At 48.0% G+C, this 57671-nt stretch carries 48 protein-coding genes, 4 tRNA genes and 1 riboswitch (2 of these 53 running past the window's edge); of the genes, 43 read left to right on the top strand and 9 right to left on the bottom strand.

The window, feature by feature from the left end:
• The 8 genes from EV210_RS09460 to EV210_RS09425 all read left to right on the top strand — a co-directional run.
• Positions 1 to 903 carry the end of an AAA family ATPase gene (locus EV210_RS09460; RefSeq protein ID WP_132079032.1) on the top strand. It extends 2265 nt beyond the left edge of the window, so only the last 903 of its 3168 coding nucleotides appear in the window; the start codon falls outside the window, past its left edge; its stop codon occupies positions 901 to 903.
• Positions 904 to 983: 80 nt separating this feature from the next.
• Positions 984 to 1085: riboswitch (purine riboswitch) on the top strand.
• A 209-nt stretch (positions 1086 to 1294) separates the two neighbouring features.
• The gene (locus tag EV210_RS09455; RefSeq protein ID WP_243650494.1) at positions 1295 to 2416 is read left to right on the top strand and encodes a BMP family ABC transporter substrate-binding protein; all 1122 of its coding nucleotides are present in this window, start codon (positions 1295 to 1297) and stop codon (positions 2414 to 2416) included.
• 141 nt (positions 2417 to 2557) lie between these two features.
• Positions 2558 to 4075, top strand: coding sequence for an ABC transporter ATP-binding protein (locus EV210_RS09450; protein ID WP_132079029.1), 1518 nt, complete (start codon positions 2558 to 2560; stop codon positions 4073 to 4075).
• A complete protein-coding gene (locus EV210_RS09445; RefSeq protein WP_132079027.1) occupies positions 4065 to 5150 on the top strand; it encodes an ABC transporter permease in 1086 nt (361 codons plus the stop codon). The genes EV210_RS09450 and EV210_RS09445 overlap by 11 nt, the downstream gene beginning before the upstream one ends.
• A complete protein-coding gene (locus tag EV210_RS09440; protein WP_132079024.1) occupies positions 5150 to 6082 on the top strand; it encodes an ABC transporter permease in 933 nt (310 codons plus the stop codon). Before EV210_RS09445 ends, EV210_RS09440 begins: the two co-directional genes overlap by 1 nt.
• A gap of 102 nt (positions 6083 to 6184) precedes the next feature.
• Positions 6185 to 6565 carry a rhodanese-like domain-containing protein gene (locus tag EV210_RS09435; RefSeq protein WP_132079021.1) on the top strand — a complete coding sequence of 127 codons (381 nt, stop codon included), beginning with the start codon at positions 6185 to 6187 and terminating at the stop codon, positions 6563 to 6565.
• 115 nt (positions 6566 to 6680) lie between these two features.
• The gene (locus EV210_RS09430) at positions 6681 to 7922 is read left to right on the top strand and encodes an HD-GYP domain-containing protein (protein WP_132079018.1); all 1242 of its coding nucleotides are present in this window, start codon (positions 6681 to 6683) and stop codon (positions 7920 to 7922) included.
• A gap of 170 nt (positions 7923 to 8092) precedes the next feature.
• Positions 8093 to 8168: transfer RNA gene (locus EV210_RS09425), tRNA-Thr, on the top strand.
• Positions 8169 to 8248: 80 nt separating this feature from the next.
• Here the strand turns inward: EV210_RS09425 and EV210_RS09420 are convergent.
• Positions 8249 to 8827 (bottom strand): CatB-related O-acetyltransferase, encoded by a 579-nt coding sequence (locus tag EV210_RS09420; RefSeq protein ID WP_132079015.1) that lies wholly within the window; start codon positions 8825 to 8827, stop codon positions 8249 to 8251.
• Positions 8828 to 9131: 304 nt separating this feature from the next.
• Between EV210_RS09420 and EV210_RS09415 the strand changes: the two genes are divergently transcribed.
• From EV210_RS09415 to EV210_RS09375, 9 genes are all read left to right on the top strand, one after another.
• A complete protein-coding gene (locus EV210_RS09415; RefSeq protein ID WP_132079012.1) occupies positions 9132 to 9791 on the top strand; it encodes an MgtC/SapB family protein in 660 nt (219 codons plus the stop codon).
• 105 nt (positions 9792 to 9896) lie between these two features.
• Positions 9897 to 11789 carry a sigma 54-interacting transcriptional regulator gene (locus EV210_RS09410; RefSeq protein ID WP_132079009.1) on the top strand — a complete coding sequence of 631 codons (1893 nt, stop codon included), beginning with the start codon at positions 9897 to 9899 and terminating at the stop codon, positions 11787 to 11789.
• A gap of 165 nt (positions 11790 to 11954) precedes the next feature.
• Positions 11955 to 13244, top strand: a complete 1290-nt coding sequence (locus tag EV210_RS09405; protein WP_165898845.1) for a four-carbon acid sugar kinase family protein — start codon at positions 11955 to 11957, stop codon at positions 13242 to 13244.
• Positions 13245 to 13258: 14 nt separating this feature from the next.
• A complete protein-coding gene (pdxA, locus tag EV210_RS09400; RefSeq protein ID WP_132079003.1) occupies positions 13259 to 14263 on the top strand; it encodes a 4-hydroxythreonine-4-phosphate dehydrogenase PdxA in 1005 nt (334 codons plus the stop codon).
• Positions 14264 to 14315: 52 nt separating this feature from the next.
• Entirely contained in the window at positions 14316 to 15596 is a 1281-nt protein-coding gene (locus EV210_RS09395; RefSeq protein WP_132079000.1) for a nickel-dependent lactate racemase family protein, read from the top strand.
• A 47-nt stretch (positions 15597 to 15643) separates the two neighbouring features.
• Positions 15644 to 16987 carry a GntT/GntP/DsdX family permease gene (locus EV210_RS09390; RefSeq protein WP_132078997.1) on the top strand — a complete coding sequence of 448 codons (1344 nt, stop codon included), beginning with the start codon at positions 15644 to 15646 and terminating at the stop codon, positions 16985 to 16987.
• A gap of 199 nt (positions 16988 to 17186) precedes the next feature.
• Positions 17187 to 18860 (top strand): ABC1 kinase family protein, encoded by a 1674-nt coding sequence (locus EV210_RS09385; protein ID WP_132078994.1) that lies wholly within the window; start codon positions 17187 to 17189, stop codon positions 18858 to 18860.
• A 513-nt stretch (positions 18861 to 19373) separates the two neighbouring features.
• On the top strand, positions 19374 to 21527 hold the full coding sequence (locus EV210_RS09380; protein ID WP_132078991.1) for a PAS domain-containing sensor histidine kinase: 2154 nt from the start codon (positions 19374 to 19376) through the stop codon (positions 21525 to 21527).
• Between the two features lie 251 nt (positions 21528 to 21778).
• Positions 21779 to 22375 carry a YqaA family protein gene (locus tag EV210_RS09375; RefSeq protein WP_132078988.1) on the top strand — a complete coding sequence of 199 codons (597 nt, stop codon included), beginning with the start codon at positions 21779 to 21781 and terminating at the stop codon, positions 22373 to 22375.
• 56 nt (positions 22376 to 22431) lie between these two features.
• Here the strand turns inward: EV210_RS09375 and EV210_RS09370 are convergent, their stop codons facing one another.
• Complete coding sequence (locus EV210_RS09370; protein WP_132078985.1) at positions 22432 to 22647, bottom strand: hypothetical protein; 216 nt, start codon at positions 22645 to 22647, stop codon at positions 22432 to 22434.
• Positions 22648 to 22887: 240 nt separating this feature from the next.
• Here EV210_RS09370 and EV210_RS09365 point away from each other — a divergent pair, with 240 nt between their 5' ends.
• The 3 genes from EV210_RS09365 (at position 22888) to EV210_RS09355 (ending at position 26032) form a co-directional block, all read left to right on the top strand.
• Positions 22888 to 23349, top strand: a complete 462-nt coding sequence (locus tag EV210_RS09365) for a RidA family protein (RefSeq protein WP_207900692.1) — start codon at positions 22888 to 22890, stop codon at positions 23347 to 23349.
• Positions 23350 to 23527: 178 nt separating this feature from the next.
• On the top strand, positions 23528 to 25324 hold the full coding sequence (locus tag EV210_RS09360; protein ID WP_132078979.1) for a heme NO-binding domain-containing protein: 1797 nt from the start codon (positions 23528 to 23530) through the stop codon (positions 25322 to 25324).
• A 282-nt stretch (positions 25325 to 25606) separates the two neighbouring features.
• Positions 25607 to 26032, top strand: coding sequence for a hypothetical protein (locus EV210_RS09355; protein WP_132078976.1), 426 nt, complete (start codon positions 25607 to 25609; stop codon positions 26030 to 26032).
• Between the two features lie 52 nt (positions 26033 to 26084).
• Here EV210_RS09355 and EV210_RS09350 read toward each other — a convergent pair whose 3' ends face one another.
• Complete coding sequence (locus tag EV210_RS09350) at positions 26085 to 27626, bottom strand: gluconokinase (RefSeq protein WP_132078973.1); 1542 nt, start codon at positions 27624 to 27626, stop codon at positions 26085 to 26087.
• Positions 27627 to 27787: 161 nt separating this feature from the next.
• Here EV210_RS09350 and EV210_RS09345 point away from each other — a divergent pair, with 161 nt between their 5' ends.
• Together EV210_RS09345 and EV210_RS09340 are read left to right on the top strand one after the other, a co-directional pair.
• The gene (locus tag EV210_RS09345; RefSeq protein ID WP_132078970.1) at positions 27788 to 28651 is read left to right on the top strand and encodes a MurR/RpiR family transcriptional regulator; all 864 of its coding nucleotides are present in this window, start codon (positions 27788 to 27790) and stop codon (positions 28649 to 28651) included.
• Between the two features lie 71 nt (positions 28652 to 28722).
• Positions 28723 to 29829, top strand: a complete 1107-nt coding sequence (locus tag EV210_RS09340; protein WP_132078967.1) for an ATP-binding protein — start codon at positions 28723 to 28725, stop codon at positions 29827 to 29829.
• An 18-nt stretch (positions 29830 to 29847) separates the two neighbouring features.
• Here the strand turns inward: EV210_RS09340 and nrdD are convergent, their stop codons facing one another.
• Positions 29848 to 30135, bottom strand: a complete 288-nt coding sequence (gene nrdD / locus EV210_RS09335) for an anaerobic ribonucleoside-triphosphate reductase (protein WP_132078964.1) — start codon at positions 30133 to 30135, stop codon at positions 29848 to 29850.
• Positions 30136 to 30414: 279 nt separating this feature from the next.
• On the opposite strand from nrdD, the gene EV210_RS09330 reads away from it, so the two are divergent.
• From EV210_RS09330 to EV210_RS09320, 3 genes are all read left to right on the top strand, one after another.
• On the top strand, positions 30415 to 32316 hold the full coding sequence (locus tag EV210_RS09330) for a sigma 54-interacting transcriptional regulator (RefSeq protein WP_132078961.1): 1902 nt from the start codon (positions 30415 to 30417) through the stop codon (positions 32314 to 32316).
• 33 nt (positions 32317 to 32349) lie between these two features.
• Complete coding sequence (gene trmB, locus EV210_RS09325; RefSeq protein ID WP_132078958.1) at positions 32350 to 33006, top strand: tRNA (guanosine(46)-N7)-methyltransferase TrmB; 657 nt, start codon at positions 32350 to 32352, stop codon at positions 33004 to 33006.
• A 77-nt stretch (positions 33007 to 33083) separates the two neighbouring features.
• Positions 33084 to 34418 (top strand): DUF2935 domain-containing protein, encoded by a 1335-nt coding sequence (locus EV210_RS09320; RefSeq protein WP_132078953.1) that lies wholly within the window; start codon positions 33084 to 33086, stop codon positions 34416 to 34418.
• Between the two features lie 55 nt (positions 34419 to 34473).
• Here EV210_RS09320 and EV210_RS09315 read toward each other — a convergent pair whose 3' ends face one another.
• The gene (locus tag EV210_RS09315) at positions 34474 to 35403 is read right to left on the bottom strand and encodes an NHL repeat-containing protein (protein ID WP_132078950.1); all 930 of its coding nucleotides are present in this window, start codon (positions 35401 to 35403) and stop codon (positions 34474 to 34476) included.
• Between the two features lie 105 nt (positions 35404 to 35508).
• On the opposite strand from EV210_RS09315, the gene EV210_RS09310 reads away from it, so the two are divergent.
• The 5 genes from EV210_RS09310 to EV210_RS09290 all read left to right on the top strand — a co-directional run bounded on the left by EV210_RS09310 (position 35509) and on the right by EV210_RS09290 (position 38346).
• On the top strand, positions 35509 to 36681 hold the full coding sequence (locus EV210_RS09310) for an FtsW/RodA/SpoVE family cell cycle protein (protein WP_132079207.1): 1173 nt from the start codon (positions 35509 to 35511) through the stop codon (positions 36679 to 36681).
• A 63-nt stretch (positions 36682 to 36744) separates the two neighbouring features.
• Positions 36745 to 37020 carry a PspC domain-containing protein gene (locus EV210_RS09305; protein WP_132078947.1) on the top strand — a complete coding sequence of 92 codons (276 nt, stop codon included), beginning with the start codon at positions 36745 to 36747 and terminating at the stop codon, positions 37018 to 37020.
• A gap of 132 nt (positions 37021 to 37152) precedes the next feature.
• Complete coding sequence (locus tag EV210_RS09300; protein ID WP_243650493.1) at positions 37153 to 37446, top strand: spore coat associated protein CotJA; 294 nt, start codon at positions 37153 to 37155, stop codon at positions 37444 to 37446.
• Between the two features lie 21 nt (positions 37447 to 37467).
• Positions 37468 to 37725, top strand: coding sequence for a spore coat protein CotJB (locus EV210_RS09295; RefSeq protein ID WP_132078944.1), 258 nt, complete (start codon positions 37468 to 37470; stop codon positions 37723 to 37725).
• A gap of 24 nt (positions 37726 to 37749) precedes the next feature.
• Positions 37750 to 38346 carry a manganese catalase family protein gene (locus EV210_RS09290; RefSeq protein WP_132078941.1) on the top strand — a complete coding sequence of 199 codons (597 nt, stop codon included), beginning with the start codon at positions 37750 to 37752 and terminating at the stop codon, positions 38344 to 38346.
• Between the two features lie 65 nt (positions 38347 to 38411).
• Here the strand turns inward: EV210_RS09290 and EV210_RS09285 are convergent, their stop codons facing one another.
• Positions 38412 to 39497, bottom strand: a complete 1086-nt coding sequence (locus EV210_RS09285) for a M48 family metallopeptidase (protein WP_132078938.1) — start codon at positions 39495 to 39497, stop codon at positions 38412 to 38414.
• 143 nt (positions 39498 to 39640) lie between these two features.
• Complete coding sequence (locus tag EV210_RS09280) at positions 39641 to 39835, bottom strand: DUF378 domain-containing protein (RefSeq protein ID WP_132078935.1); 195 nt, start codon at positions 39833 to 39835, stop codon at positions 39641 to 39643.
• 157 nt (positions 39836 to 39992) lie between these two features.
• On the opposite strand from EV210_RS09280, the gene EV210_RS09275 reads away from it, so the two are divergent.
• Positions 39993 to 40766 (top strand): polysaccharide deacetylase family protein, encoded by a 774-nt coding sequence (locus tag EV210_RS09275; protein ID WP_132078932.1) that lies wholly within the window; start codon positions 39993 to 39995, stop codon positions 40764 to 40766.
• 47 nt (positions 40767 to 40813) lie between these two features.
• Here EV210_RS09275 and EV210_RS09270 read toward each other — a convergent pair whose 3' ends face one another.
• The gene (locus EV210_RS09270) at positions 40814 to 41764 is read right to left on the bottom strand and encodes a magnesium transporter CorA family protein (protein WP_132078929.1); all 951 of its coding nucleotides are present in this window, start codon (positions 41762 to 41764) and stop codon (positions 40814 to 40816) included.
• 327 nt (positions 41765 to 42091) lie between these two features.
• Between EV210_RS09270 and EV210_RS09265 the strand changes: the two genes are divergently transcribed.
• The 8 genes from EV210_RS09265 to EV210_RS09230 all read left to right on the top strand — a co-directional run bounded on the left by EV210_RS09265 (position 42092) and on the right by EV210_RS09230 (position 52336).
• Positions 42092 to 42180, top strand: a tRNA-Ser gene (locus tag EV210_RS09265).
• Between the two features lie 12 nt (positions 42181 to 42192).
• A tRNA-Ser gene (locus EV210_RS09260) sits at positions 42193 to 42283 on the top strand.
• 304 nt (positions 42284 to 42587) lie between these two features.
• Positions 42588 to 44429 (top strand): APC family permease, encoded by a 1842-nt coding sequence (locus EV210_RS09255; protein ID WP_132078926.1) that lies wholly within the window; start codon positions 42588 to 42590, stop codon positions 44427 to 44429.
• Between the two features lie 67 nt (positions 44430 to 44496).
• Positions 44497 to 45654: a DNA polymerase IV gene (locus EV210_RS09250; protein WP_132078923.1), complete on the top strand. Its 1158-nt coding sequence runs from the start codon at positions 44497 to 44499 to the stop codon at positions 45652 to 45654.
• A gap of 104 nt (positions 45655 to 45758) precedes the next feature.
• Positions 45759 to 47867 (top strand): cache domain-containing protein, encoded by a 2109-nt coding sequence (locus tag EV210_RS09245; protein WP_132078920.1) that lies wholly within the window; start codon positions 45759 to 45761, stop codon positions 47865 to 47867.
• A gap of 247 nt (positions 47868 to 48114) precedes the next feature.
• Positions 48115 to 49665: a PAS domain-containing sensor histidine kinase gene (locus tag EV210_RS09240; protein ID WP_132078917.1), complete on the top strand. Its 1551-nt coding sequence runs from the start codon at positions 48115 to 48117 to the stop codon at positions 49663 to 49665.
• Positions 49666 to 49686: 21 nt separating this feature from the next.
• Complete coding sequence (locus tag EV210_RS09235) at positions 49687 to 51141, top strand: sigma-54-dependent transcriptional regulator (RefSeq protein WP_132078914.1); 1455 nt, start codon at positions 49687 to 49689, stop codon at positions 51139 to 51141.
• Between the two features lie 46 nt (positions 51142 to 51187).
• Positions 51188 to 52336, top strand: a complete 1149-nt coding sequence (locus EV210_RS09230) for an aminotransferase class V-fold PLP-dependent enzyme (RefSeq protein WP_132078911.1) — start codon at positions 51188 to 51190, stop codon at positions 52334 to 52336.
• Between the two features lie 92 nt (positions 52337 to 52428).
• Here the strand turns inward: EV210_RS09230 and EV210_RS22585 are convergent.
• Positions 52429 to 52525: transfer RNA gene (locus EV210_RS22585), tRNA-Sec, on the bottom strand.
• Positions 52526 to 52633: 108 nt separating this feature from the next.
• On the opposite strand from EV210_RS22585, the gene selA reads away from it, so the two are divergent.
• The 4 genes from selA to EV210_RS09210 form a co-directional block, all read left to right on the top strand.
• The gene (selA, locus tag EV210_RS09225) at positions 52634 to 54031 is read left to right on the top strand and encodes an L-seryl-tRNA(Sec) selenium transferase (protein ID WP_243650492.1); all 1398 of its coding nucleotides are present in this window, start codon (positions 52634 to 52636) and stop codon (positions 54029 to 54031) included.
• Entirely contained in the window at positions 54028 to 55926 is a 1899-nt protein-coding gene (gene selB, locus EV210_RS09220; RefSeq protein ID WP_132078908.1) for a selenocysteine-specific translation elongation factor, read from the top strand. Before selA ends, selB begins: the two co-directional genes overlap by 4 nt.
• 358 nt (positions 55927 to 56284) lie before the next feature.
• Entirely contained in the window at positions 56285 to 57163 is an 879-nt protein-coding gene (locus tag EV210_RS09215) for a formate/nitrite transporter family protein (protein ID WP_132078905.1), read from the top strand.
• A 36-nt stretch (positions 57164 to 57199) separates the two neighbouring features.
• Positions 57200 to 57671 carry the 5' portion of a 4Fe-4S dicluster domain-containing protein gene (locus EV210_RS09210; protein WP_132078902.1) on the top strand. The gene runs 116 nt beyond the window's last position, so 472 of the gene's 588 nt are visible here — the first part of the coding sequence; it begins with the start codon at positions 57200 to 57202; its stop codon lies off the right edge, out of view.

The following is a 57671-nucleotide window of genomic DNA, read 5'->3' as shown; positions in this document are numbered from 1 at the left end:
GCGCTAAGTGCTGCTGAGCTAGCCGGACTTTACCGGCAGACTGAAACAGCCGGTGAAGAAGAGTTCCGGGCTTTAGCTGCGCGGTATGAAGAGTGGCGGATGAGTGAGGACACGAGTGCAAAAATGGCGGCGGCTTTGCGGGCAATCGCCGGAACGGCAGCGAAGCAAGCCGCTCTTGAAGCCGCACTTGCCGCTACTAATCTTGTCGAGATTAGTCAGGAGCGGGATCGCCTCAGCCAGGAGAAAATCGCGCTCGAAAGAGGTGCTGCGCAAAAACCGCAGGCGGTGGGAGCGCTTGATAACCAATTAAAACAACTTGGCCAGGACGATAAGCTGAATATCCTCCTTGCTGAACGCAATGCAGTGGCTTCACAGCTGGCGGAGGCAGTGAAACAATGGGCGAGATTGTCTCTTTCCCGGCAGTTTCTGGAGCAAGCCCGCAGCATTTATGAACAGGAACGGCAGCCAGGTGTTATTTTACAGGCTGATAAATTTCTCCGCACGATGACCGGCAGCCGCTACCAGCTGTTCTCTGCGATCGGCGGCAGTGACGTCCAATTGCTGGACAGCGCCCGGAACAGCAAAAGAGAGGATATCTGGAGCAGCGGCTTAGCCGACCAGGTATATTTGGCGGTGCGGCTGGGATTAGCCTTAGAGTTTGGGCGGCTGCTGGAGCCGGTGCCGCTTATCCTTGATGACATTCTTGTGCGTTTTGATGCTTTGCGGCAGCGGGGGGCAGCTAAAGTTCTTTTAGACGTGGCCGGCACCCAGCAAGTCTTTCTGTTCTCCTGTCACGAACATACCCGGCAAATTATCCGGGAGGTGCATGCTGACAGCAAGAACGTAGGAACACCAGTAGCTTATTATGATGTAAGCAACGGATTGATTTGTGCACATAAGTAGTAAAAAACCCTCTAGACTTCTGTTGGTATTTCCGGTATACTCAATTACAAAGTACTAATGTTTTTTGCAAGAGGACTATAACTGAATAATAAGCTTACACTCGTATAATCTTGGAAATAGGGTCCGGGAGTCTCTACAAGGTGACCGAAAAATACCTTACTATGAGTGGAATGTGCCTGACGATTCATAGGTCGTTTTGTTTGCCTACGGATACATGGCATATACCCATTTTATGGGATACGCCGAAGGGATAAAAAGCCCGGGCGGGTGAGTTAGTGAGCAGTGTTGCAAGCTACCTTTCCTTAGCTCGGGCTTTTGTGCGTGTTTATGGCTGCTCTGGGGTATTCCCCTGCAATAGAGCGAGTGGCATTATTCGTAAGGAGGAGATACGGTGAAAAAACAAGGAAAGCGTAAAATTGGGCTCCTGCTGCTGGCAATGGTACTTATTGCTGCGCTGCTGGTAACCGGCTGTGGCAAAAGTGCCGCTCCGGCAGACAAGGCACCGGCAAAAGCGGACAAGGTAAAAGTTGCCTTTGTGTATGTAGGGCCGGTCGGTGATGCTGGCTGGAGCACTGCTCATGATCAGGGCCGTAAGTACCTGGAAAAAGAAATGCCGAATGTCGAAGCTACCTATGTTGAATCTGTTCCCGAAGGGGCAGATGCGGAACGGGTACTTACCGAGCTGGCGATGAAAGGCAATAAAATAATTTTTGCCACCAGCTTTGGTTATATGGATTATATCCAAAAGGTAGCGCAAAAGTTCCCTGACGTTACCTTCCTCCACTGTTCGGGCTATAAAACAGCCGCCAATGTGGGGACTTATTTTGGCAGAATGTATCAAGCCCGATATTTATCCGGCATAGCTGCCGGCAAACAGACGCAAAGCAATACGATTGGTTACGTTGCCGCTTTCCCGATTCCGGAAGTTGTCCGCGGCATTAATGCCTTTACCCTCGGGGCGCAGTCCGTGAATCCTAACGTAAAAGTAAAAGTTGTATGGAGTAATACCTGGTACAATCCAGCCACAGAGAAAGATGCTGCCAAGAGCTTGCTGGATGCTGGTGCCGACGTTATTGCCATGCATCAGGATACTCCCGCCCCCATGCAGGCTGCTGAGGAAAAAGGGAAATTTGCCGTTTCCTATAATTCGGACATGCGCAGCTTCGCACCCAAAGCCGTGTTGACTGGGCCTGTTTGGAACTGGGGGCCCTACTATGTAAAAACAGTGAAAGCCGTTTTGGATAAGACCTGGAAATCAGAGCAATATTGGGGATCGATGGCGGAAAACATTATTGACCTTGGCCCATACGGCCCCATGGTTGCCGAAGATACGAAAGCGTTGATTGCCAAGAAGAAAGAGGAAATCATTAAAGGGTCGTGGGATGTATTTACCGGCCCGATTAAAGACCAGCAGGGCAGTTTAAAAGTGGAGAACGGTCAAAAGATGTCTGATAAGGACATGCTGGAATTTAACTGGTTTGTTCAAGGGGTAGAAGGAACGATTGCCAAGTAAGGTAGTTAGGATATTGAGGCCGTTTTGCACAGAAACGGCCTCAATTTATGACGGCGGGCTGCTTGATAATTGGCAGTTTGCATTTGTACGTAAGCGCCAAGTGCCAATTAGCAAGAAATACACCAGGAGAGGTGAGCAGCAATGAGTGCAATTCCAATGGTTCAAATGATAAATGTCACCAAGCGGTTTCCGGGGGTAGTAGCGAATGATCATGTCAGCCTGACAATTGAGGCTGGGCAGATTCATGGCTTGCTGGGGGAGAATGGGGCAGGAAAAAGTACACTGATGAGCATCCTTACCGGTTTATACCGGCCGGATGAAGGCGAAATTTATATAAAAGGACAGCAGGTCGAAATGCTTTCCCCGAAAGCTGCTGTTGTGCAGGGAATCGGGATGGTCCATCAGCATTTCAAGCTGGTGAAATCCTTTACAGTGGCGGAAAACATAATTCTTGGTATGCAGGATATGGGACTGCTGTATGATCAGCGCAAAATAGAAGCTCAAATAGAACAATTTTGCAATCAGTACGGAATGTGTATTGATCCTGCCGCAAAGGTCTGGCAGCTGACTTTGGGTGAGCAGCAGCGGGTGGAAATTATAAAGGCCTTGTTCAGAGGCGCGGAAATCCTTATCTTGGATGAGCCGACTGCTGTGTTGACGCCCCAGGAGGCTAAGGACTTGTATAAGACCCTGCGTTTAATGGCTGAACAGGGCAAAGCTGTTATTGTTATCTCCCATAAATTGAGTGAAGTGCTGGAGGGTACGGATAAAATCAGTGTCTTACGGGGCGGAAAACCGGCAGGCAGTACCAAGACAGAACTGGCCAGTGAGGAGGAACTGACCCGATGGATGGTCGGACGGAATGTGCCTAAGCAATTGGACCGCACGGGAACGGAGCCCGGGGCAGTAGTACTGGAACTGGATAATATATCGTGTCTGAATAACCGCGGTCAAATAGCGGTGCGCCATGCCTCGCTTTGTATTCGTGCCGGAGAAATTGTGGGCATCGCCGGAGTGGCCGGTAACGGACAGACCGAACTGGCCGAAGTTGTAGCGGGGCTGCGGCCAGTCGAGGGCGGCCAGAAGTACGTAGCCGGGGAGAATCACACTATCAGCAGTGCCAGGGACATGATCAGGGCAGGTGTAAGCTATGTTCCGGAGGATCGGCTGGGAACAGGGCTGGTGCCTGGTTTGAATGCGATAGATAATTATATCTTGAAGGGCTATGACCAAAAAGGATGGTTGATTAACTGGCAGCTGGCGTTGCAGAAAACGCAGGCAGCAATCGATGCTTTTGATATTAAAATGGCCAATATTTTTAATCCTGTGAAAATGATGTCAGGCGGCAATCTGCAAAAGCTTCTGCTAGCCAGAGAAATTCATGCCGATCCGCGCCTGCTGGTGGTGGTGTATCCGATGCGAGGTCTGGATGTAGGAGCAATGGCGGCAGTGCGTGAACTGCTCCTGGCACAGCGGGAGGCCGGTAAGGCTATATTGCTTATTTCCGAAGAGTTAGATGAACTTTTCGCCTTGAGTGATGTGATTGCTGTTTTGCACAGAGGGGAAATTATGGGTATTGTTCATCCCCAGGCCACAACAGTGGCAGAGGTAGGGGCGATGATGGCCGGAAAAAGGATGTTGAATCAACATGCTGTTTAATATACTGTCAGGCTGGCGCTGGGAAAAGCGCGGAGCGGTTTCTCAAGTGATGATGATTGCAGTACCGCTGCTGTCAATTGTGGTAGGCTTGGCTTTTGCCGGGATATTTATCGCTCTTACCGATAAAAATCCTGTAGATGTTTATCTGCTGATGCTGGAGGGCGCTTTTGGCTCAGCTTATGGCCTGGCGGAAACGGTCGTGAAAGCGGTGCCGCTTATTTTATGCAGTCTTGCTGTAGCGCTGGCTTTTCGCATGCAGCTGTGGAATATCGGTGCAGAAGGACAGCTGTATATGGGAGCCTTTGGGGCTACCTGGGTAGCGCTGAGCTTTCCCGAATGGCCCGCGGTAGTGCTGCTTCCGGCTATGATTGCTGCAGGTTTTCTTGCAGGAGGTGTATGGGGGCTGCTGCCTGCCATTCCCCGGGCTTACTATAAGGTTAATGAGACGATTACCACGCTGTTGATGAATTATATCGGCATCCTCTGGGTCGATTATCTGGTTTATGGTCCCTGGAAAGATCCGAAGGGGCTGGGTTTTCCCATTACAGCACCTTTCTCAGAAGCGGCTATTTTGCCAGCCTTTGGCGTAACCCGAATTCACTTAGGGCTTGTACTGGCGCTCTTGTGCGTGGTTGTCTTGTATATTGTGCTGCACTACACCCGCTGGGGTTTTGAGATCCGCGTCAGCGGCGAGAGCGCTGCGGCAGCGAATTATGCCGGGATGAATTATACTAAAAATATCCTGCTTGTCATGTTTATCAGCGGCGGATTGGCCGGGGTGGCCGGTATGACGGAAGTATCCGGCATTACTCAGCGGCTGCAGCACGGGATATCTCCCGGCTACGGGTATTCAGCAATTATTATTGCCTGGCTGGCACGGCTTCACCCGGTGGCGGTCGTCCTGGTATCAGTGATCTTTGGCGGCTTACTTGTCGGCGGCTTCAGCATTCAGACGAGCGGCTTTCCGGCAGCGACTGTTGCCATGCTGCAGGGGGCAATTCTTTTCTTTGTTGTCGGCGGTGAAATCTTTATGCAATATCGTTTGAAATGGGTAGGAAAAGGGAGGAGTGCCTGATGGAACAATCAATTTGGATTGCTATTTTAGCATCAGGTATTATTGCCGGAACCCCGATTCTGCTTGCCGCCCTTGGGGAAATGCTTTCCGAATTATCGGGCGTATTGAATCTCGGGGTGGAAGGGATGATGCTCGCCGGTGCGGTATGCGGCTTTATGGTGGCATTGAATACTGGTGATCCCTGGTGGGGATTACTGGCTGCGGTTATTGCAGGTGGTCTTATGGCGCTGATTCATGCTTTTCTGACGATTACCCTCAGGGCTAATCAAGTTGTCAGCGGCCTGGCGCTGACTATTTTCGGAACAGGGCTTAGTGGCTATATCGGTAAGTCTCTAATCGGCCTACCCTTGCCGGTGAATTTTCGACCGGTAAGCATACCCGTGTTAAGCGATATTCCGGTGCTGGGGCCGATATTGTTTCAACATGATGTGCTGGTTTATCTCAGTTATGCTTTGGTTGCCCTGCTTTGGTTTTTTCTGTTTCGCACGAAAAAGGGGTTGGAGCTGCGCTCGGTAGGGGAGAATCCTGGTGCTGCAGACTTAGCCGGAATCAATGTGTTTCGTATGCGTTATGTTTTTGTGATTGCCGGTGGAATGCTTGCCGGCCTGGCAGGAGCGTATTTGTCGCTGGCTTACGCACCCTCCTGGCTGGAGAATATGACAGCCGGACGGGGCTGGATAGCCGTTGCCCTGGTGATTTTTGCAACATGGCACCCCGGGAAGGCGCTGTTGGGAAGCTTTCTGTTCGGGACAATTGATGTGTTAGGCTTTCATCTGCAGAATTTTGGGATCATGATTCCCTCGTTCTTTCTAAAAATGCTTCCTTATGCCATTACGATTGCCGTATTAATTGTAGTAACCCGTGAGACCAAAACACGCCGTGTGGCTGCACCTGAAGCGCTGGGCATACCGTATAACCGTGAAGAACGCTGACGAGTTCTTGCTGTAAGCTGGAATGTCAGGCTTATTTGCAGTATAATAGAAGCAGACTTGGCATTTATTTGCACCTTGTCGCTAAAGGAAAGGGGTGTTTAAATGGCATCGCTGCTAGTGGTGGCATTATTAATTTTATCCGGAATTATCGCTTATAAGCTGATAAATCGCAAACTTGCCCTCCGGGGACATGAACTGAAAGAGTCGGAAGCACTGGAAAAATGGGAAGGAAACGAATATATTCTGGATGTGCGTACCACTGAAGAATATAAGGAAGGACATGTGCCGGGAGCAACCCTGATTCCGTTAAATCAGTTAGGACGGCGCTTCAGTGAAATCCCGCGGGACCGTGATGTTTACATTATGTGCCGCAGCGGCACCCGCAGTGCAGAAGCAACCGTATGGCTGCTAAAAAAGGGATTTGACAATGTCTATAACATATCGGGCGGAATGCTGAAATGGCAGGGGCCGGTAGAAAAGTAAAAGTTGAAAAAACAGCTCTGTTATACTATTATTTAGGTAATAACCGCAAATTTTGTCGATTTCGAAAATGCAGGTTTCATATCTGCATTTTTTGCTCTCTCAAGGGGGAAAAAACATGCTATTTAATATTCACCCCATAAACTTAATCAAAGCTTTATCTCAGGCACTGGAGCTTTCTAACGGCGGACTGGGCCGCCATCATTGGCGTACAGCAATGATTGCAAACCGTATTGCGGAATACTTGGGTGTCGAAAAACAACAGCGCAATCTTCTGGTCTATGCCGGGTTGCTCCATGATCTGGGTGCCGTTTCCAACTGGGAAGAAAAGCATCGCATCCGGAATATGGAGCTTGCTCAGACGAATATTTATGAGCATGCCGAGGCGGGTTATCTGCTGCTCAAGGACTCAAAACAGCTGGGGCCGCTTGCCGCTATTATCCGTCATCACCATGACCATTGGGACGGATCAAGCCCCTACAACCTGGCAGGGGAAGATATTCCCTTATTTTCCCGCATTATTAATCTGGCCGATAAGGTTGAGGCCCATTTAACAGAAGATAATATACTGGAGCATTATCCGGCAATTTTAGCAATTATCCGGAAACAAAGCGGCAGTGTTTTTGATCCGGAGCTGGTAAAGGCATTGCATGACTTTGGCCGGCGGGAAAGCTTTTGGCTGGATTTGACCAATCCCCATTACTATCAGAATTTCTTTCAAAGCATTGATGACTATGGCAGACTGCCGTTTCAAATTAATGATATTATTGATGTTGCGGAAATTTTTGCAACGATTATTGACCGTACCAGCCGGTTTACCGGTGCTCACTCCCGGAGTGTAGCCACTGTTGCTGCCTATCTGGCGCAGGCCCGCGGCTATAGCCAGGCGGAAGTAAAGCTGATGCGGGTGGCGGGATTGTTCCATGATATTGGCAAGCTGGCCATACCAAACTCAATATTGGAGAAAATGGGCAAGTTGACGGACCGCGAGTTTGCCATCATTAAGCAGCATCCCTATTATACATACCGCATATTGGAGCAAATTGACGGCTTTCAGACAATTGCCGAATGGGCTGCTCTGCATCATGAAACACTAGATGGTTCCGGATATCCCTTCCGGGTCGGGGAAGACTCCCTTCATCTTGGTTCCCGTATGGTAGCAGTCGCTGATGTATTTACCGCCCTCAGTGAAAACCGTCCGTATCGCCAGGGACTTGATCTGAAGGAAATTGAAAACATTATGAGGGGCATGGTCAGCAACCGTAAGCTGGATGCTGCTGTAGTAAGTGATCTTTTTATTAACAGTTCCGAGTTGTACGCAATTATGCAGCAGCGTGCAGCCAGTTATGAAGCTGTTTAAGAAAGCGTGTGCAAAATATGAGAAATGGGGCATGGTGGCAACCAATGGACAGTGGTCATCATACCCTTTCGAAATGCAAAGCGGTCAGTGCAGTTTTGGCAGCGAGCGATTTTTCCGGTCGGTTTCCTTGACAATGTAATGACGGTGAGATAGAATAATATTGTTAATTTGCCGGTATAGCTCAGCTGGTAGAGCACCTCATTCGTAATGAGGGGGTCGTAGGTTCGAATCCTATTATCGGCTCCAGTGAAAATGAAGACCTTCCGAAATATCGGAAGGCTTTTTTTATTTTAAAATTAAGTTGGAGTTATGGATTCAGACCATTATCAGGTAACTGGCCGGCCGCATTTTTCAATAAAAGCATCGATGTCGCTGTTTAACATTAGCGGCAGCAGGCTGTTGAGCTTTTCTACCGGAAAGTTCCACCATTGTATGTTTAATAAAGCTTCAATCTGCTGCTCGCTAAAGCGTTTGCGAATGATGCGACAGGGATTTCCCACAACGATTGAATAAGGCGGTATATCTTTGGAGACTACACAATGAGAGCCAACAACAGCACCGTCGCCAATCGTGACTCCTGATAAAACCGTACATTGGTTGCCTAACCATACGTCGTTACCGATCGTTACATTCCCCTTGGATGCAGGATGACCTTCGATGCCAGCTGCTTGGGGCCAAGCGTCGGACCAGGCTGTAAACGGAAAGACCGTAACCCAATCGGAGCGGTGATTCCCCCCTAAAAAAATGGAGACTCCAACTGCGATTGAGCAATATTTTCCGATCGTTAAATACGTATCTTCTCCCCACCAAAAGACCTGCGGCTGACCGTAGGTGAAATCGCCGACATTTACCCTGGTTGCTACCGCGCTTTGGGATAGATATTCTCTTGTAAGATGCAAAGACATACATATCATCCTTTCGTAAGCTTATTGAATTGGCCAGCAATATATACGCTGCGAAGAAAATTGGCAGCGCTTTCTCTGGATGTCTAAGTGATACTATTAAGCGAATGATTGGTCTAGAACTAGTATTGTCGAGCACAACTTCATAAGAATTTCTCTAGCATTGTAGAAGCAGGTCATATTTTCTGCTTTGGCAGAATATCTATGGTAAAGCAATAGAATGAATGTTGTTGAGAGATGTCCCATTGCCGGTGTACAGCCGGTATATAGGATGTCTTTTACTTTTCCGGCGAAAGGGGGATTACCTGTGGTGTTAGAAATTGACACATTAATGCGGCTGTCGGTTGCTTTTGTGTTAGGGGGGCTTATTGGTTATGAACGTCAGTCGCAAAGCAAAGCCGCAGGCTTGCGTACGCATGTCCTCGTCTGTCTGGGATCGTGTTTAGTGATGATCTTATCACTAAATATTTATCAGTCCGTGCAGGGTCTGACCAATGCTGATCCGGCCCGGCTTGCAGCACAGGTTGTGAGCGGTGTGGGTTTTTTAGGGGCCGGGACCATTATGAAAGAGGGGGCAACGGTTACCGGGCTGACAACTGCGGCCAGCCTGTGGGTTGTATCCGGTGTTGGCCTGGCAGTCGGCTGTGGTTATTATAGCGGGGCATTTTATACCACGTTTCTTATTCTGCTTACCCTGGCGCTGCTGCTGCGTATCGATAAGCTGCATAATGCCGGGCAAATGACGACACTATTGATTACAGTGGAAAATACGCCGGGGCAGATGGGGAAAATCGGTGACCTGCTCGGTGACTGCGGAGTACGGATCTGTGATATAAGGATTGACGCGGAGGGTGAGCAGTCAATGGTTATCAGCGTAGCGCTAAATGGCTCGGAGCAGGGGCTTATCAATAAAATAGCCGGCAGCCTGCTGGCTGTTGAGGGCGTTATTTCAGTTAAAAGCAGATAATGTAAACAGGGATTTTTCATATATGTTTAGAAGTAGTAAACAAAATGAACGGCTTTTAGTATAGTAGCTTTGAGCTGCCGCAGATAGTGAAAGTGAGGAACCAAAGTGGATACGAAGATAGCCATTATTACCCCTTTTGCGGCTATGCAGCAGATTGCACAGGAAGTGGTAAATGAGCGAAGCGATGAATGGCCCGAAGGAATTCAGGTGGTAATGGGTGATTTGAGAGATGGCCTGCAGCAAGCCTATAAAGCAATAGCCCAAGGGGCGGAAGTCATTATCAGCCGGGGCGGGACCGCATCATTAATCAGCAGTCAGATTGAATTACCGGTGGTGGAGATTCAAGTTACCGCCTTTGATATTTTGCGTGCTTTGAAACAAGTAAGTGGGCAGACGAAAAAGGTCGGCGTAGCTGGGTTTCGCAACGTAATTTATGGCTGCGAGGATTTTGGGGAGTTATGGGGGATTGCTTTACAGGAAATAACTCTTGAGAATGAACAGGGAGCATTGGAAAAGATAATGGCCGCCAAGGACGAAGGGATTAATGTCATTATTGGTGATGCTATTTCCATAAAGCTGGCTGGTCAGTATGGCTTGCAGGGGATCTTGATTCAATCGGGCAAGGACGCTATTTATAAGGCCATCAAGCAGGCGCAGCAGATTGGCCGCGTGCGCAGTAAGGAGCAGGCGCGATCGGAATTGCTGCGTACCATTATCAACTCTTCTACGGATGGCATCCTTGCAGTGGATGAACAGTCGCGTATCACTATTTTAAACCCTATTGCCGAAGACGTATTTCATCTTCGGGCAGAGGAAGCGCTGGGGCGAAAGGTTAGTGACGTTATCCCCAGTACGCGTCTGCCCTCGATTGTTGCATGCGGTACGGCTGAGATTGGTGAGATTCAAAAAATAGGCAATCGTGTGATTGCCACAAAACGGGTGCCGATTAAACTCAGTGGGAAAGTAGTGGGGGCAATTGCCAATTTTCAGGATGTAACCCAGCTGCAGCGGTATGAACAGCATGTTCGTCAAAAGCTATACGCCAAGGGTTTAGTTGCTAAGTTTACGTTAGCGCAGGTAATTGGCAGTTCGACAGTAATGGCAGATATAAAAAAGCGTGCTGTTCAATATGCAGGTACTGACTCAACTGTGCTTATCACCGGCGAGTCAGGTACAGGAAAAGAGCTTCTGGCTCAGAGTATTCATAATCTGGGCCAGCGTTCAAGCGGGCCCTTTGTAGCGGTTAATTGTGCTGCCTTGCCGGAGAACCTCTTAGAAAGCGAGCTTTTTGGGTATGAAGAAGGGGCCTTTACCGGTGCTAAAAAGGGAGGAAAAGCTGGTTTATGTGAGTTAGCCCATGGCGGAACGCTATTTCTGGATGAAGTGGGTGAAATGCCGCTAGCTTTACAGGCGCGGTTGCTGCGGGTGCTGCAGGAAAAAGAAGTTATGCGGTTAGGCGGCGACAGCGTTATCCCGGTAGATATCCGCATTATTGCTGCTACCAACCAGGATTTGCTGCAGTTAATTCAAGAACGGCGATTCCGTAATGATTTATATTACCGTCTGGATATTTTGCGGCTCCATGTACCACCTTTGCGGGAGAGAAAAGAGGACATACCCCTGCTGGTTGACTATTTTCTCCATAAACATACGATGGCAAAGCCCAATAGCGTGGCTTTCAGTGACGCTGCTGTTGATAGTTTGAAGCAGTATCAGTGGCCTGGTAATGTCCGGGAGCTGGCTAATATTCTGGAGCGAACACTCCTGCTGTTTGAAGGACCGATTATTACAGAAGAGATTATTGGTACCGTCTTGCGAGAAACAGCCGGAAGAGGTTTTAATCCTGCTGCAGGGGAGACGCTGCTGAAAGTCCGGGAAATGGAAACAATTCGTACAGTGCTTCAGGAAGAAAATTATAATTACAGCCGTGCGGCGGAACGGTTAGGGATTAATAGAACGACTCTTTGGCGCAAGCTACGCCAGCAAGACGCAAACTAAAAGATCACAAAAGCATGATGCAAATCGCAATATTGATTGTTGCGTATTGCATCATGCTTTTTGCTTTACAGGCCTTAAGAGCAAGAATCATGCCGGATGGAAATTTGGCATGATTCTTGCTGTTGGTTAAGACAGCAAAAAAGATGACAATTGCAGGTGATGAATATGCCTCGTCTTGCGATAATAGCAGATGATTTAACAGGCGCAAATGATACAGGTCTACAGTTTGCTAAATATGGACTTAGGACGTATGTCGTCCTGGATGCTGTTCAGAATCCAATTTTGCCGGAAGAAGCGGATGTCGTAGTGTTTGATACGGACAGCCGTGCCAGCACAGCTAAGCAGGCCTATTCCAAAGCAGCAGTTGTGGCAGAAGTGTTAAGGAACAAACAAGTGCCCATGGTATATAAAAAAATTGATTCTACCTTACGTGGCAATTTGGGCAGTGAAATTGATGCAGTGCTCGAGGTACTGGACTATGAATGTGCAGCGGTTGTCCCGGCTTTTCCTGCTATTGGCCGGATTACGGCTGGTGGGTATCATTTGCTGAACCAAATACCGCTGGCCTGTTCGGAAATTGCCCGTGACCCCAAAGCGCCGGTAACAGATTCACGGCTCGTGGAGGTCTTAAAACAGCAAACTAAGTATCACGTTGGTCATATTGGCCTGCAGGAGATTATAGCAGGCAGTGAGGCTGTTTGTCAGGCTATTGGACAGGCGGTCGCACAGGGTCAGCGACTGATTGCTTTTGATGCCACCGAGCAGACTCATTTGGTAACCATTGCCCGGGCTATTCAAGAATGTGGCAGAAAAATAATAATGGCTGGCTCGGCCGGATTAGCTGAGGTTTTGCCGCAGCTTTATAATATGCCTGCCTGTGATGACAAGCACGAGGTAAAAGTACAGGGAAAGCCGGTATTGATTGTCTCTGGCAGTGTGAGCAGTGTTACAACAAGTCAAGTTAATGCTTTTGTAAAGCAGCCTAATACGCAGTTAGTCGAAGTAAATGGTCAGGACCTGCTGCAGAATCCCGCTAAAGAAGTAAAACGCTGTATCGAGGCGGCGGCGATTGCTTTAAGGCAAGGCAGTCATGTAGCGGTTGTATCTTCCAGCAGAGCGGATGCTGTAGCCGCTTCCAGGCAGGCTGGTGAACGGCTGGGGATGAATGCGATTGAGGTTAGTGACCATATTGCCAGGCATTTGGGGATGATTGCCGCCGACTTGGTAGAGTGCGGTGTGGCAGGGTTGTTTTTAACGGGCGGCGACACAGCTGTAAGTGTGTGCCGGGCTTTAGGTACTTCCAGTATGAAAGTGCAAGGGGAAGTGGCGCCGGGAATACCTTTTGGTTGTTTGCATACCGGACCTTATGCAGGTTTGAAGGTAGTGACAAAAGCAGGTGCTTTTGGTCAGGAGGGGGTGATTATGCAATCGCTGGATGTAATGCTAAATCATTAGGGAGTGAATTTATTATGAAACCGGTAATCGGAATTACTCTGGGAGATGCTGCCGGCGTGGGCCCGGAGATTATTGCTAAAGCTTTAGCTGAACAAGAAGTATATGATATTTGCCGTCCGGTGGTGATCGGCGATCTTGGCATTATGAAACGGGCTGTGGCAATTGTGGGCCAGGATTTAACCTGCCGGGCAATTGATGACGTTCTGACTGGTGGGCAGGAATTTGGTCAAATTGATGTGATCGATTTAAGAAACCTGCCTGCCGATTTGCCCTTTGCCCAAGTTGATCCGCGGGCCGGTAAGGCAGCTTATACCTATGTGGAAACGGCCGTAAATTTGGCGCTGGCAGGAAAAATTGCTGCTATTGCCACTGCGCCGCTTAACAAGGATGCTATGAACCAGGGCGGTTGTCATTTCCCAGGGCACACAGAAATTTTGGCGCACTTATCAAACACAAAAAATTACGCGATGATGCTGACCGGTGGTTCTCTCAGGGTTATCCATGTTTCTACTCATTTAGCGCTGCGCCAGGCCTGTGAGAAAGTCAAGAAAGAGCGCGTATTGAAGGTCATTGAATTAGCAGATCAGGCAATGAAGAAAATTGGGATAAAAGAACCGCGTATTGCCGTAGCTGGGCTTAATCCCCATTCGGGAGAAGGCGGTCTGTTTGGCACGGAAGAAATCGAAGAAATTATTCCGGCCATTGAGTGCGCCAAGGCCTTGGGACTTCAGGTTACAGGTCCAGTAGCGCCTGACACGGTATTTTACCGGGCTGCTGTTAAAAAAGACTTTGATATTGTGGTAGTGATGTATCACGATCAGGGACATATACCACTTAAAGTATTGGGCTTCGAGGAAGGTGTCAATATCACGGTAGGTCTGCCGTTTATCCGGACCTCAGTGGATCATGGCACTGCCTTTGATATCGCCGGCAAAGGGATAGCCAACCATATGAGCATGCTGGAGTCAATCCGGCTGGCGGCACTAATGGCTGAGGCGAGTGCTGAAGATAACAAGTAAGTTTAGATAAGCATCGAGATTGTTAATTACAATGCGAAAGGAAGTAGGTCAGATGTCAAATATTAACGTGACCCTTCCCTATGGACGGGAAGAAATTGCAGTAGCTATACCACAACAAAACCTGATTGGGGTGTATTCACCGAAAGATGTGGCACCAGTCGCCAATCTGACGCAGGAAATTATACGCTGCCTGGAAAACCCTATTGACTCCAAGCCGTTGCGACAGTTGGTACAGGGAGCCAAAAACGTTGTTATTATTGCCGATGACAACACACGACTGACGCCTACCGATAAAATCATTCCGGTACTTCTTGATGAAATGAATGCGGCCGGAATCAAGGATGAACAGATTACCATTATTATTGCTCTTGGCACTCATCGCTTTATGACAGAGGAAGAAATCGAAATCAAGTTTGGGAAAGCGGTTGTGGAGCGGGTAACGATTAAAAACCATGACTTCAAAAATCCCGAAGCGCTGATCAGTCTGGGCACTACGGCGAATGGCACGAACATACTGGTAAATAAAGAAGCCTATGAAGCAGATTTTAAAATCGGTGTTGGCAGCATCGTGCCGCATCATATTCCGGGCTTTGCCGGAGGAGCGAAAATTGTTCAGCCTGGTATTTCCGGGGAAAAAACGACTGCTGAAACACATTTGCTGAGTGTACGGGCGCCGCGGTCCTATCTTGGTATTGAGGATAATCCCGTTCGTCAGGAATTAAATATGATCGCCGATAAGATCAACATGCACACGATTTTCAATACTGTTCTTAATCGTCATGGTGAAGTGGTCGGTGCCTTTTTCGGTGATACAAAAACAGCCTTTAATGCTGGTGTAAAACTGTCCCGCGATGTATATGCCACCGAAATACCTGAAGCTGCCGATATCGTTATCTCCAGTTCTCATCCCTGCGATCTTGAATTCTGGCAAGCTCATAAAACTTTGTATCCTTCTGATCTGGCGGTAAAAGCTGGTGGTACAATTATTATCGCTACCCCCTGCTATGAAGGGATTGCCGTTACGCATGGCGAGATGGCAGATATGACTTGCCATTCATCGCAGCAGTTACGGACTATGGTGGATAACGGTGAAGTCCATGATGAAGTGGCTGCCGCTCTTGCTATTGCCTGGGCCCAGGTGAAGGAACGGGAAGCGGTATACTTTGTCTCCGGTGGTATTCAGAATGAAGATGTCAGCAAGCTTGGCTTTACACCTTTTGCCACTGTGCAGCAAGCGTTTGATGCCGCTATGGCCAGACATGGCTCCGCTGCCAGAGTTACTGTACTTACTCATGCACCCGATATGCTGCCCATTGTACCTGGTAATCGCTAAGCTGCTCTGTTAAATTAGGTAAAAAATATAAGGGGGCCATCCGTAAAATGGATCATTCAGTAGCAATGCTTTCCGTACTGGGTATCGCTATTTTATTTATTATCATTCTAAGTATTAAATTCCGCATTCATGCCTTTATATCTCTGACTGCTGCCTGTTTTCTGATTGCCTTTGCCACCGGTATGCCATTAAATAAAATTGGCGCATCGATTGAAACCGGGATGGGCGGCACATTAGGCTTTCTTGCACCGATCCTTGCCCTTGGTGCTATTATCGGCAAAATGATGGAGATTTCCGGGGGCGCAGAAAAGCTGTCCCGAACGCTTATTAATTTCATGGGCCAAAGCAAAGCGGCCTGGGCTATGATGATTGTTGCCTATATCTGCGGGATTCCCGTTTTTCTGCAAGTTGGGATCGTACTGTTAACTCCCATTCTGTTCTGCGTTGTGCTCGAATCCAAGCAGCCTTTAGTTAAGGTGGCCCTCGGCATGCTTACCTCACTTACCGTTGTGCACTGCATCGTGCCGCCCCATCCTGCCGCCATGGCGATTACCCTGGCCCTAAAAGCGGATGTGGGTAAAGTAATTTTTTATGGTTTATTAGTCGGTATTCCCGCTTCCGTTATTGCCGGTCCGCTGTTTGGCGGCTTAATTGCCAAAAAGTATGACTTCCAGCCACCAGAGGCCTATTGCAAAATGGAACCCACGCCGGATGAAAAACTGCCTCCCTTCGGCATTACGCTGTTTACTATTTTACTGCCCCTGCTGCTGATGATCGGCAAAACCATTATTGAATTAGTTGCTGATAAAAATGCCCCCTATATGCCGTGGGTAAGCTTTATCGGCAGCCCGATTGCCGCACTTTTTCTGGCAGCCGTTCTTTCCTATTACATCATGGGTTATAAACGCGGTTATTCACTGGCCGATCTGGCCAAACGCACGGAATCCGCTATGGGACCAATGGCAACCATTATCCTGGTTATTGGTGCAGCCGGTGCCTTTAATCGCATTATCCTGGACAGCGGTATTGGTGACATTTTAAAAAATGTACTGACTGCCATTCACATTAGTCCGTTGATTATGGCCTGGGTTATCGCCATTGTGATGCGGTTTGCCATTGGCAGTGCCACAGTTGCTATGATGACATCGGCAGGCTTTATTACTCCTGTTTTAGCTGCCTACCCCGCGCTTGATCCTGCATTAGTGGCGGTAGCGATTGGCGCAGGGGCCATTGGTGCTTCGCATGTAACCGACCCTGGTTTCTGGTTCGTAAAAGAATCGATGGGTATCCCCATGGATAAAATGTTCGGTATTTATACTGCTGCCACTACCATTGCCTCAGTTGTTGCTCTGATCGGTGTTTTGATTTTGGCAGCAGTTTTGGGACAATAATTAATACAATGAGATATTTTTATTCTTCTGCAAAAGGGGTCGGCGAAACTGCCGGCTCCTTTTTGTTGTAGCAGTAAAAAAGGGGACTGTCCCCTTTTCAACGGGGTCCGCTACTGGCAGGCCAGGGTATATACTCGATAGGAAGCGGGAATATTGACAACAGATTGGAAGCTAGCCTAAGCCCTGGGGAGGATATAGTATGTTTGGCAAGAAGATTCGCCATATTAATCGCTATCGTGAAATTGCAGCTGCTTTAATCAGCCAGGGCTTTTATTATATTGTGGAAGAAATGGGTTTAGCTGAGAAGGTTCCCTACTATCGGCGCAGCCGCCCGGATTGTTTGAAAAATTCCCAAGCCATAGGCGAACGGATAAGGCTGGTTCTTCAGCAGTTAGGCCCGACCTATATTAAGCTGGGGCAAATCGCCAGCACCAGGCCTGATATTTTTCCTGCTGAAGTGATTGCCGAGCTAGAAAAGCTGCAGGATAAAGTGCCGCCATTTTCTTATCCGGAAGTCCAGAGCATTATTCATCAAGAGCTTGGCACTGACCTCGAAGAGCTTTATGGAGAGTTTAATCCGGAGCCGATAGCGGCTGCTTCTATTGGTCAGGTACACCAGGCCGTTTTACAGACCGGTGAAAAAGTTGCCGTAAAAATTCAGCGTCCGGGAATTGCTGCTGATATTCATACGGATTTGGAGATTCTCTATGAACTAGCAAGGCTGGCTGAAAGACGATTTTCCTGGATAGAATCCTATCAGCCGGTAGATATGGTTGAGGAGTTTTCCAAGTCGCTTCAAAATGAACTCGATTATACGTTTGAAGCGCGCAATGCTGAACGAATCGCCAAACAGTTCATCAATAGTACGGCCATCTATATCCCGAAAGTATATTGGACCCATTCGACCAAGAAAGTATTGACGGCAGAATATATTGACGGTATAAAAATAAGCGAAAAGGAAAAGCTCGAGCAGCAAGGCTATCACCTTTCCCGGTTAGCCGATCAGTTTGCGAAAAGTATTTTTCAGCAGATTTTTATTGCCGGTTTTTTTCATGGCGATCCTCACCCCGGCAATGTAGTCGTGCTGCCGGGTCAAGTAATTGCCTTTCTGGATTTTGGCATGGTGGGGCGCCTGAATGAGGAACTGAAATATAATCTGGCATCGCTGGTGATTGCGTTAATGCGGCAGAATCCGGATGAACTGGTGAAAAGTATTTTTCGTATGGGAATCGTTCCGGAGCAGGTTAACCGCCTTTTACTCAGAGATGATATTGCCATCCTGCAGGAAAAGTACTATGGCGTTCCTTTAAGCAAGGTTAGCCTAGGCGAGGCAGTTAATAATATTTTCGCTATTACGCTAAAATATAAAATTAAAATGCCTGCCGATTTTGTGCTGGTTGGCAAGACGCTGCTTACGCTGGAAGGGGTTATCGAAAATCTGGATCCCAATGTAAGCATTCTTGATATTGCCGAGCCGTTTGGCCAAAAGCTGTTGAAAGATAGGCTGCATCCAAAAGATGTGGCGAAAAGGTTATGGAGAAATATCAACAGTTTTGGTGAAGCGCTCAGCAGTCTTCCTGACAGTGTAAAAGAGTTGAGCTCAGTCGCCAGGCGGGGGAGGCTGCGGCTGGATATATCAATAGCAGAACTGAAGCCGATTCTGGATAATCAGGACAGGATCAGCAATCAATTATCATTCTGCATTATCCTGCTATCCTTCAGTATCATCATGGCCAGCATTATTGTCAGTTTGACGATAGCCGGAAGATCTTCCCTATTATGGCGGATTCCAGTTGTTGAAATCGGTTTTGTAATCGCGATGGTAATGCTGTTTGGCCTTTTATATGCCATTATTCGTGCAGGTAAGTCCTAGGAAAAACGGCTGCAGTTTTTTTCCTTCGAAAAAGAAGGATATAGAGGGGGTAAAACGGAATAAAATTACAATAAATGGAAGTTGTAACAAGGGGGTAATTACCATCAACACATTAAAGTTTTATGCTAAAATGCTTCTGCCTGTACTGCTGGAAGCAGGCGAATTATATTTGTTAGTGTGGTTATTAACCGTCGTTTGGCGCAACGGACTTTCCCTTCCCGTACAAATTGCCATAACCGGCTTTTGTGTGTTTTGGTCGGCAATCCGAATGAGAAATGTTTATACAAGTGTCAGGAGTACCTGGAACGGATTTCCCTGGTGGCTTGCTGACCGTTATAAATTTTAGAATAAAATCGTCATTCAGTACTTTTTCTCGACAGGTGCAGACAGGCAGCTGTCGATTTTTTTTGAAAATGCCGATAAAAAAGAAGGGAAAACAAGTTTGTTCCAGTATTTTACTTATGGACCATTGTCTTGCTGCAGTATCCTAGCTCTTTCCGGGAGGAATATGAGATGCGGCCTTCAAATGCCCTTAAAAAAATATTTTTTGTGCTGCTTTTTATTGTTACGATGCCCCCTTTGTTTTTGTCGTATTATTACATCGATGTGCGGGATGATCTGCACCTCGAGCAGGAAAAGCAGAAACTGATTTATGTTTCTTCCATGGCAGAGCATCACTTAAAGCCGATTATTGTGCAGATTTTAGAAGAGAACCGGACCATACGTCCGGAAGATGTTAGGAAGTGGCACGATGCTTTACAGCCGGTTATAGATAAAATTCAGTCCCGGTACCCGGAATACGCTATTGGTATTTCGTCACCGTCATTTAACGGACTCATTGCACTATCGCCAAACTTTAATGAAGACAAGATGGGCCGGGGAATTACGCCGAACGCTAAAGTTACCTATGAAACAGGAGCTTATAGTTTTAAGACTCTTAATAATTCGATTAATGGGGCCGGCGATGATGTAATTAGCGTAGCGTATCCGGTATTTTATAAGGGTGAGGTTATTGCCAATACTTTTGCCTATATAAAACACAAACAGTACCTTGCCAGTGCTTTCCGGGAATTGCTGCCCAGCTTTTTTGCCATCGTGATCCTTTGGTATGGTGTTTTTGCGCTTGGCTGGTTTGTTTATAATAAATTCAGAGAAGACATAAAAGCGTTGATCCAGCAGGTAGTCAGCGGGAAAATGCCTGAGCGGGACAAAGGCTCGTTTCCTGAATTGGATATCATCAGCTCTGCGGTGCATGATCTTAGGGAAACGTTAAAATATCGCGAAGCAGAATATAAAACTTTATTGGATAATTGTCCATATGGAATTGCCAGAATTGATCAAAAAATGCGGCGTGTTTATATTAACCAGGCTTTCCATACTTTGTGGGGGACCTCGCTTAGGACTGTTTATAAACAAGGTGGTGAATACGGAATTTACTCCGAATTCATTAGCCTGCCGTTGGGAGACGAACTGGAAAAAGTATTTTGTACCGGGGAAGAGTATGAATATGATTCTCATTATGTTGATGAGCAAGGCGTCGGCAGGTATTACCGCAACCGCGTAACACCGGAAAAGGATGAGGCGGGACAGGTGCAGACGGCCTTGGTTATTTCCCGGGAGGTGACGGAAAAAGTTCAAAGTGAAGAGCGCTTTTTTAAGGCTTTTCATATGAATCCCAGTATGGTGGCAATTATTTCGCTGAAAGATAAAACCTATATTGATGTCAATGAAAGCTTCTCGCAGGTTTTGGGAATTGGTCGTGAAGAAATCATTGGGCGTAGTATTGATGAAATAAAATTCTTACAGGATGGAGAGGCTGAAAAGATTAAGGCCCATCTGGCCGCATCCTGCAGGCTGAGCAATTATGAAATCAAATATTGCACCAAATTTGGAGAAACGCGTATTGCTTTAATGAGTGCAGATTCGATCACGCTAGGTGCTGTTGAGTGTTACTTGTGTGTTATGACTGATATTACCGCAAAGAAGCAGCTGGAGAATGAACTGGCGAGATTCGAACAGTTAAACATCATTGGCGAAATGGCTGCCGGAATTGGTCATGAGGTTCGGAATCCGATGACTACCGTACGAGGCTATTTGCAGCTGTTTAAAAGAAAAGAAGCTTTTGCCGCTTACAGCAGCCAAATTGATACCATGATTGAAGAATTAGACAGAGCCAATTCGATTATTACAGAGTTTCTTTCTTTGGCTAAGAATAAGGCTGTTAAAATGCAGCTGGATAATATCAATCATGTCATTCAGCGGCTATATCCATTGCTGCAGGCTGATGCCCTCCGGTCGGGCCACTGTATTGAGACTGTAATGGGGGATATTCCCGATACCTGCTTTGATGAAAAAGAGATCAGGCAGCTAATTTTGAATCTTGTCCGCAACGGTTTGGAAGCAATGAACGAAAGTGGCGTTGTTTCGATTCGCACGTTTCGTCAGGACCAATATATCGTATTGGCGGTTGAGGATATGGGAACCGGGATTGCAAAAGAAGTTATGGACAGACTGGGCGCACCCTTTGTCACGACCAAAGATAATGGTACCGGTTTGGGCTTACCTGTTTGCTACCGTATTGCTGAACGCCATGGTGCCACCATTAATGTAAAGACATCTCCTCAGGGCACAACCGTGTCGGTATTATTTACAGAAACGATGGAATGACTATTCTTGACATCATCAGCGTAATTGGCTAAAATTAAGCTGAGCAACAAGCAGTTTGGTTGGGTCAATAGTCAGCCGGGGAGCGATTACGCACTTGACATACGCCAATAGCGGCATAAAACAGGACCTCAGGTATGGACTAATTTCGTACTAAGGTCTTTTTTTGTTTTAATGTTTGCATTTTTAGCTAGTCTGTATATATTTAACTGATCTCGCAAAACTAGAATAGAGATTGTATTACGAGGAGACCTATGGAAGAATTAACGAAGGTGCTGCTGGAATGGGGCCTGCTGGGGCTCATTATTGCTTCCTTTGCCGAGTCATTTATATCGCCTATTTTGCCGGATTTGATTTTAATTCCGCTGGCGCTGGCGAATCATGAAAAAGCAATTCTCTATGGCCTGATTGCTACCGTTACTTCGGTGGCAGGAGGGGCAATTGGTTATTGGATCGGTCAAAAAGTCGGTGTTAAAGCTGCGCGCCGGCTCATACCGGATAAATATATCTGTTCTGTGCAGGATCATGTAACCGGCAATGCTGGTTGGGCGATTTTTCTGGCTGCCATGTCACCTATTCCCTACAAGTTCGTCTGTATTACCGCTGGAGCACTGCGCATTCAATGGTCTGTATTTATGGCGGTATCCTTTCTGGGGCGGGCAAAGCGGTTTCTTTTAGAAGGAATTCTGATCTTTTATTTTGGCCCGGCAGCGATTGATTTGTTTAATCAGTATTCCGAAGCAATGATGATTGGGTCAGTACTGGTGATTGCAATGGTTATCGTTATTGTTTACTTCGTAAAACGCGCAAAAAAAAAGACCATGATGGTTAAAGCAGATACCGGTAATTGATCAAAATAAAAGCAGTGGAATGATTCATTCCACTGCTTTTATTTTATTTGCATTATTTATTGCAGGTATCCGGTAACCGCGTACTGCCATCTGCGGGCAATATGGACATGACGACGCAGGTCGGCAACAAGACGCCGTTGCTTGTGATCAGGCAGCTCAGCCCAGTCAGGATAGCCAGAATAATGAGAAATAATCTGAGTAATCGCAGCCTGACTGTAGCCGATGCGTCGCATTTGTTGAATGTAGCCGCAGATTTGATCATGAAATTCCATCTCTACCAACACCTTTGCAGCAGACTATTGTTAGTTTGTCCAAAACAATGTCATCGAATGGTAGGAATTTTTAACAATCTACATATAAATCTGCTGCAATGTCACACTAAAAGGGCACTAATGATTAACTAAATGACCCGCAAACACCAAAGAGCACGATAGTGAATATCGTATAAGCGGATCGATTCTATCCGTAATACTTGTATGGCTAAATCCGCAAAGAAACTGGAGGGGGTTTATATGAGCTATGAAACCAGACTAACGGAGATGGGCATTATGCTGCCGGAGGCGCCAAAACCGGGACATCACGGCCAGCCCGCTATACAGGTTGGGGAGTACGTTTATGCTTCAGAGCAGCTTCCTCTGGTAAATGGGATAATTAAGTTCCAGGGAAAACTAGGCAGAGAAGTGCTGCTGGAAGAAGGTTATGAAGCGGCTAAAGTCTGTGTTATTAATTGCTTGGCAGCAATAAAACGGGTGATTGGTGATCTGGATAATGTTGATCAGGTCGTTAAGCTAGCCGGCTATGTCAATAGTATGCCAGGATTTGTTGAGCAGCCTAAAGTTGTTGCCAGTGCAGCCGAACTGGTGGAGAAAGTGTTTGACAGTGCCGAAGGACCGGTTTGTTCTGCGGTCGGTGTGGCAGAATTGCCGTTTAACTCGGCAGTAAAGGTAGATTTGATTGTTTCGGTAAAACGATAGTTTTGGGCCGCGTCCGGCTTTGCCTGACGCGGCCTGCTGCTAGTTAACGGCAGGCGAAAGTGAGAATTTCGTTTCCGGGCCGCTGAAGCAGTAATTTTCATTATGAACTATACAGGAAAATCTCCAGTGGAAGCGAATTCAAAAGGTGAGTCAAGCGACTAGATGGAGATGATAAGCTATGAAAGGTACCGTTGTCAGCACTTGGGTGAACACGGCCCGCCGGATATGGGGGGAGAGCCTGACTGCAGCTGCTATGGAGCATGCCGGTTGGGCTAGTGACAAAATGTTTTCAATGACTGAAGATGTGGAAGACCAAAAGACCCGAACCTTTGTCAGTTATTTGGCCAAGCAGACAGGAAAAACGGATGATGAAATCTGGCGGGTAATCGGCAAAGATAATATTACGACCTTTTCGCAGGCCTATCCGGCTTTTTTTCGCCAACAAAATCTCTATTCTTTTTTACGATCGATGTATGATGTCCATGTCGTTATGGTTAAGCGAATACCGGGAGCAAAGCCGCCGGAGTTGTTAATTCATCCTGTTTCTCAATATGAAGCAGTATTGTCTTACCGGTCCAAGCGGGGCATGTTTGGCTATATGTATGGTTTGCTGGCAGGTGCTGCCGAGTTTTTTAAGGAAGATATTCAAACAGAAGTGCTGGAATCGTCAGGCGAGCACATAAAAGTTAAAATCCGCTTTCCTCAACCGATCTCGCGGACTATTACATACCGCTTTAACCGGCTGCTGGCGATAGGCGGGCTGAAAAGCATTCCAGGAAAAGTTGCCATCAGCGTGGTGCTGGGGTCACTTGTAATCAATCAGATTCTACAGCTTGCAGGCGTTACCGATCTGCTGTGGGGAGCATTGACGGGCGGAGTCATTGCCGGCATTAGCGCAGCATGGCTGCTGCGGCCGCTAGCTTCGATAAAAGAGATAGTTGGAGCATTGATTGACCGCAGATACTTTGAAGAAGTTCATCTGCAGTCAGCAGATGAACTGGAAGCACTGGCCAGCCAGCTTAATCAGTACCGGGAGCGGGTTAAGACCGACTTCGTAGGGTTTAAGGGCATTACAGATGAAATGGATAAGTATGCAGGTACATTTAATACTCTTGCCGACCGGATGCGCACTACCTCTAACGAGATTTCCGGCGTCGTGAATGATGTTGCTCATGCCGCTACCAATCAGGCGGAAGAAACGGAAGGCGCCGTACATATTCTCAGTGGCAATATGGAAACGCTGACTACCGTCGTGGCCGAACAAAACCGCAATAAGCAGCAGCTTGAAGCGGCGGTGTCGCAAATTAATAAAGGTTTTGAGGAAGTACACGCTTCCAGCAGTAAATTAACGAAAAGTCTGGATATGTTTGCCACCGTCAAAAAATCTGCAGAAAACCTTCAGTCCCAGGCAGCGAAAATTACGGAGATTACCGGCTTGGTGGCGGCAATTGCGGGACAAACCAATCTGCTTGCCTTAAATGCGGCAATTGAAGCGGCCCGGGCGGGCGAGCAGGGGCGCGGCTTTGCCGTCGTAGCAGAAGAGGTGCGGAAATTAGCGGAACAGTCTCATCACCATTCGGAGAGCATTTCCAGTGATCTTAAAATACTCATGGATATTATCAGCGGCGTTGTGCGGCTCATTGAAGAAGAATATGATATTCTGGCTACGGAAAGCCGCCAGTTAACGGCGGTTGTGACAGGCAATACCCGTCATGTTGAGAACATTCACCATGTCTCCGATAATATTGTGGATATGATCAATAAGCTGGAAAATGAAATGCGGGGGATCAATACCGTATACAGTAAGATTGAATCCCTGGCAGCCATTTCTGAAGAAAACTCTGCTGCCAGTGAAGAAGTCAGTGCCGCCGTTAGCGTATACAATGATAAATTGCAGGATATGATGGATAAAATCCGCGAGTTTAAAACCGTTATTCAGCACTTTGGCGAAGACATGAATCAATACCGTATGTAAGTAAAGCAAAAGAGTCCGGTTATACCGGACTCTTTTTTTTGTCAAAATGCGTTCCCAGGACGTTCAGAAAGTCCCAGATGCTAGAAAGGCTGAGGAAGCGAGCGAAGACAGTACAGCGGCGGTACGGCAAGTGAGCTCCCGCAAGCCTGCCAACGCAGATGGGGCTTTATCAACGGCCTGACTCTTTTTTCTTTTCCCTGCCCGCATTGTATGATATACTAATTTTGTCTAATAATAGCAGCGGATCAGGGAAAATGTAAAAAAATGGAAGGTGTTAGGGCTGTGACGGCGGAAGAATTTCAAACAGCAGTACTGCAGCAGTTACAGGTTCTGCAGCAGAATTTTACAAAGCTGGATACTCGGATGGATGATTTGCAGTTGAAAATGGGCAGCCTGGATTCCCGGGTAAATACGCTTGCGCTTCAGCTGGACAAGCTTGACAGCCGGGCGGATGAACTGGAGACGAATCTCACACACCACCTGGCGGCTCAATACAGCATTATGAATGCTAAGCTTGACGAATGTCTGGCTATTCAGCAGAATGATCTGATGAAATTGCTCGAAATTATTCATGAAGAAATGGCTACGCAGGAGGAGACGGACCGCATCGTGAAAGCACAGGCGGAACAATCAAAAATGCTTAGTTTGTTGTCTACCCGCTCCATACAGCATGAAGCCGAGCTGGAATATTTGAAACTGGCAAAATAAATACAGGCAGAAAAACAGCAGTGGAATCAACGGGAGATTCCACTGCTGTTTTTTAATTTTTCCAGGTTCGCTGTATTTTCGCAATTTCTTCGAATTCTTGCTGCAGGTTCCAGTAAATCCGCTCATATATTTTGAAAAGCTGTTGATAGCGTTCATGGTTTTCCGTAGAGGGATAATAGCGTTCCTTGATGTTAATAAAGTTGCCTACCTCTTTGATATCATGTAAAAAGCCCAGTGCATACAGTCCGAGTACAGCAGCGCCATAGGCAGCACCCTCCGGCTCGCCGGGAACGGTAATGACCCTGCCGAACACGTCGGCGAGTATTTGTACCCACAGGCGAGAACGGGTGAAGCTGCCGCTGACCCGAATTTCCGTCACTTGGCCGGATACTTCTTCCAGTGCCTGGAGGATACTGTACATCCGGTAGCAGATGCCCTCCATCGTTGCCCGCACCAGGTGGCGTTTGCCGTGATTGAGATTCAGGCCGAACAGGACACCGCGAGCATTGGCATTCCAGTAAGGCGCCCGCTCACCGGCGAAGAATGGCAGCATAATCAGCCCATCTGAGCCTGCCGGTTTTTGCTCGGCATAACGACTGAGAATATCATAAGCATCCAGTCCCAGACGCTCGGCAACTTTTTGTTCTGTTGAAGCAAATTTTTCTTTTGCCCAGCGCAGTGCAATGCCGCCATTGGTAATGGCACCGCCCAGAACCCAGTAATCTTCGCTGAGATTGTAGCACCAGGTTCGGCCTTTCGGATCATTATAAGGCTTGGTAGTGATTACCCGCACAGCACCGCTTGTACCGATCGTTAGCGTCAACTGGCCGGGATTAATAGCACCAGAGCCGATGCAGTTCATCATGCCGTCACCACCACCCATAATTAACGGGGTATCGGGCGCAATGCCTAGCGACTGTGCGATTTGCGGGTCGATTTGACGCTCAATATGAGTAGTCGGCACAACTTCCGATAACTGATCCTGTCTGAGGCCGGTTAATTCCAGCAGCTGTTCATCCCAGCTTAGTGTTTGGTTATTATATAAGCCGGAACCAGAAGCGATAGATTTATCAATGATGTATTTGCCGGTAAGCCGGTGAATAATATATTCTTTAATACCGATGAACTTAGCAATTTTTTGAAACATTTCCGGTCGTTCATAACGGAACCAGAGAATCTTATACAAGGGAAACATCGGATGAGGCGGGCAGGCGGTACGCGAATAAATTGCTTTTCCGTCATCGCCTGATGCTACTTTTTCTTTATAGCTTTGTGCCCGGTTATCAGCCCAGGTAAGCATCCGGTAAAGCGGGGTGCCAGCCGCGTCGACCGGTATCAGGCTGTGTAATGCCGAACTAAATGACATACCGGCAATATCTTTGGCGGTGATACCGGATTGTACCATCGCCTTGCTGACGACCGTAACAAAGGCTTGATAGATTTCATCAGGGTCCTGCTCTGCCCAATCGGATTCGGGAGTATACAACGGATAATCTATGGAGTGGCTTGCCAGTATAGTACCATCTACACGATAAAGTACGGCCCGGCAGCCCGTAGTGCCAATATCAACTCCGAAAATAGCTTCTTTGTGCATGATAATCCTCCTGTGTGTGGTTTGGGACATCTTTATTCATACCATGACGGCAATGAAAAGTAAACCTCTTATTGTGTGCCAGAGAATAGAACGATAAAATATTTGGACGAAACAGGCGTATCTTGCTACAATAATATAAGACTCGTAAGGGAGGAATAGTCATGCAACCGTCAACGTCACAGATTAGTGGCTGTTTGCCGCGAATTCGCAGTGTCTTCAGTTCACTGACCAAAGCTGAGCAAAAGGTAGCTGCCTATATGCTGGACAATCCGGCAGCTGTTGTTCATCTTTCAATTACAGAATTGGCAGAAGGGGCAGGCAGTGCTGAGGCTACTATTTTTCGCCTGTGTCAAAAAATCGGTTTTAAGGGGTATCAAGCCTTTAAAATTGCCTTAGCCGGTGATTTATATACACCTATGGAAACAGTTTACGAAGAAGTTGATTCTGCGGATTCCATTTCGCTCATTGCAGGCAAGGTATTCCATAGTATTAATGAGGGGCTGCAGGATACGCTTAAGCTTTTGAATCCGCAGGCCGTCGAAGAGGCCGTTGCCGCATTGGCTAGGGCCAAACGAATTGATGCTTATGGCTCAGGCGGATCGGCGATTATTGCTGCCGACATCGAACACCGCTTTATGCGGTTTGGCGTGTGTGTGCGTGCTTATGGCGATTCGCATATGCAAATCGCCTCAGCAGCCCTGCTGTCTCCCGGTGATGTGGTTGTTGCCGTTTCGCACACTGGCTCCAACCGGGAACTGCTTGATTCGGTGGCGACAGCCAAAAAAAGTGGTACTACCGTTATTGCTTTAACCAGCTACATGAAGTCGCCCTTGTCGGAGCTTGCAGATATTTCGCTGGTAGCCTCAGCCAGGGAAACAAAATATCGCTCGGAAGCAATGGCATCGCGTCTGGCGCACCTGGCAATTGTCGACGTCTTATATATTGGTGTTATGCTGCAAAATAAAGAACGTCTGGTGGCCAATATGCAAAAAGTAAGGGAAGCGATTGCTCTGCGCAGATTGTAGAAAAAGGGAAGGGACTTTGCCGATTCGTGTCGAAATAAAGAGCCATATGTTATTTGCTGCGGGGGTGAATTATGGCCAGGGAATTGAAGATGACTGCTAACCGTCGCCTGCAGGACGACTTAGCTGCCAGCGAAGCTCGCTATCGAGCCATCGTTGAGGATCAGACAGAATTTATTTGCCGGTATACTCCCGATTTGACAGTGACCTTTGCCAATCGGGCTTATTGCCGGTTTCTCCATAAAAAACACTATGAGGTTTACGGGCAAACTCTCGATAGGCTGGGCGTGCCGGAACTCGATGTACAGAATATTCGCGCATTAATTGCCTCATTAACTTCGGCAGCACCTACGTGTATTTCTGAATATGGTATTACCGACGGAGCGGGTGAAGTACGCTGGGTGCAATGGACCTACCGGGGATTTTTTAATAATCAGGGCCGTCTGGTGGAAGTACAGTCCGTCGGTCGTGACATTACACGGCAGAAACAACTGGAAAAGGACCTTGCCCATTACGAACAGCTTAACTTAATCGGGCAAATGGCTGCGGGAATCAGCCACGAGATTCGTAACCCAATGACAACTGTACGGGGTTTTTTACAATTGCTTAGTAAAAAGGAGGAATGCCAGCCTTTTAAAGGATACTTGGATCTAATGATTGAAGAATTGGACCGGGCCAACTCGATTTTATCGGAATTTCTAGCGTTGGCCCGCAATAAAAAAATGGATAAAAAACCGCATAATCTAAATGCTATTATTGAAGTCATTTATCCGCTGCTTCGTGCCGATGCGTTAATGGCAGAAAAGAGCATCCAGCTTGACCTCAAGCCCGTACCGGAACTAATTTTAGATGAAAGTGAAATGCGCCAGCTTATCCTGAACTTAGTACGTAATGGACTGGAAGCCATGCAGCCTGGCGGAGAAATGTGCATACGAACTTTTGCCGATACGGAGGCAGTAACCTTAGCTGTTGAAGATGAGGGCAGCGGCATTGTTCCGGCGATTTTAAACCGGCTGGGAACTCCCTTTCTTACGACGAAGGACAACGGTACCGGCTTAGGCTTAGCCATATGCTATAGTATTGCTGCCCGGCATAATGCCGTCATTCAAGTTACTACTGATGATTCGGGCACAACCTTCTTCATTCGGTTCTCCAGAGTAAATCAATCCCCTCAAACCTAATGGCTTGAGGGGATTGATTTAACCGCAGCAATGTTTGAAGCGGGCATGCAGCTCGTCCTGCTTGGCGTCATTAAAATTTTCCATGTTGGAAAGGTAGCCTGTAATGCGGCGAACCCGGCGTACGGGCGATTTCTCAATTGCTTTTATCTCCACATTCTCTCCGTCAATTGTGAGCAGGACACGGGCCAGCTCTTTATGGCGATCTTTCCACTGAGCGATTTCTTCTTCAACAATAGCAGTCATTTCGGCAACCGATAACAGAGGATCATATTCAACCGCAACATGATGCACCATGGTGTTTGTCATGGATATTACCTCCAAATTAATAATATATATCCAGTATAACAAAAATTTAACAGGATAAGCCAGAAGAAAAGAAGTGGTTTTTAGGCCGTAATGTGGCGAAAATAAGAAAGAAGTCACTGGCACGTCCGATAAAGGAGTAAAGGTCGCAAGAGCATAGGATTCTAATCGCGGCAAGCAAAATGAGCTTGTTTTTGTAAAGTCTATTGGTGAATACACTTTCGATTAACTTGATTTTATGGTATGATTTCTTTAAAAATTGTGCGTTGGTGGAGGTTATTTATGATTCGCGAACGACGTAGTAAAGAAAAGCTGCAAACCTATTATACGAAATACATAGCTGATGGCGTCCTTGATCCCAATGTTCATCCCTGGGTAGCCGAGTCCTGGCAGGTCAGCCATGAAGCCGGCATTGCCTCAGAAGTAATGCCCAATTTATACCGCCTGTCCAAAACTGAATTAGCCGAACGGCGGGAGCGGCACAAAGCGGCGCTTTCTTACTTGGACGAGCTGTACCGGCAAATTGATGAGCATTTTAATTTATACAATCTCAGCTTGCTGTTGCTTGATAATGAATGCCATGTTTTAAAAAATTATGCTTTGCCGTTTTTTCAGAAGATGGCAGGGGAAGTGGAAGGGGCACGGCTGGCAGAAACAGATATCGGGACTTCAAGCATTGCAATTGTGGCCAGGCATAAAACCCCCTTTCTGCTTTTTGGTCCGGAAATGTGGATAAAGGAATGTCAGAACGGGGATGCCTGCTCGGCGCCGGTATTTTTAAACGGCGAACTGCAGTATATTCTCACACTGGTATCAGTGCAGCAGCAAGAGCTGCCTTATAGCTCTATTGCCGCATTAATGCTCAGCATGACCCATGCCCTGGAAACGTACCTGCAGCTGCAGGAAAGGCTTGATGCCAAGCAGGCAATTTTAGATGCTGTACCCCATGCCGTTTATCATATCTTACCGGGCGGGGAAGTGGCGTATACCAATAAGCTGGGGCAAAGCCGTCTTTCGGGGATTGCCTCTTACAATAAAGGGGACGTGTATCCGAATTTAAGCGATGTAGTATTGAACTATCGTCATACGCCGTTGTACAAAGGCTTTTTAGGAATACCTTCCTATAATAAAGAAGTCACTTGGATTACGGCTCAAAAAACCTATGAAGACATTACAACCGTCGTCCCCTTGTACCGGGATAATGAAGTGGGCGGTATTGTGGCTATATCCCAGCCAATTGAAGATTTGCGTACGCTGGTGGCTCACGCCGTTGGTTATACAGCCCGGTACAGCATGGGATCAATGGTCGGGCAGGATACGGCTTTTTCTTCGATGAAGGATAAGGCGGCCAGGGCCGCAAAAAGTGGTAATCATACTTTATTGCAAGGTGAGCCGGGGACAGGCAAGCAACGGCTCGCACACGGCATTCACCAAGCCAGCACCCGGGCGGCAGGGCCGCTGATTTCTGTCCGCTGCGGGGATATGCCGGCAGAAATGCTGGAAGGTGAACTGTTCGGCAGTATCTTTGGCGAAGAAAGCCGTCCGGGCAAATTAGAATTGGCTAACGGGGGGACGCTGTTCCTGGATGAAGTCGAGAAAATTCCGTATCATTTGCAGGTTCGCCTTGCGGCTGCGCTGGCTTCAGGTAAGACCTGCCGCGCCGGGGAAGATGTACCGCGTCCCTTTGATGCGCGGATTATTGCCGCGTGTGACAGCGATGTGAAACGCCTGACGGAAAAAGGAGTATTTGCCAGCCAGCTCCATGATATCATCAGTAAAGTAGTACTGCGCATGCCTTCCCTCCGTTCCCGCAAAGATGATATTCCCTTACTTGCGGAACATATTATCAGTGAATTGGCTGAACAGCATAACCTTGCCAAAAAAGTGCTGACAGACGAGGCCGCCAAGCTGTTGATGTCTTACGAATGGCCGGGGAATATCAAGCAGCTGCAGGGCGTTGTGGAGCAGGCCTTCTTCAATACTGCCGGTGAAAATATCACCGGTGATGATATTATTCTGCCAGGAGAATCCACTCCTGGAAAGGCTTGGAAAGAAGATCGGGAAATATTTGTAGAGGCCTGGAAAGCGGCGGGAGGTAACATTAGCCGTTTGGCAAATATGCTTGACGTCAGCCGGGTAACACTGTACCGTTATTTGAAGAAATATGGTTTAGAGCGGGATTAAACCTGCGAAATAGAATGGCTGGGAGCGATTGATATGCGTTTACGAAAGAAGCCATGGGTAGGCCAGGCTTTAGAAAAATATAACAGCTTTGTACTGCGGCCGGCAGAGGAACTGTATCAGGGCCAGTGGCAAAGTATTTTTGAACGGACAGCACCACTGCATGTTGAGCTGGGGACAGGAAAAGGCCGTTTTATCTGCGGTATGGCTGAAATGTATCCGCATATTAATTTTATCGGAATTGAAGCACAGCAGGACGTATTGTATTATGCCGCACAGAAAATTGCAGAAAAGCAGTTAACCAATGTACGGTTATTAGTTTTTGATATTAACAATATCATGAATCTTTTTGCGCCAGGAGAAGTTGACCGGTTTTATATCAATTTCTGCGATCCCTGGCCCAAAGCCCGTCACGACAAGCGTCGGCTGACGCATCACCGCTTTTTGGATATGTACCGGCAGCTATTATCTCCTGCCGGAGAGATTCATTTTAAAACAGACAACGAACCGCTGTTTCATTTTTCCCTGGAGGAATTCACGAATTACCAGTGGCGTCTGGAACAAGTATCGTATGATTTGCATAACAGCAGTTTTACCGGTAATGTCATGACGGAGTATGAGATCAAGTTCAGTTCAAAAGGCGGCCCGATTTTCCGTTGTGAAGCAAAACCACCGAATTTATTTGCTAATTAAAAAATAAACATCACATAATCGCCAAGCTCGGCATACACTGTAGTAACACTGTAATCTGTAAATGGGAGAGTGTTGCTATGTCGCGCCCTATTACCATGGCAGCCCCGGTTCCACCGCTGAATATGGAGGAAGTTAAATTCTGGCTGGAAATCATGCGGGAGCATGCTTTATTCATTAAAATGGGTTTGCCTTGCGAAAGTACGAGTCTAATTAGTGAGGCGGAGAGCTTTTATAAGGAATTTGGGGCTTTGTATAACCGAGCTGAAAAAATAGCCAGTGAGAAGAAGTTTGTCGAACTGGTTGATAATGCTCTCGATACAGTTGCCGAATTTCTCCGCTTTAAACGGCATTTGCTGCAGCAGGTTCTGCTGTGCAAATTGATTGGCAATAACCCGCCGCTCTTTTTGGATCATATGGCCCGGGAAGCGGAATATGTGCTGGCCTTATTCGGTAAAATCAAAGAGTGTCACAGCAAAAACTATCACTTGTCCAAAGCACGGGAAAATGTCTTTTGGCTGAGAATAATGGCTGATCATACCAAATTCATTGAAGGGCATATTGATCCTTCCGAACGGATAATTATGAATATGGTAAGGGATTTCTCCACCGAATTTGATAATCTTTTCCTGCAGGCCAATGACTTCTACAGTATGCTGCAGCATCCCAGCCAACTACCCCTGGTAACCGTCTCGTCCAAAAAGAAATGCAAGAAAAAACATCAATATAGCACTACCACTTGTCTTCCGCACCTTAATCCTCCGGTATATGGCCGGTTTATTCATGATGTCCGCTCGGCAACTCTTCGGCTGCGGGATTTTAAAAAGGCTCTCTACAACATGGTGGAGAATTGCAGAATCGCCAGTATTCTGCCGGCACTATTGGCAGATCATGTACGCCGTGAAGCCGATCATTTCCTGATGATTTTAACGATGATGGAAAAGGGTTTGATTGGCACCGAAGGGGATTATCTGCAGCCTGACCTCGATGAGAATGCGCTGACTTTAGATGACTTGTGTGATAATGCCGACGACAGCACTGCTTCGCTGGCGAGCCAGTACATCAGTTCAGCCGACGATGATGACTGTGACGATGATGAAGATGATGAAGATGATTGTGATGACGATGATTGTGATGACGATGACGATGACTGCGATTGCGATGACGACGATGAAGACGAAGATGACTGTGATTCGGACATCGTCTTTGATGATGACTGTGATGAAGACTTCAAGCCTGCCAGTCAGATAAAGTCCAACTATCTAAAACCAAAGTTTTATCCCCGAGATGATGAGGCGGTTGTTCAAGCTGAACCTGCCGTTCAAAGTACCAAGTCGGCTGACCCTGAAAAGGCAGATGGCAAGTACAAGTGGTCAGGCAAGTGGCCCCGCCCTCTGGGGAAAACGGAGGAGTAGCGCTGATGTTAATAAAGTTAAGGCCCCTCTCCACTTTGCGGAAAGGGGCTTTGATTTATTTTCGAATGACAGCTATTGGCCCTAAATAATCACTGGTGGCCGTTACTGCCGTGATCCGGCCGGCAGAGAGGTCGATTCTGGCAAGATTACCTTTCATTACCGAAAGGCCAATTGCCTGATTACTATCCGGTACCACATGAATTTTGTCAAGCGGCTGCCCCAGCAGCATATGAGTAGTCGGGCGGAGCGTTTGCCTGTCAATAACGGTTAGTGCCCCGTCTTCCGTAATGATATAGATCATGTCAGCCGTAAGTTCCAGGTCAATGGGGTAGCCGGTAAGCGCTGCCCTGCAGTGGGGACAAACAAGCTTAAGGGCAGTTGGCAGTTGGTCTTCTGCTTCTTTTCCGATAGCTGCCAATCCTAGCTGCTGGTTGCTATCCGCCAAAGCGACGAAGACCATGCCGTCCGGGGCAGCTGCCATCGCTGTCGGCGCGCCAGGCAGCCGATATTCCCTCATTACCTGGCCTTGAGCATTGAAACTAGAAAATAGACCTTCTGCTCCATCCTCCCACAGAGCAAGCAACTGATCTCCCTGAGTGGCTAGAGACATGCAGGAAAGCTGCGCTTCATTGGATTTTATCAATGTGACAGCAAGTGTTGCCGTATCAAGCCTGTATAAGTTTCCGGCCGGGTCGGCAAAGTAGGCAATTGCCTGTTGGAGGGCAAAGTATTCGGGATGAGCAATTGCCACAGGGAGCCGGTAGAGCGTGTAAGTGGCTAAGTTTAAAATATGTAGGGAACCGTTGCCGCCGTTGCCCGCAGCAGGCAAAAAGACCTTGCTGCCGTCATCAGCCGGATATAAGGCAGTAATTGCCTCCGTAGGCGGCAGTGCAAGTTCAGCCATGATTGCATTAGTGAGACCGTCAACAACCAGTAAGGTTTGGGCAGTAGTATCAACTATCAGTAATTGATAACAAGTGTCCATCGATTTCACCTCATTATTTTCAGGATATTCGTATTGGGCTGAGGCAGGTGTTTCTGGTATAATAAGACAAGTATATCGATATGGGGGCGAAAGTAATTGAATAGAATGCCTGCCTTGTGGTCTAATCCGGCGCAAGCCGTACTATATCTGATTCTCATTTTATTTGCTCTGGGGACTGTGAATATTTTCAGTGCCAGTTTTGTTACAGCCAGCAGAGAATGGAATGACAGCTATTTTTATTTAAAGCGGCATCTGCAGGCTTTTGGTATCGGGTTGGTCTTGTTGTGGCTGGCTGCGAAATTTGACTACCGGCAATATAAGTGGTTTGTGCCTGTCATGATTTTGGGCACGATGGTTACCTTGGCTTTAGTGCCTGTGATGGGCTTAGAGGCCAATGGTGCCAGGCGATGGCTTAAGCTGGGAATGACGTTCCAGCCGTCTGAACTGGCTAAACTCGCGGCAGTCATGATGACTGCTGCCTATTTGGGCGTGTATCTGGATAGAGGCCGGCGAACCAGCATCTTGTCGTGGCCTTTTTGGCTGACAGGCATGATGGTCGTACTGGTTTACAAGCAGCCGGATATGGGGACTGCTGTCGTCATTTTTGCTTTGTGTATGGTTGTATATCTGTTAAGCGGCATCCCCCGGTATGAATGGCTGAGCCTAGTTGGTATCGGAGCAATTGTAGTTGTTGCATCAGTTTATGCTGCTCCTTACCGGGTTGTGCGTATTGCAGCATGGTTTAATCCCTGGGCGTATCAGCAGGATATTGGGTATCAGGCTGTTCAGGCATTGCTGGCTATCGGCTCCGGTGGTTTTATGGGTACCGGGTTGGGTCTGGGGGCAAGTAAGTTTTTTTATTTGCCTGAAGCGCATACCGATTTTGCTTTTGCCGTACTTAGCCAGGAAATGGGGTTCATTGGCGTCCTTTTTGTTTTGTTTTTATTTGCTGCCGTTACCTGGTATGGTACCAAGATTGCTATTAAAGCACCTGACGGTTATGGAATGCTGTTAGCTGGCGGCATTACGGCATTACTTAGCGGGCAGGCGGTAGGGAATGTTGCGATGGTGTGTGGTATTTTGCCGGTCACAGGCGTACCGCTGCCCTTTATTAGCTTTGGCGGAACCTCACTGATTGTGAATATGCTGGCAGTGGGAATCTTAATCAGCATTGGCCGTCAGGCTGCTGCCGAAGGGGACAGGCCATCCCGTCCCGAACCGCAGCTGGACCCGAAAAGGCGTGCCCGGCGCCGGCTGGAACTGGTCAATCGCAAATAACATGATTAAAAGCCTCTCATTATGGTAATAATTTCACTAGATTACCATCGGGAGGCGTTTGTTATGCTATGGCTAATTCGCGCCGCGGCTTATGGCTTGAGCGGCCTTACGGTATGGAGCTTTTTTCAGGGCGATGCGGATTCCACCAAGTTGGCAATCCATCAGCATCTCGCGCTGGATTCCGGCCAGGGCATGGTTTTTGGAGTATGTGCGGGGATAAGCAACTATACTGGTCTGGATGTAACCATTGTCCGGTTTGCCTGGGTGCTGGCGGTATTTTATAAGGGCCTGGGAATCGGATTGTATATACTGGCGTTCTTGCTGATGCCAATGAATTGAATAATGAAAAAAACGGGGCTGTTGCAAATCGGATAATACCGCTTTGCGACAGCTCATTTTTTATTTACGTTTGTGTCAATATGTAATCTGTCTTCATAAGCTATAGTAGGCATGGAAAGGAGGGTATTTCAATTGTCTTCTGAGAATGAAAAAATTGATGATGTATATGAGAATGAGCGGAAAAAGAAGGTCCATTGCGAGGAAAAGTGTCATGAGGATTTCATGGACATAAAGGAGTGCTGTGACGAACCGGAGCCTTGTGAGTTTAATATGTGCGACGACAGCATGATGATGCCCCGGCCACTGCTGCTGGCGCATGCGTATGTTCCCTGGCAAAAATACGAAAGAGCGTTCTCGCCCCGGGAAGCGTTGATGAAAGGCACACTTTTCCCTGAACTTTGGGGTGTTTATCCCATTCCGGGATAGAAAGGCGGAGGTGAAACAAAAGTGGATCGCAATAAGCGAATGGCTATGCTGGAGAGACTTCTGGAAATACAATTTGTCGCAATCGAACTAAATTTGTATCTGGACACTCATCCTTGTGACCAGGATGCATTAAATGATTATAATTGTGCGGTTGAGGTATTGATGAAACTAAGAGAAGAGTATGAAGAGTGCTTTGGACCCTTATTTCACTTCGGCTGGAGTCCTGTCAAAGGCAGGGATTGGCAGTGGATGGAAGGACCGTGGCCCTGGGAAATGTAAGAAAGGCAAAAAGGATGGGTGAATATGTGGATATATGAGAAATCGTTAGAACGCCCTGTGCGGGTTAGCCGTCCTAATTTGAAAGCGGCGAAGATGATCATCTCCCAATACGGCGGTCCTGACGGCGAATTAAGTGCATCACTGCGATATCTCAATCAGCGGTATAGCATGCCGACCGATATGGCTAAAGCTGTGTTAACTGATATCGGGACCGAAGAACTGGCTCATATGGAAATGATTGCTGCTCTGGTACACAAGCTGACTGATGGAGCACCACCGGAAGCTTTCGTGGAAGCCGGCTGGGAAGGACAATGGGTGCAACATGATCATGGCCTGTTTTGGACTGATGTAAACGGAGTGCCCTGGTCAGCTAAATACATTGCCTGCCTGGGAGATCCGATTACCGATCTGGTAGAGGATATGGCCGCAGAGCAAAAAGCGCGTACTACCTATGAACATTTGATTGAGGCAATGGATGATCCCTGCGTAATTGATACGCTGCGGTTTTTGTGGGAGCGGGAAGTTGTTCATTTTCAACGCTTTGGTGAGGCCCTGAACACTGTGCAAGAGTGGATGGCAAAATCAAAACATGTCTGGTGCGGCTGCGAGATGAAAAAGTAGCCGGCAAAGCCATGTGCAGAAAAAGAAAAGCCGCTTGAAAACCGGAAGGTTTTAAGCGGCTTTGGTTATAAGGTGATAAGGCTGTGTAAAGAAGCAACTAATTCGTCGGCATTTTGATCATTATCTGTGGGCGTCATAATTGTTTTGCCGTTTAGCTGAATTACCCCCTCCACCAGCTCAGCCTGATAGCTGCCGGGGGAAGTGTGGGTAAGGGAAGCAAGGTTGCCTGCAATAAAATACGCTCTCTCCTCTGCAAGCAGATCGCCGGCGGCAGCGGGGGTTGCCCAGGCTTTGCCGTTGACATAGACGGCTCCTTTTACAACTTTGACTTTGCCATTGCTGTAATCCTCCAGGCGCTTGGCGAAGTACTCCACACGCTGCTTATTCGTAGGATGGTCATTGGGGTTCACGATATTTTCGAAGCTGTTATGGGCATTATCACCGCTTTTAGCCGTTACCCGGGACCAAATGGCCGCTCCTGCACCGGGGTTAAAGCCTGCATCTACTGCATAGGAAAATGAATTGGCATCTGCCTCTTTTTCCTGCGGCAGGGTGGCATAGTTGGCAACCAGATTGCGGTTAATGATGTACGAAGTTATGTAAGAGATGGCGCCGGGGTTTTTCTCTAAATAAAGTGCCTGCACTACATTAAAGGAGACCAGCTTAGGCAGCGAACTAAGGGAATGCAGTTTCATGCCATGGACAAGTTCGTGAGCCAGTACGAAAGCGATCTCGTCTTCATTATAATTTAAGTAGTGGAAAAGTCCGATGTTGACACTGACATTGTGCCCTAAGCCGCAAAAGGCATTAAATGTGGTTTGATTATTCACAAACCAGGAAAACTTAGGCTTTATTTTTCCTTCCGGGTCAATGCCTGTCAAGAGGCGCTGCATGACAGAGTCCAGTACTTCTTCGGCTCGTTGGTCGCTGTTGACACCATATTCTTTTTTATAGCCGGACATGATTTCATCACTTTTTTTGTTATGGGCATAGAGTAAGGTTTCGCGCAGATATAAATACTGAACGGCACCGCCGATTAATATGTTGCCCAGCGAAGCATGCGTTACCGGTATGAAGACAAGCGTCTGAAAGGCAAACGTCAAGGTAAACAGTAATAAAGTGATTCTGGATTGAAAAAATCTTCTTGTCACCCTGCTCCCTCCTAGTCCCGGCTGGGAAGTTTGTTACATGCACGTAAGCATATTATAATAATTATACAACTTTTTGGTGGCGCCGAAAATAGGATAATCCCTCCATTTGAGATGAAGGGATTACAGCGGAAGCCGGTGTTTCGTTACATTCTCGACCGTGAGGTGAATAAAAGCGGGACGCACGCTAAGCCTGCAATACCGACAATGGCGTATACAGCACGGCTGAGAAAAGAACTTTGGCCGCCGAAAATTGCCGCGACCAGATCAAATTGGAACAGTCCGACCAGAAGCCAGTTCAAGGCTCCCACAATCACCAGGGTAAGAGCTAGTTTAGACATAATTGCAGCCTCCTTTTGTACTAAAATACGATACTAGTATTGCCAATAGAAAAAAAATAACCCGCCAGTGTAAATAAGGCAGGGAATTGGTTGTTCTAAAACGAAGTTTATTGTCGTATCTTGCAGTAGATGTAGTTGATAAGTGGGAGATGTAAACGTGGTAACACGGCGTGAATTTGTAAAACTATGTATTAGTACCGTTTTCGCCACCGGATTTTCAGAATTGCTGGAGGATCTATCCACTACCAGTGAGGCAGCTTACCGGGAAATACCGGTACTGTTATACCATCGCATTGGCTATACCAATGGTTACCTCACCATTACACCGGAGAAGTTCGCAGCTGATATGCAGATACTCACCGATTACGGCTACCATACCATATCATTAGCTTTGTTTGAAAAGTTTCTTATAGACGGCAATGTTGAACTGCCGGAACGGCCACTGCTGATTACTTTTGATGACGGCTATGCCGACAATTACGAGCATGCCTTTCCCGTTCTGCAGAAGCAGCAGATGACAGCGGTATTTTATATTATCGCCGGCTTTTTGGGACTGCCTGATCGAATGAATGCCGAGCAAATCCGGGCAATGGCCGGCTCAGGGATGCAGTTCGGGTCCCATACCATGACTCACCGGGCATTGGGCGAACTGCCAGGCAGCGAAATCCGGGATGAACTGCAAACCTCAAAAAACATCCTGGAAAACATATTGAACAATGAAATACGGACGATTGCTTACCCCCGGGGCAGCTATAATCAGGAAACACTCAACATAGCCAAAGAGCTTGGCTATGTTGGCGGCCTTACAACCCGTAACGGGAAATGCACCCGTCAGGCTGATCATTTCGTACTTAACCGGATACCGCTGTTCAGCTATGATCAGGACATATTGGCGGTAATTGCCCGCCGGGGCCGGGGCGAACCGGCATAAATAAAAATACCCGCTTGCAGCCAGTGCAAGCGGGTATTATTTTTGCGCTAAAATAATTGTTTCTTCCATAGTCCGTAAGCTGCGATACTCGTAATAATAATGGAGATGCTGATTACAAACCAAAAACCAAATTCACTGCCCATAAAAGGGACGCCTACGTTCATACCCCAAAAACTGGCGAGCATGGTAGGGATGGACAGCAGAATGGTCATCGAAGCCAGGAATTTCATTACGATGTTTAAATTATTGGAGATAATGGAGGCGAAAGCATCCATCATACTGCTAAGAATATTGGAGTACATTTCAACCATTTCAATTGCCTGTTTATTTTCAATAATAACGTCTTCCAAGAGATCCTCATCTTCTTCATACATTTTAATGAGATGCTGCAGCTGGCTGTTGGTACGCAGGCGCAGCATTTTCTCCATCACAATACCATTAGAACGCAGTGAGGCGGTAAAGAAGGTCAGGCCTTTCTGCAATTCGAGCAGCTGGAAGAACTCTTCGTTTTTCATGGATTGGCGCAGCTGTTTTTCAATATCGTCAGTGCGGCGGTTAATCTGCTGCAAATAACGCAGGAATAACGTTGCTGATTTATATAGGATCTGGAAAAGGAACCGGGTTTTCTTGAAAGTGCTGAAGGTTCGGGCATTATCATTGCTGAAGGCTTTTAGAATTTCATTTTGCTCCAGGCAAACCGTAATAAAATAGTCCGGTGTAATAATGATGCCAAGCGGCAGTGTATCATAGCTGTCCTTGCCGCGCATCATCGGGATATTGGTAACAACCAGGATATAGTTATCCTCGATTTCTACGTGGGACCGCTCTTCTTCGTCCAAGGCTGTTTTTAATACGTCAACCGGTACGTTGGATAGAGCAGAGACAATTGTTATTTCCTCTGCTGTAGGACTGACCAGATTCAGCCAGGATCCTTTCTCCATTGATTCGAGAGACTGTTCAATCAAAGTGACACAATTGCTTTTCCATATTTTCAACATTGGTGCTCCCCCTCTCTCTTCGGGCAACACCCATATCTCTTACATTAGCGATAGCTAAGGGCTAGAAAGATGGATATTCCCCTATATTTAGTTAATTTAGCAAGTCTGTATTGTCTAGGTCGGTCTACATCCATTTTTCTCACCTACCCGTCGGATTATGTGTATTTACATTTCAAATATAATCCTGTATTCTGTATTAGTCAATAGACAACCCGGAATTTCGTTATTTTCAATTAATTAGCGACGGAAAAAATGTGATAAAATACCAGGTTTATGAAGTTGACAAAACGTGCAACCTTTTGTTATAATACTAAATGTGTCGGGCACGGAGGGGTGTCCGAGCGGTTTAAGGAGCTGGTCTTGAAAACCAGTGATCCTGCAAGGGACCGTGGGTTCGAATCCCACCCCCTCCGCCATTTATTTCTTCTGGAGTGGTACTCAAGCGGCTGAAGAGGACGGTTTGCTAAATCGTTAGGGGGTGTAAGCCCCGCCAGGGTTCAAATCCCTGCCACTCCGCCATAATGGAAGATACGACTATCGGTTATATAACCGGTAGTCGTTTTTCTTTTTGCAATCCTTTTATAAGCTATTCAGAAAAGGGCAGGCAAGTGCCTGTAAGTCAAGAAAATTCCCAGTGATGAAGGGTGATTGCGTGAGATAATCATGACGGCGCAATGCCCCAGGTATCCTATTGGTTACTATGAACGAAGGCAGTCAAAAGCGAGAATAAACGGTGAAAATTGGCGCTTTCTTTTTTGGCAGGGAAGAGTATAATTAACTTCATTGCCCTATTAACAAAATAAGAAGCGGAGGCGCTACTTGTATGATGCGCGAATTACGGCGGGTGCTGATTGGCAGACCGCTGCACAACCGGGAACTGGCTCATGAACGGTTGCCCAAATGGAAGGCTTTATCCATTTTTTCTTCTGATGCTTTATCCTCTGTAGCGTATGGGCCGGAGCAGATTATGCTTACGCTTGCCTTACCAGGCTTGATTGCATACGGATATATGGCTCCTGTGGCCATTTCTATTCTGATCCTCCTGGCAATTGTCACGTTGTCTTATGCACAAGTTGCAAAAGCGAATCCCGGCGGTGGAGGCGCATATGCCATTGCTAAGCAGAATCTCGGGGAGAAGCCTGCGCTGATCGCAGCCGGTTCGGTTTTTGCCGACTACATATTGACTGCCGCCGTTAGTGTGTCAGCAGGAACGGCGGCCATTATATCTGCTTTTCCCGAGCTTAGCGGCTGGGAAGTGCCAATCGATATCGTTGTTCTGTTTGGCGTTTTAATGCTGGTTAATCTCCGGGGAGTACGGGAGTCGTCCAACGCTTTTGTATTACCTACCTATGCTTTCTTAGCCGGAATTTTATTGCTCCTCTTTGTAGGTTTATACCGCATGGCTCAGGCACCCTATTTTATTCCGCCCGATTCGCTGGCCCGGCAGCAGCTGGACTGGTCAATGCTGTTTCTGGCCCTGAGGGCTTTTGCGAACGGCTGCAGCTCAATGACCGGTATTGAGGCAATCGCGGACAGCGTACCGATGTTCAAATCACCTGAATCCCGCAATGCTGCCGCTACCACCTACTGGATGGCAGGCATACTTGGTTTTATGTTTTTGGGAATATCGGCGCTGATTCTGCATCATCATATTCTTCCCATCATAGAAGTAACTGCGCTGTCCCAGCTGGCAGAGCAGATTTTTGGACGAACGCCCCTGTACTATTATATACAGATTACGACAATGCTGGTGCTCTATCTGGCGGCAAATACCGCGTACAATGGTTTGCCGGTACTATTATCGATTATTGCCCGTGACGGATATATGCCCCGTTATCTGGCTCAGCGTGGCGAGCGGCTGACTTTTTCTAACGGTATTATTTTATTAACAATTATTGCCGCTCTGCTAATCGTCATCTATGGCGGAAAAATTGAAAATCTCATTGCCTTATACGCAATCGGTGTTTTTATATCTTTTACGATTGCCCAGGTGAGTATGGTTGTACACTGGCGGCGGGAAAAGGGAGCCGGCTGGCAGCTGCGGGTCTTTCTTAATGGTTTGGGAGCTGCGGCAACAGGTATCGTTGTAGCGGTCATTACCGTCACGAAGTTTGTCTATGGTGCCTGGCTGGTATTGGTGTTTATCCCGATTATGGTAACGATCTTTAAGCGTATTCGCGGTCACTATAACACCATGGCAGATCAGCTGCACTTACCGGAAGAATGTTACGCCGAAGGAAGTGCTCATTTTCCTCAGGGCAAGCATCTGGTGATTGTTCCTGTTGCATCACCGACCCGGATCGTTTACGAAACAATTAAGTATGCCAAGCTGATTGGAGATAATATCATTGCCGTTCACGTCGCCAGTGATGATGAGTCAGAGCAGAAAGTACGCCAGAAGTGGCAGTGCTGGGACCCCGGCGTTCAACTGGTAGTGCTTCGTTCTCCCTATCGCCTGCTGATGCGGCCGCTGATCAATTTTATTGAGAAGAAACAGCGGGAAAAGGGTCCGGATGACTTTATTACTGTTGTTATTCCTGAGTTTGAAACACGGAAATGGTGGCACCGGCTGCTGCATAATCAAACGGGCTGGTTCTTGCATACTACACTTGTGTTAAAAGAAAATATTGCGGTTACAACCGTTCCCTTTCATTTAAAGAGATAGCGGTAATTTCTGCTAATGGATTGAACAAGGAACGTACGTTTGCTATACTTGTAGCTGGGTGATGCACGTGCAGCGCTATATTATTCATGTAGATATGGATGCTTTTTACGCGTCAATTGAACAGCGGGATAAGCCTGAGCTGGCGGGAGTCCCGGTTATTGTAGGCGGCTTAAGTAACCGGGGGGTTGTGGCCACCGCCTCATATGAAGCCCGCAAATTTGGTGTTCATTCGGCCATGTCGATGGCCGAAGCGCGCCGGCGCTGCCCGGAGGCTGTTTTTATTACTCCCGATCATCGCAAATACAGCTTTGTCTCGGCCCAAATCCGGCAGATCCTTGACCGGTATTCGCCGTTGGTAGAGCCTCTGTCACTGGATGAAGCTTTTCTTGATGTTACCGGCATGGATGGACTTTATGCCGATCCCGTGGATATTGCCCGCAGGATCAAAGACGAGATTAAACAGCAGCTGCAGCTAACGGCATCGGCAGGTGTGGCACCAAACAAGTTTTTAGCCAAGCTTGCCTCAGATTTACAAAAGCCGGATGGCTTGTATGTCATCAGGCGGGGCGAAGAAGCACAGGTTTTGGCTGGATTGCCCGTCAGGCGGCTGTGGGGAGTCGGAGAGGTGACGGCTGCCAGTATTGCCAAGCTGGGGATTGGAACGATTGGCCAGTTTGCCGCTGCTGACCCTAAACTTTTGGAGCGTCATATCGGCAGAGACGTTTATGATTTGCAGCGGCTGGCACGCGGTTTGGATGACAGGCCGGTCGTACCTGATCAGCAAATAAAATCTGTCGGAAATGAAGAGACGTTTGACCAGGATTTGTATCAGTGGGATGAAATAGAGAAACAGCTGCTGCTGTTTGCTGATAAAGTAGGCTGGCGGCTGCGCAGGCTGACTCTGTCCGGGCGGACGATTACCGTTAAAGTACGTTTTGCATCGTTTAAGACGATCACCCGCAGCCGTACCTTAGAAGAAGCTACCAATCTGGATGATACCCTTTACCATATTGCCAGGGAATTATATAAATCAATTCCCTCTACAGAAGGTATTCGCCTACTGGGGCTGACGGTCAGTAATCTGCAGCCGGCCGGACAGGCGATGGCCCTGTTTGACTCAAAACAGGAAAAGCAGGAATCACTGCATAAAGTTGTTGATGAGTTAAAGGTTCGCTTTGGCGCAGCGGCAGTCATGAAGGGGCGGCTGATCGACCCTCACAAATAGCAATACAGCACAAATACCCCTGTCTTTATGGTATAATGACCACAAAGCAGGGGTATTGAACGTTAAGGGTGGCTGGCCGATAACCGGACAAAGGGGAGAAGGTCGTGGATAAAACGGCATCCAGCGTGGGGAAAAAACTGATTATTTGTGTTGTGCTGCTGGCAATTACTGCGGTGTCGGCAGCATTAATACCGGCACTGTACTTTTTTTCCAATATACTGGAGCAAAAGCAGGAGCGGGCTGCTATGCAGGGCGTTGAGGGGCTGCGCGCGGTAATAGAAGAATACAAGACGTCAGCAGTCCGCTTTGCGGTGATTTTCAGTAAATATCCTGGTCTGGAGCAAGCTGTACAAAATAAGGAGCAAGGGCTGTACAAGCTGCTGGAACAAATCCGGCAAGATGCGGACGTAGACTTTATCACCATCACTGATGCCCAGGGCAAGGTCGTTTGGCGTACCCATGAGCTGCGGCGGGGAGACAGCCTGGCCGATTTGCCCGACATAAAGGCGGCTTTGGCCGGGTACACCCGGGCTACGGTTGAGCCGGGAACGGTAATCCGGCTGGGAGTCCGGGCGGCAGCCCCGATCAAAGATGATCAGGGGAGGCTCATTGGCGTCATATCGCTGGGGTATGATGCCACGAAGGAGAAAATTGTTGACCGGGTAAAGCAGCTTTTTCATACTGAAGCCACTCTGTTTTTGGGAGATGAACGGGTTTCAACAACTATCATGAAGGACGGTAAGCCGGTAGTCGGTACAAAGCTGAATGAAGCGATTGCGGCTGCTGTGCTGGGAGAAGGCAAGATGCACCTGGGGCGGGCGGAAATTCTGGGGACCGAATATATGACTGCCTATTTGCCCGTCCTGAGCGCAGATCATCAGCCGGTGGGTGTTTTGTTTGCCGGAGAATCGTTGGCCGATTTTCTTGCGGAACGAAATAAGGCAATTATGCTCATCGGCTTTATTATTTTGAGTTTGTTAACTGGCGTTATTTTTATGATAACCAGCCGCTTGCGCCGGGAATTGGAAGAGGCTAAGCTGGTCCTCGAGCAAACGGTATTATCCCGAACGGAAGCACTGCGCAAAAGCGAAGCTCAGTATCGGGCAGTTGTTGAAGCGCAGACGGATTGCATTTACCGCTGCACACCAGCGGGGGAACTGGTCTTTGCCAACGAAGCATTCTGTCGGTTTTATGAAGTGCCTAAGGCTACGGTTATCGGACGCAATCTGGCGGATTTGCTTGGACCGGAGGGAGCGCAGCTGCTGCCCGGACCAGGTAATCTGCCTGAACCGGGAAATGCCATTGGAACTTTGCAGCTGCGCTACGTACGCTCTGCTGGGGACGTATGCTGGATCGAATACGTCAGTCAGACTTTTTTTGACGATACCGGACGGGTTGCTGAGTATCAGGCTGTCGGGCGGGATATTACCGCCCAGCAGGAGGCAGAAGCGGCAATCGCAAAAGCCCGGGAGGCAATAGACCGCGCTTCACGGGTCATGACGCTGGCGGTAATTGGCGGGGGAATTGCCCACGAAATCAAACAGCCGCTCAATGCCATGAAGATATTGGTAGAAACGATTTTTTACCTGCAGCAGCATGGCGGTTCTGATGAAGAAATTACGCGCAATGTCCATAATATTTCCCAACAGGTTGACAGGATTGATGCTATTGTTAACAATTTGCGTGCATTGCCTCGCAGCAATCAGAGCTTTGAGTATCTGCCCTGTGATTTAAATGTGGCTGTGCGAAAAGCACTGGCAGTGGTAGACCACCAACTCGTTTTCAAGCAAATAGGCCTGCAACTCATGCTGGCGGAAGAATTGCCGCCGGTATATGGCTCATTGGTACGTTTTGAGGAGGTTGTGCTTAACCTCTTGGTCAATACGATTCAGGCTTTTGACAGTACGGATGATCAAGATAAGCAAATCCGCATCCGGACGTGGGCTGACGAGCAGATCCATTTGTCGGTCAGCGATAATGGTCCGGGAATTGATCCGGCAATTCGCGACAGAATCTGGGAGCCCTTTTTTACAACGAAAAACAATGCCGAATCAATGGGGCTGGGTATGTCAATTGTTCAATCTATTGTTGCTGCCAGCCATGGCGTGATTAAGCTCAGAAATAATCCGGACGGCGGCGTAACAGGACAGGTTTCCTTTCCCATTGTCTGCCTGGGACCGGAATGTGCTATAGAAACGAAAGAACAGCCATAATAGCCGGCTATCTGCAAATATTGCAGGACTAACAGAGCATTGCATGCTGTTTTTGCAGACTCAAAGGACTTTGTCTTACATAGCCCGCATTTTCTGATGCCGATAACTGGAAAATAAATTGGCATATATTTTGCATAGGAGTGAAGTATTGAGGCTTCAGTCTAACCCCGCAGTTTCGCGATTCTGGCAAAACTGCGGGGTTGCATATATCCGCTGAGCCCAAATAACGCTAAAGGGGCTGGGTTATTTGAGGAGACAATGGGCTGCAGGTGCCGGATTACGTCTTACCTATCGCCGCCATGAGGCCGGAAAACTGCTGCGGGAGAGCGAAGCCCGGTACCGGGCGGTGGTGGAGGATCAGGAAGAACTCATCCGGCGGTTTAAGCCTGACTATACCCTGACCTTTGTCAATCGGGCTTTTTGCCGGTATTTTGGTCAAACAGCGGAAGAATTGTTAGGGCAAAGCTTTATGAAGCTGATACCGTGTGAGGATCATGAGGGCGTGCGGTGTCAAATGGAGTCGCTCAGTCCCGATAATCCTGTGGCCGTGGCGGAACGGCGCTTTGCCATGCCACATGGCGAAGTTCGTTGGCAGGAATGGGTCAACCGGGCGATATTTGATCAGCACGGAAATATCGTCGAATATCAATCGGTGGGCCGTGATATTACCAGTCAGAAAAAGGTGGAACAGCAATTAAAAGAAAGTGAGGCTCGTTACCGGGCAATCGTGGAGGACCAGGAAGAACTCATCCGCCGCTTTCGGCCGGATGGGACGCTGACCTTTGTCAATCGGGCATTTTGCCGTTATTTTAATAAAACTGCCAGCGAACTGCTGGGCTTGAACTTTATTCACCTCATCCCACAGGAAGATCATAAGATGGTACGTCAGCAGATCGCCCTGCTGACGCCGGATGACCCGGTTGCCCATGCTGAGCGGCGGTTTATCGGGCCTGATGGCAAAGTGCGGTGGCAGCATTGGATTAACCGGGCCATATTTGATGAAATTGGACGGGTTGTTGAATATCAATCGGTAGGACGGGATATTACCGCACAAAAAGAAGCGGAAATTAAAATTTCAGAGGCGCGAGAAGCAATTGCGCGTGCGGCGCGGGTAACGACGCTGGCCATTATCGGCGGCGGCATTGCCCATGAGATTAATCAGCCGTTAAACGCAATCCGTGTATTGGCAGAGACAGGCCTCCATTTGTGCCAGGCAAACGCGGAGCCAGGCAAAGTCCTGCAATGTATCCGGGATGTGTCCGGCCAGGTGGACCGCATCGATGCCATCGTCAATCATCTGCGTTCCTTTTTGCGCACGACCCAAATGGTCGAATATGTACCCTGTGATTTGAATGCCGTTATTGAGAGCTCGTTATCCTATGTATCCAATCAATTATTCGCGCACCACATTACTGTCCGAAAAGAGCTGCTGCCTGGACTGCCGCTTGTGAATGGTTCGTTTGTCCGCTTTGAGGAAGTCGTTCTCAATTTAGTGATGAATGCTATGCAGGCATTGGAAGGGAAGGCTGGGCAGTGCAAAGAAATTATTATAAGAACATGGTTTGATGAGGACGTATATATAACCGTCAGTGACAATGGGCCGGGTATTGATTCGGCAATATGCAGCCGCATATTTGAGCCCTTTTTCACAACAAAGAAAATGGGTGACTCGATGGGCTTAGGATTATCCATCGTGGAGTTGATCGTGGCAGCCTGCAATGGATCAATAAAGGTGGGAAATATTGACGGGGGCGGCATGCTGGTTCAGGTATCATTACCGGCGATTTCTAATGTATAATGGGCTGGTGGGGGGATGGGAATGCGAATATTACTTGTTGATGATGAGTTGGAAGGCCGGTCTTTCTTAGCGAATTATTTACGGCTGCTGGGGCATACGGTAAGAGAGTGCGTTTCTGGCGAAGAAGCGCTTGCTGCCTATCAGGCCGGTGTATACGATATGATCTTGTCCGATATCAAGATGAGCGGGATATCCGGTATTGAGCTGGTGCGGAAAGTAAAGCAGATCAAACGGGAGCAAGAAGCGGATGTGGTTCTGTATACCGGTTTTGTCGATCTCGAACTGGCCATTGGCGCATTACGGGCCGGTGCCTATGATTATTTAACCAAGCCAATCAATATGGATGAACTAAAGTCGATTCTGGAGCGGGTAGGAGAACATAAAGCACAGCTCCGGAAAAGTGAATTTTCCGCAGAGCCTGCAGACGAGACGAATCGGACTGCCCCCAACAGCAGAGACAGTTTGCGCTCCCAAGTCACCGAACGGGAAAACATTGGTAAAATTGGCATCTTTTCAGAAGCCATGCGGCGTGTGGTCCGGCAGGCTGAGCAATATCACACCGACCGGTCTTTGCCTGTATTGATTCAGGGAGAAACCGGTGTCGGCAAGGAAATTATCGCCAAAATCATTCATTACGGTACAGCCGGCAGTTCGGCCCCGTTTGTCGATATTAATTGTACCGCTATCACACCCAGCTTGTTTGAGAGCGAATTATTTGGTTATGAGGCCGGATCCTTTACCGGCGGTGTTTCACGTGGACAAAAGGGCAAGCTGGATATGGCGATGGGCGGAACATTATTTCTCGATGAAATCGCCGAAATACCTATTGAACTGCAGGCCAAAATGCTGCGGGTAATTGAAGAAAAAAATTTTTACCGGGTAGGCGGCCTTAAAAAAATAAAAACAGATATTCGTATTATTACCGCTACGAATTTGAATTTTGAAAAGCGGATTGCTGAAGGACTGTTCCGCAAAGATTTATATTACCGGCTCAAGGTAGGGCAAATTATCATCCCGCCGCTGAGAGAGCGGAAAGATGATATTCTATCGCTGGCGCTGATGTTTTTACAGGATTTTTCCCGGCGGCGGGGCAAGCAGTTTTGCAGTATCAGCGATTCAGCAGCACAGCTGCTGCTGGCCTGTCCCTGGCCGGGCAATGTCCGGGAACTTCGTAACGCCATGGAATGGGTTTCGTTTATGTACGACGGAGTGGAGCTGCAAGCGGAACACTTGAAAAATCTGACAGGCAAATACCCTGAAGACAGCGCGAAAGAAAAACTACCTGAGCCAAAGCTGCAGCACACCGCGTCATCATCACCGTCGTTTGCATTAGGCGATCATATTGATGAACTGATTGAGCAGGTTCTACAAAAGTTTGGCGGGAATAAGACTCAGGCGGCGCGCTATCTGGGTATTTCCGTACGGACTTTATATTACCGGCTGGAGCGTATTCAAAAGCGCCGGACCGGCGAGTAACGCTTGAAGCAGCAGGAAGTCGGTAAATGATAAAGGGAGTATAAAAATGAACCGAATCTATTTGGACAATGCGGCAACTTCCTGGCCCAAACCAGAAACAGTTTACAAGGCGGTAGATAACTTCAACCGCAATATTGGCGGTAATCCTGGCAGGGGGACAACCAGCTTTGCCTGGACTCCGGCTAACATGGTGTTAGAAACCCGTGAGCTGCTGGCCCGATTGTTTCATATCGGCGATCCCCTGCGTATTGCCTTTACCCTGAATATTACCGAAGCATTGAACCTGGCATTAAAAGGGACTCTTCAGGCAGGAGACCACCTGATCATTAGCAGCATGGAACATAATGCTATAGCCCGGCCGGCCTTTGCTATGGCTGACCAGGGCTTGGAGCTTACCGTTATCCCCTGTAGTGCCGAAGGGCTGCTTGATCCTAAGGCAGTGCTAAAAGCAGTTAAAAAGAATACGAAAATGGTCGCTTTGCTGCAGGCATCCAATGTTACGGGAACGATTCAGCCAGTAGAGGAAGTAGGCCGGATATGCCGGGAAAAAGGGATTTTGTTTTTAGTTGATACGGCGCAGAGCGCAGGCGTGCTGCCCATTGATGTTGACCGGCAGTGTATTGATATTCTGGCGTTTACCGGCCATAAGGGCCTTTATGGTCCGCAGGGAACGGGTGGAATTTATGTGAGGCCGGGACTTACCGTTACACCACTGAAAGAAGGGGGTACCGGTTCGCAGTCGCAAGATACCAAACAACCGCAGTTTATGCCGGATTGTCTGGAAAGCGGAACCTTGAATACTCCGGGTATTATTGGTCTGGGCGAGGGGGTTCGCTTTGTTTTGGAGCAGGGAATAGCTGCGATCCGGCTGCGGGAACAAAAGCTGATGAGCGTGTTATGCAGCGGCCTGGCAGAGATCGCCAGGGTCAAGCAACACGGCCCGCCGCTGCTGGACGCCCGGACGGCAGTCCTCTCGTTTACAATTGATGGTATGGATTCTGCGCAAATCAGCTTTCTTTTAGAACAGGAATACGGGATTGTGACCAGAGGCGGTCTGCATTGCGCACCACTGGCACATCAAACCATGGGTACGCTTGAGCAAGGAACTTGCCGCTTGAGCCCGGGTTTGTTCAATACTGAACAGCAAATGGAAGCTGTAATCAGCGCCATAGCAGCTATCGCCCAAAAGGTATGACAGGCATCTTAAAAGAACGTATATACATAGAAAGGGGGCCGCATTGTGCTTTTTAACAAAAAGCACAATGCGACACCCCTTTATCCTCGAAATGGCGGAAACGTGTAGGAATCGAACCCACCCAGGACAAGTTAATGCCCCGCAAACGGTTTTGAAGACCGCAGAAGCCACCAGACCCCATCCGTTTCCATGCATTTTTTATTATATCATTAAAAACGATAAGATCAACAGCCTATTTTGCTAAATGCAAGGGCTGCGGCAGTCATGAAAAAATAGGGCTTGCAGCAGGGAGGCATTATGAAAAGGTATAAGCTGACAATGCGGGACATTCCTGCAATTGAGCGGTTAAGCGGTATGCTGATGAACCAGCCGGAATTAGCGGGCTTCTCCCGGGAAGTGGTCGTTGAAAGACTGCGGACGGTAGTGAGTGACGTCCGGACGCAAATCCGGCAGGAGCAGGACGTCGATGTCTCGGCAGAAGGGTTAGCGGCCAAAGTGAAGGAGCAGCTGGGAACCCTGGGCAGCTCCAGTCTGCGTAAAGCAGTTAACGCCACAGGCGTAGTTCTGCATACGAATCTGGGCCGGGCACCGCTGGGGAAACGGGCGATACAATTGGTTAATGAAGTGATGGCAGGGTACAGCACCTTAGAATATAATGTGGGCACCGGTGAACGGGGAAGCCGGTATGATCATGTAGTTGATAAGCTGTGTACACTGACAGGTGCACAAGATGCTATTATTGTCAATAATAATGCGGCAGCCGTACTGCTCGTACTATCGGCTCTGGCCAAGGAACGCGAAGTTATCGTAAGCCGCGGCCAGTTGGTGGAAATCGGCGGGTCCTTTCGCATTCCCGACGTTTTGGCACAAAGCGGTGCAAGGCTTGTGGAAGTTGGTGCTACGAATAAAACCCATCTTAAAGATTTTGAACGGGCCATCACGGAACGTACCGCTCTTATTCTCAAAGTACATACCAGCAATTACCGCATAGTCGGCTTTACAGCTCAGCCGGAGGATAAGGCGCTCGCTGCACTTGCGCATCAGCATGGCATACCGCTTGTAGAGGATTTGGGCAGCGGCGTTCTTTGCAGATTACAGGGTAATGGCTGGCAGGAGCCAAGCGTCAGGGAATGCCTGGCAGCAGGTATGGATCTTGTAACCTTTAGCGGCGATAAGCTGCTGGGGGCGGGCCAGGCCGGTATTATTGCCGGCAAACGGCAGTATATCGAAAAAATGAAGATCCATCCTCTGCTGCGCGCACTCAGGATTGATAAGCTGTCACTGGCCGCTGTTGAGGGAACATTGCTGGATTACCTGTTGGAAGCCGGGAAGAATGTGCCTGTGCAGCGTATGCTGAACAGGCAGCCAGAGGAGTTGAAGGAGCTGGCGCACCAACTGGCCGGGCGCTTACAGCCGCTCACTGCCTGTGGCTGGCGGATGGATGTTGTACCGCTGGTTTCCCAGGCGGGCGGCGGTACGCTGCCTGAAATAGATTTTGCCAGCTTCGGTGTTAGTATCGTAACACCGCACCATAGTGCGGCAATGCTGGAATCGGTACTTCGCAAGAATGAAGTGCCGATTATTGTGCGGATTCAGTGCGAAAAAATTCTGCTCGATGTGCGGTGCTTAGCGCCGGAAGATATGGCAATTATTGAAACTGCTTGCACGAGGATCGCGAAAGGAGTGCTTTCGTGAAGTATGTCATTATTGGAACTGCAGGTCACGTCGATCATGGTAAATCGGCATTAATTAAGGCATTAACCGGGACCGATACGGACCGTCTGAAAGAAGAAAAGGCGCGGGGGATTTCCATTGATCTGGGGTTTGCCGCCATGGATCTGAGTCCCGAAACAATAGCCGGCATTGTTGATGTTCCCGGACATGAACGGTTTTTAAAAAACATGCTGGCAGGCACAGGCGGTATTGATGTGGCGATGCTCGTCATTGCCGCAGATGAAGGCGTTATGCCGCAAACCCGTGAGCATTTGGCCATGCTGCATTTTTACGGCATTGAGCATGGCGTAGTTGTGATCAACAAAGTAGATAAAGTCGATGCAGACTGGCTGGAGCTTGTCGAAGAGGATGTAAGCGAACTACTGGCAGGAACTTTTCTGGCAGCCGCGCCCCGCTGCCGTGTTTCCGCCGTTACCGGTGCAGGCCTGGATGTCTTAAAAAGCAGTTTGTTAAAAGCGGCGGAAGCGGTAACGGTGCGTGACAGCCGGGCTCCGTTCCGGTTGTGGATAGACCGGGTATTTACCGTGAAAGGCTATGGAACGGTTGTTACCGGATCAGTGCTCAGCGGCACGGCGTGCGTAGGTGATGCCTTGTCCCTATATCCATTAAGGCAGCAGGTGCGGGTGCGCGGGGTAGAGAGCCACGGCCATAAAGTGGAGGCCGTATATGCCGGTCAGCGGGCGGCACTGAATCTGGCAGGTATGCCGGCAAGCGAGATTACCCGCGGCATGTTTCTCAGTCATAACGATTATGGCCAGGTCAGTGAAGCCTGGGATGTAAGGGTGATGCTTGATCAGCCCGTGGAGAGCGGCACCCGGATAAGGCTGCACTTGGGAACAGGGGAATTTTTAGGCCGGTTGCATACTTTTAAAGAAGATAATCCGCAATATATGCGGTTTATTGCTGAAGAGCCTGTTGCTGCCGGTGCTGGTGACCGAGGCATTATCCGCTTGTATTCACCGCAGACGTTGTTAGGCGGAGTTATGCTGATTGCACCCTGCAAGCAGGCACGGCGGATAAGCGAGGAACGTGAAATTCTGGCTCAGGCGTTGTTAACTCAGGATACGGAGCAGGTCATATACGGAATTCTGGCAGAAAACACAGGTCTTATGTCTGAGGGTGAAGTAAAAAGACAAGCTGGATACTTTACCGCCAGCCAGGTGGAGCAAAGTTTAGAAGCATTGCAAATCGCTAAAAAAATCATCGTGCTGGATCAGCTTTTCCTAGCAATACGTTCACTTAAGCTATTAACCCGGCAGTGTACAGCTCTATTGGAGGCGTTTCACCGTGAACAGCCGGAGCGGGCGGGAGTATCAGGAGAAATAGTCAGGCAAAAGCTCGGCCTGACAGAGAAAGCTTTTGATAAGCTTGCAGCTTTGTGGAGTAAAGAAGGCACGCTGACAATCAATGACGGAGAGCTTGCCCTGCCGGCACATGCAAACAAATACCAGGCCTGGAGTCTTAACGTAATGAAAGCCAGTGAGCAAGCGCTGACTGAACCTGGTTTTCTGACAATTGATGCTTCGATTCTCGGCGAAAAGCTGAAATTATTGCCGGAAGAGGCCAAGATCGCTTTCCATATGCTGCTCAGTAAAGGTGTAGTCATACAAGTGGATAGTGTTTATCTTCATCAAACAACAATTCAAAAGGCAGTTCGCTTGCTGCAGCACTATTTCCGTGATAATGAAGAACTTACCGTCAGTCAGCTGCGTACCATGCTGAATACGTCCCGCAAAGTGGCGTTGCCGCTGCTGGAGTATTTTGATGCATTGAAGTTCACAGTGCGCAGCGGGGATGCGCGCCGCCCGGGGGTAGCGCTGTCGGCGCTCTCACAAAGTGAGGCAGGCGATTTTTAAAAAAGCTGCAGGCAAGAGCGGGAGCCTTGCATAAATTGCAGACCATGCAGTTGCATGGCCTGCAATTTATGCAGAATAGTAAGAATTTATTGACAAGTAGCTGGTGCTGCGAATTCGCATCACAAGCGATAATAAGGTGCACGTAAAAATTCAATCATGGCCGGTAAGTTCAGATGGTATGCATACATGACACAACTGTACCGAATGAATGAGCCGGTTATTAAAAAACATGCCAATGCTGGCATGTTTTTTGCATTTATAGGCGGGTGTACTGTGCAACGGGCTTTGGCACAGCTTAGCCGCAAGAGGCTGACATGCGGCAGGCCAGGCTGAAGCCGGAAAAAAGGAGGATTTGCGAATGAATTGTTTTACTCCGGTAGAGGCTGCTGAAAATTGCTGCAAGGCCCAGGTTGGCAGAGTGAAGCTTGGTATTGGTCAAATGCTGGCCCTGGGATTTCTCGCCGGCTGCTACATTGCTTTTGGAGCAAATGGCGCAACGATGGCCTGTCATGACCTAACCTCTCTGGGCGCTGGCTTTCAGCGACTCGCCTTTGGGTCCGTGTTTTCTGTTGGTCTTATGATGGTTGTAAACAATGGTGCAGAATTATTTACCGGCAATTCGCTCATGTGGACGGCGTGCATTGACGGGCGCATAACAGTGCTTGAACTTTTACGCAACTGGTTTTGGGTGCTGTTGGCAAATATGATTGGTGCTGTGGCCTTTGCCGGACTCATGTATTTCACTGGTTTATGGAAATTTAACAATGCCCTGCTGGGAGCCTATGCATTAAAGATAGCGGCAACCAAGGTGGGCTTAAGCTGGTCGGAAGCGTTTGTTCGGGGGATCTTTTGTAACTGGCTGGTTTGCATTGCCGTATGGATGTGTTTTGTAGCCAAGGATGTTATCAGTAAATGTGCTGCTGCCTACGTGGGCGTGATGACCTTCGTAATGAGTAACTTTGAGCATAGTATTGCCAACATGTTTTTCCTGCCTGCCGGTTTGTTTGCCAAATATACGCCTGGTGTAATTGAAGCGGCCAAGCTGCCGCAAGAGGTTCTGGATACGGTGAATTGGAGCAATATCGTAATAAACAACTGGATTCCCGTTACCCTTGGCAACATTTTAGGGGGCACAATTTTTGTGGCCGGCTTCTACTGGTACAGTTATGTACGCAAAACCCAGGAAAAAGAAGTCAGTGAAGTGTGTGCCGTTATCCAGCAGAAGAACGGAATATAGCCGGTTAACACGTTGACAAGGAAGGGAGGATTATCGATGAGTACCAATCTGAATGCGTTTATTATGGCTGACCCCAATAAATGCATTGGCTGCCGAGTTTGTGAAGTGGCTTGTTCCGTTGCGCATACCGATGGCGGGGCTGTTACCGCCGGGATGATCGACACACCGCTGATTGCCAAACTATACCTGGTCAGGACCGCGACCGTGACAATGCCGGTCCAATGCCGTCACTGCGAAGATGCGCCCTGCGCGCAGGTATGCCCGGTGGCGGCCATCACGCAGACCAAAGGCAATATTAGGATTGAAGAACGGTACTGTATTGGCTGTAAAACCTGTCTGTTGGCCTGTCCCTTTGGCGCAATCGATTTTGCGCCCGTCTATAAAAATGGCCGGGTAATTAGTCAAAGTGGACTGCAGGTGGAAACAGAAGAAGGCATTAAGGAAAAAGAAATGGTAGTAGCCAGCAAGTGTGATTTGTGTGCAAGTCAAGCTGACGGTCCGGCCTGTG

Source organism: Anaerospora hongkongensis, from assembly GCF_004339805.1.
Taxonomy (GTDB): Bacteria; Bacillota; Negativicutes; order Sporomusales; family DSM-15969; genus Anaerospora; species Anaerospora hongkongensis.
This window is presented reverse-complemented; position numbering and strand designations above follow the sequence as displayed.

Excerpts from the sequence above, each read along its gene's own strand:
- EV210_RS09450 (WP_132079029.1), top strand. The coding sequence starts at position 2,558 with ATGAGTGCAATTCCAATGGTTCAAATGATAAATGTCACCAAGCGGTTT.
- EV210_RS09445 (WP_132079027.1), top strand. The coding sequence starts at position 4,065 with ATGCTGTTTAATATACTGTCAGGCTGGCGCTGGGAAAAGCGCGGAGCG.
- EV210_RS09440 (WP_132079024.1), top strand. The coding sequence starts at position 5,150 with ATGGAACAATCAATTTGGATTGCTATTTTAGCATCAGGTATTATTGCC.
- EV210_RS09435 (WP_132079021.1), top strand. The coding sequence starts at position 6,185 with ATGGCATCGCTGCTAGTGGTGGCATTATTAATTTTATCCGGAATTATC.
- EV210_RS09430 (WP_132079018.1), top strand. The coding sequence starts at position 6,681 with ATGCTATTTAATATTCACCCCATAAACTTAATCAAAGCTTTATCTCAG.
- EV210_RS09420 (WP_132079015.1), bottom strand. The coding sequence starts at position 8,827 with ATGTCTTTGCATCTTACAAGAGAATATCTATCCCAAAGCGCGGTAGCA.
- EV210_RS09405 (WP_165898845.1), top strand. The coding sequence starts at position 11,955 with ATGCCTCGTCTTGCGATAATAGCAGATGATTTAACAGGCGCAAATGAT.
- pdxA (WP_132079003.1), top strand. The coding sequence starts at position 13,259 with ATGAAACCGGTAATCGGAATTACTCTGGGAGATGCTGCCGGCGTGGGC.
- EV210_RS09395 (WP_132079000.1), top strand. The coding sequence starts at position 14,316 with ATGTCAAATATTAACGTGACCCTTCCCTATGGACGGGAAGAAATTGCA.
- EV210_RS09390 (WP_132078997.1), top strand. The coding sequence starts at position 15,644 with ATGGATCATTCAGTAGCAATGCTTTCCGTACTGGGTATCGCTATTTTA.
- EV210_RS09385 (WP_132078994.1), top strand. The coding sequence starts at position 17,187 with ATGTTTGGCAAGAAGATTCGCCATATTAATCGCTATCGTGAAATTGCA.
- EV210_RS09380 (WP_132078991.1), top strand. The coding sequence starts at position 19,374 with ATGCGGCCTTCAAATGCCCTTAAAAAAATATTTTTTGTGCTGCTTTTT.
- EV210_RS09375 (WP_132078988.1), top strand. The coding sequence starts at position 21,779 with ATGGAAGAATTAACGAAGGTGCTGCTGGAATGGGGCCTGCTGGGGCTC.
- EV210_RS09370 (WP_132078985.1), bottom strand. The coding sequence starts at position 22,647 with ATGGAATTTCATGATCAAATCTGCGGCTACATTCAACAAATGCGACGC.
- EV210_RS09365 (WP_207900692.1), top strand. The coding sequence starts at position 22,888 with ATGAGCTATGAAACCAGACTAACGGAGATGGGCATTATGCTGCCGGAG.
- EV210_RS09360 (WP_132078979.1), top strand. The coding sequence starts at position 23,528 with ATGAAAGGTACCGTTGTCAGCACTTGGGTGAACACGGCCCGCCGGATA.
- EV210_RS09350 (WP_132078973.1), bottom strand. The coding sequence starts at position 27,626 with ATGCACAAAGAAGCTATTTTCGGAGTTGATATTGGCACTACGGGCTGC.
- EV210_RS09345 (WP_132078970.1), top strand. The coding sequence starts at position 27,788 with ATGCAACCGTCAACGTCACAGATTAGTGGCTGTTTGCCGCGAATTCGC.
- EV210_RS09340 (WP_132078967.1), top strand. The coding sequence starts at position 28,723 with ATGGCCAGGGAATTGAAGATGACTGCTAACCGTCGCCTGCAGGACGAC.
- nrdD (WP_132078964.1), bottom strand. The coding sequence starts at position 30,135 with ATGACAAACACCATGGTGCATCATGTTGCGGTTGAATATGATCCTCTG.
- EV210_RS09330 (WP_132078961.1), top strand. The coding sequence starts at position 30,415 with ATGATTCGCGAACGACGTAGTAAAGAAAAGCTGCAAACCTATTATACG.
- trmB (WP_132078958.1), top strand. The coding sequence starts at position 32,350 with ATGCGTTTACGAAAGAAGCCATGGGTAGGCCAGGCTTTAGAAAAATAT.
- EV210_RS09320 (WP_132078953.1), top strand. The coding sequence starts at position 33,084 with ATGTCGCGCCCTATTACCATGGCAGCCCCGGTTCCACCGCTGAATATG.
- EV210_RS09315 (WP_132078950.1), bottom strand. The coding sequence starts at position 35,403 with ATGGACACTTGTTATCAATTACTGATAGTTGATACTACTGCCCAAACC.
- EV210_RS09310 (WP_132079207.1), top strand. The coding sequence starts at position 35,509 with ATGCCTGCCTTGTGGTCTAATCCGGCGCAAGCCGTACTATATCTGATT.
- EV210_RS09305 (WP_132078947.1), top strand. The coding sequence starts at position 36,745 with ATGCTATGGCTAATTCGCGCCGCGGCTTATGGCTTGAGCGGCCTTACG.
- EV210_RS09290 (WP_132078941.1), top strand. The coding sequence starts at position 37,750 with ATGTGGATATATGAGAAATCGTTAGAACGCCCTGTGCGGGTTAGCCGT.
- EV210_RS09280 (WP_132078935.1), bottom strand. The coding sequence starts at position 39,835 with ATGTCTAAACTAGCTCTTACCCTGGTGATTGTGGGAGCCTTGAACTGG.
- EV210_RS09270 (WP_132078929.1), bottom strand. The coding sequence starts at position 41,764 with ATGTTGAAAATATGGAAAAGCAATTGTGTCACTTTGATTGAACAGTCT.
- EV210_RS09255 (WP_132078926.1), top strand. The coding sequence starts at position 42,588 with ATGATGCGCGAATTACGGCGGGTGCTGATTGGCAGACCGCTGCACAAC.
- EV210_RS09235 (WP_132078914.1), top strand. The coding sequence starts at position 49,687 with ATGCGAATATTACTTGTTGATGATGAGTTGGAAGGCCGGTCTTTCTTA.
- EV210_RS09230 (WP_132078911.1), top strand. The coding sequence starts at position 51,188 with ATGAACCGAATCTATTTGGACAATGCGGCAACTTCCTGGCCCAAACCA.
- selA (WP_243650492.1), top strand. The coding sequence starts at position 52,634 with ATGAAAAGGTATAAGCTGACAATGCGGGACATTCCTGCAATTGAGCGG.
- EV210_RS09215 (WP_132078905.1), top strand. The coding sequence starts at position 56,285 with ATGAATTGTTTTACTCCGGTAGAGGCTGCTGAAAATTGCTGCAAGGCC.